The sequence below is a fragment of the Frankia sp. AiPa1 genome (assembly GCF_023243075.1).
In the GTDB taxonomy this organism is placed as follows: domain Bacteria; phylum Actinomycetota; class Actinomycetes; order Frankiales; family Frankiaceae; genus Frankia.
The window spans coordinates 1-48,086 of the sequence record NZ_JALKFZ020000171.1; the positions used below are offsets into that span (position 1 = coordinate 1).

General features: G+C 72.2%; 35 protein-coding genes. 10 read left to right on the forward strand and 25 right to left on the reverse strand.

Annotation, left to right across the window (positions count from 1 at the left end; genetic code table 11):
- The 20 genes from MXD95_RS20475 to MXD95_RS20570 form a co-directional block, all read right to left on the reverse strand.
- Positions 1-2,171 (reverse strand): indolepyruvate ferredoxin oxidoreductase family protein (locus MXD95_RS20475; protein WP_250642295.1); only part of this gene is annotated, 2,171 nt, incomplete at its 3' end.
- Positions 2,168-3,427, reverse strand: coding sequence for an amidohydrolase family protein (locus MXD95_RS20480; protein WP_250642296.1), 1,260 nt, complete (start codon positions 3,425-3,427; stop codon positions 2,168-2,170). The genes MXD95_RS20475 and MXD95_RS20480, both read right to left, overlap by 4 nt.
- Before the next feature lie 87 nt (positions 3,428-3,514).
- Positions 3,515-3,964, reverse strand: coding sequence for a nuclear transport factor 2 family protein (locus MXD95_RS20485; RefSeq protein ID WP_250642297.1), 450 nt, complete (start codon positions 3,962-3,964; stop codon positions 3,515-3,517).
- Positions 3,961-5,130: an aromatic ring-hydroxylating oxygenase subunit alpha gene (locus MXD95_RS20490; RefSeq protein WP_250642298.1), complete on the reverse strand. Its 1,170-nt coding sequence runs from the start codon at positions 5,128-5,130 to the stop codon at positions 3,961-3,963. Before MXD95_RS20490 ends, MXD95_RS20485 begins: the two co-directional genes overlap by 4 nt.
- Before the next feature lie 128 nt (positions 5,131-5,258).
- Positions 5,259-6,389: an acyl-CoA dehydrogenase family protein gene (locus MXD95_RS20495; protein ID WP_250642299.1), complete on the reverse strand. Its 1,131-nt coding sequence runs from the start codon at positions 6,387-6,389 to the stop codon at positions 5,259-5,261.
- Complete coding sequence (locus MXD95_RS20500; protein ID WP_250642300.1) at positions 6,386-7,594, reverse strand: acyl-CoA dehydrogenase family protein; 1,209 nt, start codon at positions 7,592-7,594, stop codon at positions 6,386-6,388. The genes MXD95_RS20495 and MXD95_RS20500 overlap by 4 nt, the downstream gene beginning before the upstream one ends.
- Positions 7,591-8,469 (reverse strand): enoyl-CoA hydratase/isomerase family protein, encoded by an 879-nt coding sequence (locus MXD95_RS20505; RefSeq protein WP_250642301.1) that lies wholly within the window; start codon positions 8,467-8,469, stop codon positions 7,591-7,593. The genes MXD95_RS20500 and MXD95_RS20505 overlap by 4 nt, the downstream gene beginning before the upstream one ends.
- The gene (locus MXD95_RS20510) at positions 8,462-9,424 is read right to left on the reverse strand and encodes an acyl-CoA dehydrogenase family protein (protein ID WP_250642302.1); all 963 of its coding nucleotides are present in this window, start codon (positions 9,422-9,424) and stop codon (positions 8,462-8,464) included. Before MXD95_RS20510 ends, MXD95_RS20505 begins: the two co-directional genes overlap by 8 nt.
- Positions 9,421-10,569, reverse strand: a complete 1,149-nt coding sequence (locus tag MXD95_RS20515; protein ID WP_250642303.1) for an acyl-CoA dehydrogenase family protein — start codon at positions 10,567-10,569, stop codon at positions 9,421-9,423. The genes MXD95_RS20510 and MXD95_RS20515 overlap by 4 nt, the downstream gene beginning before the upstream one ends.
- Positions 10,570-10,745: 176 nt before the next feature.
- Positions 10,746-11,522 carry an SDR family NAD(P)-dependent oxidoreductase gene (locus MXD95_RS20520; RefSeq protein WP_250642304.1) on the reverse strand — a complete coding sequence of 259 codons (777 nt, stop codon included), beginning with the start codon at positions 11,520-11,522 and terminating at the stop codon, positions 10,746-10,748.
- A 131-nt stretch (positions 11,523-11,653) separates the two neighbouring features.
- Positions 11,654-13,360 (reverse strand): N-acyl-D-amino-acid deacylase family protein, encoded by a 1,707-nt coding sequence (locus MXD95_RS20525; RefSeq protein WP_250642305.1) that lies wholly within the window; start codon positions 13,358-13,360, stop codon positions 11,654-11,656.
- A 104-nt stretch (positions 13,361-13,464) separates the two neighbouring features.
- On the reverse strand, positions 13,465-14,292 hold the full coding sequence (locus MXD95_RS20530) for an SDR family NAD(P)-dependent oxidoreductase (RefSeq protein WP_250642306.1): 828 nt from the start codon (positions 14,290-14,292) through the stop codon (positions 13,465-13,467).
- Between the two features lie 96 nt (positions 14,293-14,388).
- Positions 14,389-15,576: a thiolase family protein gene (locus MXD95_RS20535; protein ID WP_250642307.1), complete on the reverse strand. Its 1,188-nt coding sequence runs from the start codon at positions 15,574-15,576 to the stop codon at positions 14,389-14,391.
- Positions 15,576-16,064, reverse strand: coding sequence for a Zn-ribbon domain-containing OB-fold protein (locus MXD95_RS20540; RefSeq protein WP_250642308.1), 489 nt, complete (start codon positions 16,062-16,064; stop codon positions 15,576-15,578). Before MXD95_RS20540 ends, MXD95_RS20535 begins: the two co-directional genes overlap by 1 nt.
- 45 nt (positions 16,065-16,109) lie before the next feature.
- Positions 16,110-17,312, reverse strand: coding sequence for an amidohydrolase family protein (locus tag MXD95_RS20545; RefSeq protein WP_250642309.1), 1,203 nt, complete (start codon positions 17,310-17,312; stop codon positions 16,110-16,112).
- Positions 17,313-17,726: 414 nt separating this feature from the next.
- A complete protein-coding gene (locus MXD95_RS20550; RefSeq protein WP_250642310.1) occupies positions 17,727-19,367 on the reverse strand; it encodes an N-acyl-D-amino-acid deacylase family protein in 1,641 nt (546 codons plus the stop codon).
- Between the two features lie 280 nt (positions 19,368-19,647).
- On the reverse strand, positions 19,648-20,415 hold the full coding sequence (locus MXD95_RS20555) for an ABC transporter ATP-binding protein (RefSeq protein WP_250642311.1): 768 nt from the start codon (positions 20,413-20,415) through the stop codon (positions 19,648-19,650).
- A gap of 79 nt (positions 20,416-20,494) precedes the next feature.
- Positions 20,495-21,724 (reverse strand): ABC transporter substrate-binding protein, encoded by a 1,230-nt coding sequence (locus tag MXD95_RS20560; RefSeq protein ID WP_250642312.1) that lies wholly within the window; start codon positions 21,722-21,724, stop codon positions 20,495-20,497.
- 205 nt (positions 21,725-21,929) lie between these two features.
- Entirely contained in the window at positions 21,930-23,138 is a 1,209-nt protein-coding gene (locus MXD95_RS20565) for an amidohydrolase family protein (RefSeq protein WP_250642313.1), read from the reverse strand.
- 125 nt (positions 23,139-23,263) lie between these two features.
- Entirely contained in the window at positions 23,264-26,191 is a 2,928-nt protein-coding gene (locus MXD95_RS20570; protein ID WP_250642314.1) for an ABC transporter permease subunit, read from the reverse strand.
- A 286-nt stretch (positions 26,192-26,477) separates the two neighbouring features.
- Here MXD95_RS20570 and MXD95_RS20575 point away from each other — a divergent pair, with 286 nt between their 5' ends.
- The 3 genes from MXD95_RS20575 (at position 26,478) to MXD95_RS20585 (ending at position 30,887) form a co-directional block, all read left to right on the forward strand.
- Positions 26,478-27,986: an aldehyde dehydrogenase gene (locus MXD95_RS20575; RefSeq protein ID WP_250642315.1), complete on the forward strand. Its 1,509-nt coding sequence runs from the start codon at positions 26,478-26,480 to the stop codon at positions 27,984-27,986.
- A 56-nt stretch (positions 27,987-28,042) separates the two neighbouring features.
- The gene (locus MXD95_RS20580; RefSeq protein ID WP_250642329.1) at positions 28,043-29,488 is read left to right on the forward strand and encodes an aldehyde dehydrogenase family protein; all 1,446 of its coding nucleotides are present in this window, start codon (positions 28,043-28,045) and stop codon (positions 29,486-29,488) included.
- 214 nt (positions 29,489-29,702) lie between these two features.
- Positions 29,703-30,887 carry a cytochrome P450 gene (locus MXD95_RS20585; RefSeq protein WP_285223697.1) on the forward strand — a complete coding sequence of 395 codons (1,185 nt, stop codon included), beginning with the start codon at positions 29,703-29,705 and terminating at the stop codon, positions 30,885-30,887.
- Positions 30,888-31,285: 398 nt separating this feature from the next.
- Here the strand turns inward: MXD95_RS20585 and MXD95_RS20590 are convergent, their stop codons facing one another.
- The gene (locus tag MXD95_RS20590; protein ID WP_250642317.1) at positions 31,286-32,383 is read right to left on the reverse strand and encodes a Zn-dependent alcohol dehydrogenase; all 1,098 of its coding nucleotides are present in this window, start codon (positions 32,381-32,383) and stop codon (positions 31,286-31,288) included.
- A gap of 371 nt (positions 32,384-32,754) precedes the next feature.
- Between MXD95_RS20590 and MXD95_RS20595 the strand changes: the two genes are divergently transcribed.
- From MXD95_RS20595 to MXD95_RS20605, 3 genes are all read left to right on the forward strand, one after another.
- Positions 32,755-33,570, forward strand: coding sequence for an SDR family NAD(P)-dependent oxidoreductase (locus MXD95_RS20595; RefSeq protein ID WP_250642318.1), 816 nt, complete (start codon positions 32,755-32,757; stop codon positions 33,568-33,570).
- Positions 33,571-33,693: 123 nt separating this feature from the next.
- Entirely contained in the window at positions 33,694-33,882 is a 189-nt protein-coding gene (locus tag MXD95_RS20600; protein ID WP_250642319.1) for a ferredoxin, read from the forward strand.
- Between the two features lie 101 nt (positions 33,883-33,983).
- Positions 33,984-34,658: a TetR/AcrR family transcriptional regulator gene (locus MXD95_RS20605; protein WP_251078734.1), complete on the forward strand. Its 675-nt coding sequence runs from the start codon at positions 33,984-33,986 to the stop codon at positions 34,656-34,658.
- Positions 34,659-34,815: 157 nt separating this feature from the next.
- Here MXD95_RS20605 and MXD95_RS20610 read toward each other — a convergent pair whose 3' ends face one another.
- The 4 genes from MXD95_RS20610 to MXD95_RS20625 form a co-directional block, all read right to left on the reverse strand.
- Complete coding sequence (locus tag MXD95_RS20610) at positions 34,816-36,192, reverse strand: NADP-dependent succinic semialdehyde dehydrogenase (RefSeq protein WP_250642321.1); 1,377 nt, start codon at positions 36,190-36,192, stop codon at positions 34,816-34,818.
- A 1-nt stretch (position 36,193) separates the two neighbouring features.
- The gene (locus tag MXD95_RS20615) at positions 36,194-37,348 is read right to left on the reverse strand and encodes a thiolase family protein (protein ID WP_250642322.1); all 1,155 of its coding nucleotides are present in this window, start codon (positions 37,346-37,348) and stop codon (positions 36,194-36,196) included.
- Positions 37,349-38,039: 691 nt separating this feature from the next.
- Positions 38,040-40,610 carry a CoA transferase gene (locus MXD95_RS20620; protein WP_250642323.1) on the reverse strand — a complete coding sequence of 857 codons (2,571 nt, stop codon included), beginning with the start codon at positions 40,608-40,610 and terminating at the stop codon, positions 38,040-38,042.
- Entirely contained in the window at positions 40,607-41,851 is a 1,245-nt protein-coding gene (locus tag MXD95_RS20625; protein WP_250642324.1) for a cytochrome P450, read from the reverse strand. Before MXD95_RS20625 ends, MXD95_RS20620 begins: the two co-directional genes overlap by 4 nt.
- A 467-nt stretch (positions 41,852-42,318) precedes the next feature.
- Between MXD95_RS20625 and MXD95_RS20630 the strand changes: the two genes are divergently transcribed.
- From MXD95_RS20630 to MXD95_RS20645, 4 genes are all read left to right on the forward strand, one after another.
- The gene (locus MXD95_RS20630) at positions 42,319-43,320 is read left to right on the forward strand and encodes an LLM class flavin-dependent oxidoreductase (RefSeq protein WP_250642325.1); all 1,002 of its coding nucleotides are present in this window, start codon (positions 42,319-42,321) and stop codon (positions 43,318-43,320) included.
- Positions 43,317-45,647 (forward strand): CoA transferase, encoded by a 2,331-nt coding sequence (locus MXD95_RS20635; protein WP_250642326.1) that lies wholly within the window; start codon positions 43,317-43,319, stop codon positions 45,645-45,647. The genes MXD95_RS20630 and MXD95_RS20635 overlap by 4 nt, the downstream gene beginning before the upstream one ends.
- A gap of 113 nt (positions 45,648-45,760) precedes the next feature.
- The gene (locus tag MXD95_RS20640) at positions 45,761-47,227 is read left to right on the forward strand and encodes an aldehyde dehydrogenase family protein (protein WP_250642327.1); all 1,467 of its coding nucleotides are present in this window, start codon (positions 45,761-45,763) and stop codon (positions 47,225-47,227) included.
- Positions 47,227-47,994, forward strand: coding sequence for an SDR family NAD(P)-dependent oxidoreductase (locus MXD95_RS20645; protein ID WP_250642328.1), 768 nt, complete (start codon positions 47,227-47,229; stop codon positions 47,992-47,994). The genes MXD95_RS20640 and MXD95_RS20645 overlap by 1 nt, the downstream gene beginning before the upstream one ends.
- The last annotated feature ends 92 nt before the right edge of the window (positions 47,995-48,086 follow it).

Sequence of the window (48,086 nt, forward strand, 5' to 3'; positions counted from 1 at the left end):
GCCGCGACCCCGGCGACGGCGGCGGCCACGGCGCCGACACCCGCCCAGCCCGCGGCCCGGGTCAGCGCCGCGTCACGCCGACGTTCCCAGCGGCGCGGGGTGCGGGGCGTGATCGTGACGAAGGAGGGGCAGTCGCCGTCCAGGCAGGTGTAGTCCCGGTTGCAGGACAGGTCATCGATGCGGCGCTTGTCGCCGAACTCGGTCACCGTCGGCAGCACCGACAGGCAGTTGCTCTTGGCGCCGCAGTCGCCGCAGCCCTCGCAGACCGCCTCGTTGATGACCACCCGCCGCGGCGGTTCCGGCAGCAGGCCGCGCTTACGCAGCCGGCGCGACTCGGCGGCGCACCGCTGATCGTAGATGATCACGGTGACGCCGGTGACCTCGCGCAGCTCCTCCTGCACGGCCGGCAGCGCGTCGCGTCCGAGCACCCGCACGCCGGGGGCGAAACGCGCGCGCCGGCCGTAGTGCTTCGGGTCCTCGGCGCAGACCACGATCCGCCGCACGCCCTCGGCCTCCAGCGCCCGGGAGAGCGCGGGGACGTCCATCAGGCCGACGACGTCCTGGCCGCCGGTCATCGCGACCGCCGCGTTGTAGAGGATCTTGAAGGTGATGGTGGCGTCGGCCGCGACGGCGGCCCGGATCGCGAGCGCCCCGGAGTGGCTGAACGTCCCGTCCCCGAGGTTCTGGATCAGATGCGGCTCGTCGACGTAGGGGGCGAGGCCGAGCCAGGGCACGCCCTCGGCGCCCATCGGCGTGGGCGGCATGCTCTTGAGGTCGGAGTTGCGGGCCTCGAAGTACATGATCCCGTGGCAGCCGACGCCGCCGCCGACCAGCGCGCCGTCCGGCGCCACCGTCGAGCGGTTGTGCGGGCAGCCGCTGCAGAACCCCGGCGGGCGCGCCGGCAGGTTCAGCACGGGCAGGGCCAGCAGCGGCAGGCTGCGCCGGGCCGGCGCCGCCCGCTCGGCCAGCTCCGGCAGCATCCGGGTGAGAATGCTCGCCACGGCGGCCGCGTCCAGTTCCCCGGACATCGGGGACAACGGCTGGCCGTCGCGGTCGCGCTTGCCGATGACCCGGGTACGGACCTCGGCCTCGTGCAGGGCTGCCCGCAGCTGGGTCTCGACGAACGGCCGCTTCTCCTCGATCACCACGATCTCGTCGACGGAGCGGGCGAACTCGATCGCCGTCTGTTCGACCACCGGGAAGGTCATCCCGAGCCGAAGCACCCGCACGCCCAGCTCCGCGAGGCCACCCACGGAGACGCCGTGGTCGGCGAACGCCTGGACCACGTCGAAATAGGTCTTGCCGGCGCATACCACCCCGAGCCGCGCGCCGGGGGCGGCACCGACGACCCGGTCGAGCCCGTTGTGCCGGGCGTAGGCCTGGGCGGCGAGCAGCCGCAGATGGGCGACCTGCTCCTCCTGGCCGGGCACGGCGTGCGGGCCGACCTTCGCCAACGGCACATGCCGCCACGGTTTGCCGGCGACCTGGGCGGCGGGCGCGACGGGACGGTGGCGGTCCGCGCCCGCGTCGACGGTGCCGATGCCGTCGGCGACCGCGGTGACCACCTTCAGCCCCACCCAGGAGCCCGAGTACCGGGACAGGGCGAAGGCGTGCACGCCGAGGTCGAGGATGTCCTGCTGGTCACCGGGGGCCAGCACCGGGATGCAGGCGTCGGCGAAGGTGTACTGGCTGTCGCAGGCCAGCGTCGAGGACTTGGCCGACGGGTCGTCCCCGCAGAACAGCACCGCCCCGCCGTTCGGGCCGGTGCCCATCGCCCCCGCGTGCTTGAGCACATCGCCGCAGCGGTCCAGGCCCGGCGTCTTGCCATACCAGGCACCTACGACGCCGTCGACCCCGCGCAGCGTCTCCGGCGTGCCCATCTGGCTGCCCCAGACGGTGGCGGCGGCGAGCTCCTCGTTGAGCCCCGGCCGATGGGTGATCCGGTGGGTGGCGAGCAGCTCGCCGAACCGGTCCAGGGTCAGGTCCAGCGTGCCCAGCGGCGAGCCCGGGTAGCCCGAGACCATCGTCGCCGTGCGCAGGCCGGCGCGCGCGTCGACCTGCTCGCGCACGACGAGCAGCCGCGCCAGCGCCTCCACCCCGGACAGCAGCGTCCCGGCCGGCTCGGCCTTCGTGGTCGGGCCCGCGCTCTGGGCCGTCCCGGCAAGGCTCATGGGTACACCTCGGGGTTGACGTAGGCGAACGATCCGTTACGCAGCACCGCACGGCGGCGCTCGGGCGACTGCAGCACGGTGATGTCCTCGGTCGGGTCGCCGTCGACGACCAGCAGGTCGGCGAGGTAGCCCGGTCTGACCTGGCCGATGTCCGCCCCGATGAGCGGGCCCATGTGCCGGGTCGCGGACAGGATCGCCTCGGTCGGTGTGAGGCCGACGAGTTCGACGTAGCGCTGCAGCTCGGCGGCGTAGGTGCCGTGGTGGGTCCACTGGTGGCCGAAGTCGCCGCCGGCGACGATGCGGATCCCGGCGGCGTGCAGTTGGCGCAGGCCGTCGATGGAGGCGGCCAGTTCCCCGCGGTAGCCGGAGGCGTCGATCTTCTCCGGCGTCATCCCCCAGGGATCCGCGTGCCCGGAGACCATCGCGTACAGGTAGTGCAGGCCCGGGCAGACCCAGAGGTCGTCGCGGCGGGCCTCGAGCTCGCGCAGCGCGGTGTCGTCCAGGAAGCAGGCGTGGTGGATGATCCGCACGCCGGTGCGGGCCGCCATCGCCACGGCGACGGACCCGCGGGCGTGCACCGTGATGAAGGCGCCGTGCCGGTCGGCCTCCTCGACGGCGGCGGTGAGCATCTCGTCGTCCATGTAGACGTCCTCGGACGGGAAGTCGGGCACGATGCCGTCACCGGAGATGAACAGCTTGCAGGCCCGCACCCCGGCGTCGCACTGCCGGGCGACGATCTCGCGCAGTTCCTTGGCGTTGGCGGCCGTCAGCGCGGTCGGCGCGCCGTCACCGAGGTTTCCCGGGGAGGTGATCAGCAGGCCGCTGGGCACGATCCGCGGGCCGGGGATCAGGCCCGCGTCGATCGCGTCGCGGGCCAGCACGTCGTCCTGCGGCTGCAGCACCCCGGCCCCGATAGCCAGGGTGTAGCCGCTCTCGACGAAGGTCCGCACGACGGCGGCGACGTCGAGCGCGTGCCGGTGCGGCGGCGCGGCGGCGACGCCGTTGTGGTCGAAGACGAAGTCCAACGGCCAGCTGATGTGCGTGTGCGCGTCACCGAGCCCCGGCAGCACGGTGGCCCCGTGCACGTCGACGACCCGGGTCGAGGACGCCGACAGCTCGGTCAGGTCGAGGCGGCCCCGGCTGACGTGTGCGATCCGGTCCCCGTCCAGGAGAACGTCGCCGTCAGCGGGCCGTTCGTGCGGATCACCATCGCACGTGAGCACGCGCGCGTTGCGGATCAGTGTGCGCGGGGACATCTGTTTCGCGCTCCTCCCGAGAGAACCCGCCGGCGGAACAGATCTGCCCGTGCTGTCAGTCCTGCGCGCGACCGTGGACGGCCGTGGTCATGGCCTCTGGTCGGGCAGGGTCGCCAGTAGCAGGTGAGTGTCCTGTTGGAAGACCCGGATCTCGACGATCTCCCCGCCGACGACGGTGAACAGTTCGACGACGTCGATCGTGGCCGAGCGGCCGGTGGCCTTCGCCGTCCAGGTCTGGGTGGTGATCTGGGTGGCCAGGGTGGCGTGGCCGTAGACCCGGGGGTTGGTGATCGTGCGGTCCCAGTGGCGGGCGAACGCGACGCCCATCGCGGCCATCCCGTCACGGCCGTCGTGCCAGCCACCGTGGGGCAGGGAGGCCGGCTGCTCGATCCGGATCGCCGGGGCCATCAGCGCCTGGGCCCCGGCGAAGTCCCCGGCGCCGAAACGGCGGGCCATCTCCCGCACCACCCAGGCGGCGTCGGCAGCGCTGGTGGTGACGGGTTCGGCGGTGCCGGCGGCGGAGTCGGCGGGGCTCACCGGGCGGCCTGGCGGGCGCGGAACTGTTCGAGCACCTCGGTGAAGCCGTGGTGCAGGTGCTGCGGGGCCGGTTCGTTGCGGCCGAACAGCACGGTCTCGACCATGCCGGTACGCATCCCCGGCTCGGTGCGGCCCGCGACCCAGAAGTCCTCCCCGTCGACGACCGTCTCGCAGATCCACGGGGCCATGTCGACCGCCTTGGCACGCTCCGCGTCGGACAGGCCGGGGCGCAGGTACACGGTGTGGACGACCTCGGAGCTCGCGGCGTCGACCGGCAGGATCTGCCAGAGCTCGATGTGCCGGGCGTCGAAGGTGAGACTGGTGTTGGGGAACAGGGCGTACTGGTAGCTGAAGTGCGCCGCGGCGTCGTCCCACTGCGCCTCCGGACGGTCCCTCAGCTCGACGATCGTCTTCAGCGCCGAGGCGTTGCGCAGGTGCCGACCGAACGCGTCGAAGGTGAGGACCCCGCCGTAGGCGTAGGTCGACAGCGTTTTCTTGTGCAGGTAGTCGAAGTGGTAGTTCTCCCGGAAGGTGTCCAGCGTGACCTTCCAGTTGGCGGCCACCCGGTGGACGTGCGGCTCGCCGTGCGGCTCCCAGTCGGCGAAGTCGAGCAGGGCCAGCTCGCCGGCCAGATCCGGGCCGAGGTACTCGTCGATGTCGATCGGCTCGCCCGGGCGCAACCGGCCGATGATCAGACCGTAGCCCTCGGCGACCTCGAGCTGGATGAGGCCCTTGTCCTGTTTGCGCATGCCCGCGAAGCCCTCGGGGGTCGGGCAGCGCAGCAGCGTGCCGCCGAGGTTGTAGCTCCAGGCGTGGAAGGGGCAGGTGAACCGCAGCGCCTCGCCCGCGCCGTCCACGAGCCGGACGCCACGGTGGCGGCAGGCGTTGACCATCGCCCGCACCCGGCCCTCGTCATCCCGGGTGAGCAGCACCGGGGTGCCCAACAGGTCGACGGTGCGAAACGTCCCGGGCCCCGGCAGGGCACCGGACAGACCCAGTACCAGCGGCTGGTCCAGAAAGAGTGCCCGCACCTCCTCGTCGTGGTGCGCGGCGGAGTAGATGTCGGTCGAAAGTTCGAGGACCTCGTCCGCCATGTCCGTCGTGCGGTGCTCGATGTGGTCGAGCAACCGGCGCGCGAGCCCGCGCTCCAGCGCTTCCCTGTCCATGGTCGTCTACCTCCCGCCGTTCGCCCGCACCCGCCGAGAACGGCACCGCCCGATCGAACGCTGATGAGAGCGAACACTCACATATTAACGGCCGGCTTGGCCTGATGCCAGGGACCGCGCGAGTCCCGTCACCCGCGCCGCGGCCCGGCGAACCGCTCCGCCAGGCGGGCCCGGTGCGCGGCCGGCGTGCCGAACAGGGCCCGGCCCAGCACGCAGCGCTTGAGATAGACGTGAATCCCCGCCTCCCAGGTGTAGCCGATGCCGCCATGGAGCTGCATCGCCTTCCCGGCGATCTCGACCGCGGCGCCGCCCACGTAGGACTTGGCCATCGCGACGGCCCGTCCCGCGTCCTGATCACCCGCCGCACAGGCCCGAGCCGCGGCCGCGACCAGCTCCCGGCCCACCGAGACCGCGACGAACAGGTCGGCGCAGGCGTGCTGCACCGCCTGGAACGAGCCGATCGGCCGGCCGAACTGCTCGCGCACCCGGGCGTAGGCGACCGTCGCGTCCAGCATGGCCTCAGCCGCGCCAAGGCTGTCGCAGGCGGTGGCGAGCACGCCCCGGTCGCGCAGCCCGCGGGCCGCGGCCCATGGATCGCCACGGAACCGCGCGACCTGGTCCGCGCTCACCACGGCCCCGGCCCCGGCCGCCGACACGTCGCCCAGGCTGCGCGTGGCGTCGAGCACCGGCACGTCGACGACGTCCAGCCCGGGACGCCCGGGTTCGGTCAGGACGACGACGGGCTGCCCGTCCGGGTCCCGCGCCAGCAGCAGTAGCCGCTCGGCCTCGGCCAGGTCGGGTACGAACCGGGCCTCGCCGCGCAGGGTGAACCCGCCGCGCCCGTCGGCCCGCAGGTGGAACGGGATGTCCTCGTCGTCGCCGGTGGCCAGGCCCACCGCGAACCGCGGCGCGCCCGTGGCCGCGGCGCGCAACAGCTCGTCGCGCCCGGCGCTCGGCTCGAGCGCGAGCAGCGCCCCGACCCCGAGGACCGCCGTGCCCAGGTACGAGCTACGCGCCGCGGCCCGGCCGAGCTCGGTCAGGACGACGGCGGCCTCGGCGAGGCTCGCCCCGGCCCCGCCCAGCTCCTCGGGTACCTCCAGGCCCAGCCAGCCCACCGCGGCCAGCTGCTCCCAGTCGACCGGCGTCGCCTCCTTCACCGCCGGCGCGCCACCCGCCGCCGTCCCGAGCAGGTCCCGGGCGACGGCGCGCAGCTCGTCATGCAGCTCGGCGAGGTCGGCTCCCTCGGTGAAGTCGATCATGCCTTCACCGGCTCTCGGGGCAGGCCGAGCCCGCGCTCGGCGATGATCGTGCGCTGGATCTCGCTCGTCCCGCCGGGAATCGTCCACTCCCAGGAGCCGATGAAGTCCAGAACCCAGGCACCCGCCTCCCACCCGCTCGAGATCGGTTTGGTCAGCTCGGTATGGGCGGCAAGGCCCGCGATCTCGACGCCGAAGTCGGTCAGCCGCTGCAGCAGCTCGCTGTAGTAGAGCTTCACCACCGAGGCGTCGGCGGGCCCGACGGTACCCGTGTCGTGCCGGGCCACCAGCCCCGCGCACAGCGCCCGCAGCCCGGTGATCTCGGTGTCGAACCCGGCGAGGCGGTCGCGCACCCGGGCATCGTCGATCGGGCGCCGCCCCGACGCCGACGGCGTGCGGCAGACCTCCACCAGCCGACGGAACCCCGCGTTGCCGAGGCGTTCGGCCAGCTCCACCATCGTCATCCCCCGCTCGGTGGCCAGGGTGGCCTGCGCGACCTGCCAGCCGGCGTTCTCCGCGCCGACCAGGGCACTACGCGGGACGCGGACGTCGTTGAGGAAAATCTCGCAGAAGTGCGACTCGCCGACCGCATTGCGGATCGGGCGGACCTCGACGCCCGGCGAGCGCATGTCCATCAGGAAATAGGAGATCCCCCGCCGCTTGGGCGCCGCCGGATCGGTGCGAGCCAGCAGCAGGCACCAGTCGGCGTGCACGGCGCCGCTGGCCCACAGCTTCTGCCCGTTGACGACGAACGCGTCGCCGTCGCGCCGCGCCGTGGTGCGCAGGCTCGCGAGGTCCGAACCCGCCTCCGGTTCGGAGAAGCCCTGGACCCAGATCTCGCCGTCGAGGATCGCCGGCAGGTGCCGGCGGCGCTGCTCGTCGGTGCCGGCGGCGAGCAGGGTCGCCGCGGCGTGGTGGATCGAGACGAAGGCGAGCACGAGGCGGGGCGCGTCGGCGGCGGCCAGCTCCTGGTAGAGGATCACCTGCTCGGCGGACGACAGGCCACCGCCCCACGCGGCCGGCCAGTGCGGCACCGCGTACCCGGCGCCGCGCAGGCGTTGGAACCACTCCTGCTGGAACGCCACATACTCGTCGTCGCCGACCCCGGTCTGCGCCCCACGCCAGTCGGTGGGTACCTCGCGGCGGCACCAGTCACGCACCGTCGCGCGGAACTCGGCCAGCGTGGCGCCATCACGGCCGGTGGTCATAGCGCCGGACCGGCCGTCGAGGGATGCCCCGGCTCCGGCGCGCTCGGCGAACGGTCCGGCGAGCGAGACTGGTCGGGCCCGCGCCCGTTACCCGGGGACCGCAGGGCGAGCAGGCGCTCGCGGTGCTCGGGGCTCTGCATGGTTCGTTCCTCGGCGGCGAACCCGGCCTGCACCGGGCCGCCCAGGGCCTGGGCGAGGAACATGTTGACGATCCGCTTGGTGCCCGCCAGCGCCTCCGGCGGCTGCGCGGCCAGCCGATGGGCCAGCGTCGTCGCCTCGGGCAGCAGGTCCTCGGGTGGCGTCGTGCGGCTGGCCAGGCCCAGCTCGACGGCGGTGGCCGCCGGGATCCGGTCGCCGGTGAACAGGTACTCCCGGGAGCGCATGATCGGGGTCAGCAGCGGCCAGAACGCGGCGCCGCCGTCCCCGGCGACCAGGCCGACCGAGATGTGCGGGTCGGCGAGGTACGCCCGCTCGGAGATGAGCACGATGTCGGAGAGGATCGCGATGCTGGCCCCGAGCCCGACCGCGGCGCCGTTGACGGCGGCGATCACCGGCAGCGGGAAGCGCAGCATCTCCTCGATGATCTGGGCGCCCTCCCGGATGCTCTCGTAACGGGCGGCGGGATCGTCCAGGAAGGACGTGATCCAGTCGAGGTCGCCCCCGGCGCTGAACGCCCGCCCCGCCCCGGTGATGATCACGACCCGGGCCTCGCGGTCGGCCGAGAGCTGCCGCCAGACGTTGGCCAGCGCCCAGTGCAGCGGCTGGTTGACCGCGTTCAGGCCGTCCGGCCGGTTGATGGTCACCGTCCGCACCGGGCCGTCGGCGGTCACCGTCAGCACGTCGGGCAGGTCGTAGCCCACCGCATGGTCACTCAAAGCTCTCTCCCGCGAACAGGCCGTCGAGGCCGCGGCGGCCCAGCCGACGGGTCAGGACATCCTCGGTTCCCGCGCGGCCCAGCGGCAGCCGGCGCAGCGGCAGGCTGTACCGCGAGACCCAGGACAGGGTCGTCTCGTCGCAGAAACCCATCGCACCGTGCAGCTGGTGGCAGATCCGGAAGACCGTCTCGGCCGCCTCGACGGCGCCCAGGCGCAGCGCCAACGCGTCGTCGAACGCCTCGGGCCGCCGCGCCTGGACGCTCCACAGCGCGTACCCGGCGAGCTCCGCGACGCCGGCCCGCTCCACCTCGGCGTCGGTGAGCTGGAACTGCACCCCCTGGAAGCGGGCCAGGGGCTGCCCGAACTGCTGGCGTTCGAGCACGTGCGCGCGGGTGAGCGCCATCGCCCGGTCCAGCATGCCCAGCAGTGTCCAGCAGCCCAGCACCAGGCCGAGCGTGACGTCGGCGAGCCGCTCGGCGGCTCCGTCGGCATCGGCGTCGACCGGGGTGAGGTCGAGCCCGGTGACGAAGGCCGAGGTACGCGGCGGCCGGGCCGGGCCGCGCGGGGTCACCCGGAAGCGCCGCCCGTCCAGGGTGACGGCGGACCACGGCCCGGCCAGGCCCGCGAGCGGTGCGGCGGGGGCGGTCCCGGTCACCACGACCTGGCCGTCCACCGGCAGGTCGGCGGGTCGGCACAGCCGCTCGGCCACCGGGTACGGCGCCGCCCACCAGCCGGCCGACCGGCACAGCGCCGCGGCGGCCTCGAGCTCGTCGGCGCTGCCCCGGGGGTCGAGTTCCCAGGCGCCGAGCTCGGCCAGCACCGGGGAGACCAGGGACGCCCGCCGGGCGGGTTCCAGCTCCGCGTCCTCCAGGAGCTTGTCTCCGCCGGCGGCCTCCAGGGCCGCCTGGGCCGTTCGGCCGTACTCGAGGGCCTCGTCACTCAGATCGATGTTCATGACGCCGTCACCGGGTTCGCCAGCAGGGCACGGGCCAGCAGGATCCGTTGCATCTCGATGCTCCCCGAGGCCACCGTCGCCGACACGGAATAGCGGGCGTGCTCCTCTACCTCGCGCTGGAAACGGGCGCCGGCCACGCCGGTCGGCGGGGCGAGCGCGACGATGTCGGTCAGCACTTCGGCGCTCTCCTGGTCGAGCCGGGTCACCGCGATCCGGTAGGCGGCCGAGTCGACCGGGCGTACCCGGCCGGCGCCCTGCGTGGCGATCACCCGGTAGGCGAGCAGCCGGGCGCGCCGCGCGTGCACCAGCATGCGGGCCCACCGGCCGCGCAGCTCGCCGGGCAGCTCCGCCCAGGCGTCCCCGACCGCGCCGGGCGCCGCCTGTAGCAGGCGCTCGCAGCGGGCGTAGCGGGCGATGCCGACCCGTTCGAAGGCCAGCACCTCCTGGACCAGCGCCCAGCCCTCGTCCACCGTGCCCAGCACGTCGGCCTCGGTCACCCGCAGGTCGGTGAAGAACACCTCGTTGAGATGGTGCGGGCCGATCATCGTGGGGATCGGGCGCACCTCGATCGCGGGGTCCGACATCGGCACCAGGAAGACCGTGAGCCCCTGCTGCTTACGCTCGCCCTTGGAGGTGCGGGCGAGCAGGAAGCACCACTGGGCCATGGTCGCGTACGAGGTCCAGATCTTCTGGCCGTTGACCAGCCAGCCGGCGTCGTCGCGGACGGCCGCGGTGCGCAGCGAGGCGAGGTCGGAGCCGGCGTCGGGCTCGCTGAACCCCTGGCACCAGATCACCTCGCCGGCCGCGATCGGCGGCAGGTGCCGCGCCTTCTGCTCCTCCGTGCCGTGCCGCATGATCGTCGGCCCGACCCAGTTGACCCCCATGTACTGGGCGCCGCGCGGCTCGTGGTGGGCCCACATCTCCTCGCGCACGGCCGTCTGCTCCCACAGGCTGGCCCCGCGACCACCGAACTCGGGCGGCCAGGCCAGGCAGAGCAGGCCCGAGTCGGCGAGCACCCGGCAGAACCGCTGGGCGACGTCGAGGTCGGCCGGGTCGTGGGTGAACGCGCCGAGATAGTCCGGCGGGACGTGCTCCTCGACCAGATCGCGCAGCGTCCTACGCAGCCGCGCCACGTCCGCGCCCATGTCAAAGTCCATACCCGTCCCAGTCCACAGAGCCGTCCCAGTCCACAGAGCCGTTCCCGTTCGCAGAGCCGTCCCAGTTCGCAGAGCCGTTCCCGTTCGCAGAGCCGTTCCCGTCAGCACAGCCGTCCCGGTTCATGGCGTGGCCATCGTGGGGCTCGCTCGCCGGACGGGGACCATCAGCGGGCGGTCCAGCCGCCGTCGACGACGACCGTCTGCCCGGTCACGAACCGGCCGGCATCGCTGACCAGCCAGAGCACCGCGCCGACGACGTCGTCGGCGGTCCCCTCCGTGGGCAGCGGGGTGTTGCGCCGCAGCCAGGCGCCGCCCTTCTCGTCGTCGAACAGGCCGTCGGTGATCTCGCTGCGGAAGAAGCCGGGCGCGACCGTGTTCACCCTGATCGAGTGCCGGGCCCACTGGACGGCGAGCTCGCTGGTCAGGCCGGACAGCCCCGCCTTGCTGGCCGCGTACGACGCCTGCGGGATCCCCGGGATGCCGACCCGGCCGCTGATCGACGAGATGTGCACGACGGCGCCCCGACCGGCCGCCCGCATGTGGGGGAACGCCAGCTGGCTCAGGCGCAGCGGCGCCACCAGGTTCAGGCCGAGCGTCTGGCGCACGGCCTGCGGCGGCTCGTCCTCGGCCCGGTCGCGGCTGAAGATGTTCCCCGCGACGTTGACCAGGATCTCCGGACCGCCGAGCTTGTCGGCGACCGCCGGGATGACCCCGTCGAGCTGGGCCTCGTCCAGCAGGTCGGCCTCGACCGCCTGGCCGCCGATCTCGTCGGCCAACGCCTCGATCCGCATCCGCCGACGCGCCACGACGGCGACGGACGCGCCCGCCGCGGCCAGCGTCCGGGCGACGGCGACGCCGAGCCCGGAGGACGCCCCGGTCACCACCGCCACCCGGCCCGTGAGGTCGAACAGGCGTAGCGGCGCGCGGGGGTCAGCGCTCATCAGGACACCTCCATGATCGACTCGAGGCGGGCCGGGCCTGAGCCGGGGCAGGAACAGGGCTGGGGCCCGGGAGCAGGGAGCACAGGCCGAGGGACCGGAGGGGCAAGCCGGTGTGCGGCCCGTGCGGTCGTCTAGAGGGCGGTCACGACCCGGCCCGCGCGGTCCTCGGTGATGGTGTCGTGGTCGACCAGCACCCGGCCGTTGACGAGGGTGTAGTCGTAGCCACTGGCCGGCTGGTCGTACCGGGGCGCCCCCAGCGGGAAGTCCGCCACCATCCTCGGTGTCTGCAGGTCGAGGCGCTCGAGGTCGAGGACGTTGACGTCGGCGAACGCGCCGGGGGCGAGCCGGCCGCGGTCGGCCAGGCCGAACAGCTCGGCACCCTCGGAGGTCAGCTTGCGCACCGCCGTGGCCAGGTCGATCCGGCCGGTGTCGCGCACCCAGTGCCGCAGCAGGTAGGTGGGCTGGCCGGCGTCCATCGTGAGCGCGACATGGGCACCGGCGTCCCCGACGCCGACGACGACGTCCGGGTTGGCGAGCATCGCGGCGACCGCGTCGAGGTTCTGGTTGAGCACCGGGTAGTAGAGCAGCCCGAGACCGGCGGTGTCGGCGGTGTAGGCGAGGAAGGCCTCGGCGGGGCTGACTCCGCGCCGGGCGGCCTCGGCGGCCAGGCTGTTCTCCGGCCGCACGTCGTAGCCCGCCGGGCCCGGCGGCAGCAGGTAGAGCTTGGCCGGGTCCTTCGGCGCGAGCGGGCCGGAGAGGTTCGTCGGTGCCGCGGCCTCGGCGACGAGCCGGGCGCGCAGCCCGTCGTCGCCGAGCGCGGCCAGCCGCCGCGGCCAGGGCCTCGCCATCAGCTCGGCCCACGACGGCAGGGTGTCGTACGGGGTGCGCCCGGCCAGTCCGTAGAGGATGCCGCTGCCGCGGGCCGCGGTCTGCGGGCGCAGGTCGGCGCCGCGGGCCCGGGCGGCGGCCACCTCGTCCATCACCCAGGACCACAGGTCCGGGCGACGGTCACTCTGCATGATGGCGAAGGTCAGCGGCCGGCCCGAGTCCCGGCTGACCTGTTCCATCCAGGCGAGCTCAGCCACCGAGTTCGCCCGGGTGGGGCCGTCGCGCTCCCCGATGCGCGGCACGACCTCGATCGTTCCCCGGCCCTGGCGGGCCAGCGCGTCCGCGATCGCGGCGAGCTCCGGCGTGCCGGCGAACGTGCCGGGCACCGGGCGGCCGTCCGGGACGGTGTGCAGGAAGCTGCGGGAGGTGGAGAAGCCGAGCGCGCCGGCCGCGACCGCCTCCCCCACCACCGCCGCCATGGTCGCGATGTCCTCGTCACTGGCGGGCGTCTCCTCGAGACTCCGCTCACCCATGACGTAGTACCGCAGCGCACAGTGGCCGATCATGCCGCCGACGTTCACCCCGAGGGAGAGCCCGCCCAGGGCGCGCAGGTACTCGCCGTAGGACTCCCAGCTCCACCCGAGCCCGTCCATGATCGTGTCCGCGGGGAGGTCCTCGACGGACTCCATCATCTCCGCGAGGTAGCGGTGGGCGTCGGCGCGGACCGGGGCGAAGGTGACCCCGCAGTTGCCGAGCACGACCGTCGTCACGCCGTGCCGGCTCGAGGGGCTTGCCGTGGAGTCCCAGAAAAGCTGGGCGTCGAGGTGGGTGTGGATGTCCACGAACCCCGGGGTGACCACCCGGCCGGCGGCGTCGAGCTCGCGGCGGCCTCGTTCGGCCACGGTACCGACGGTGGTGACGCGGTCGCCGTCGATCGCCACGTCCGCCCGGCGCGGTGCGGCGCCGGTGCCATCCACCACGTCGCCGCCACGGATCACGATGTCATGCATGGCACCCGTCTCTCCGCCACCGGACAGCTGCGCGTACGGACAGCTGTAAGTGAGTGTTCATTTTTTTGTGATCGTAGGATCACGGCTCCGACCGTGTCAAGCGGTCACTGCGGGATCGCGCGCAGGTGCCGGGCCATGGACAGCGGGGTGACGGACAGGACGCCGGAGTCGACGGGCAGGGTGACCCCGGTGATCCAGCGGGCCTCGTCACTGGCGAGGAAGGCGACGGCGCTCGCCACGTCCCACCCGTCGCCCGGGGTGCCGAGCAGACCGGCCTCGTTGCGCAGCGTGTTGACGTAGTCGGTGTCCTGCCCCGGAATCGACTTGACCATCGGCGTGACGATGTGGCCGGGCGCCACGGCGTTGACCCGGATGCCCTGCCGGCCGTGGGCGTAGGCCATCTCGACGGTCATCGCGAGCATGCCGCCCTTGGCCGCCGAGTAGGCGATCGTGCCGTCGCCGCGCAGCGCCGAGATCGACGAGATGTTGACGATCGAGCCTGACCCCTGCGCCGCCATCACCGGCACGGCGTACTTGCAGGCCAGGAAGACCGTGCGCAGGTTGACGCTGAGCGCGAAGTCCCAGTCCTCCTCGGAGAGGTCGACCACGGTGCCGACCTGCGCCCGGCCGATGTTGTTGACCAGGATGTCGACGGTCCCGAACGCCTCGAGCGCCGCGGCCACCATCCGCTCGCAGTCAGCCGCCTTCGTGCAGTCGGCGGCGAACACCTCGGCCTTGCCGCCCTCGGCCTCGATCAGCGCCCGGGTCTCTTCCGCCCGCTCGGCCCACAGGTCGACCAGCAGGACGCTGGCGCCCTCCCGGGCCAGCGCCACGGCGACGGCCTTCCCGGTGCCGACGCCCGGCCCGGGAGTGGAACCCGCTCCCGTGACGATCGCGCTCTTTCCCTCGACCCGCCCCGCAGTCCTGGCCATCGTGGCACTCCCTCGTCATCGCGTCGTCGATCCCCGGATCCGCCGGATCCGTCGATCCAGGGATCCGTGGACACCTGGGCCGGCTGGACCAGGCGGTCATCCGGACCAGGCGGTCAGCAGGGCCGCGCCGGCCTCGTAGCCGCCCACGCTGGTGACCGCGGCGACCTGGGCGCCGGCCACCTGCCGGGCACCGGCCTCGCCGCGAAGCTGGCGGACGGCCTCGGCGACATGCCCGAACGCGGCGTGCAGCCGGCCGCCCGAGAGCTGGCCGCCCCAGGTGTTCAGCGGCAGCTCACCGTCGAGCGCGATGCGCTGGCCGCCCTCGACGAACGCGCCGGCCTCCCCCGGCTCGCAGAAACCCATCGCCTCCAGCCACCAGACGACCTCGATGGTGAACCCGTCGTAGAGCTGCGCCACGTCGACGTCGGCCGGCCGAAGCTGCGTGCGATTCCACATCGCCGCCGCGGTGGCGTAACCGACCCGGCCCATGTCCTCCCACTGCTCCCAGGACGGCCGACCGTCGACCACCCCGGCCATCGCCTCGATGGACACCGGCGCCCGCAGGCCGGCGGCGGTGTCGGCCGCCGAGATCACGATCGCGGTGGCGCCGTCGGCGGGGACGTCACAGTCGTAGAGGCAGATCGGCGTCGAGATCATCCGGGCGGCGAGGTAGTCGTCGAGTGACAGCGGCGTGCGGTAGACCGCGTCCGGGTTGAGCGCCGCATGCGCCCGCTGGGTCACCGGGATCCAGCCGAGCTGCTCGCGGGTGACGCCATACTCGTGCTGGTAGCGGGCGGCGTATGGGGCGATCTGGAGCACTGGCGAGAGTGCGCCGACTGGCAGCAGCCAGGCCAGCGGGCCTTCGGCGACCGGGTTCGTCGAGCCGTAGGCCGGCCGCCCACCCGCGTTGCGGGCCGCACTGCCCTCCTTGACCGTGCGCCAGATGACCACGTGCCGGGCTTCGCCGGTCGCCACCGCCATCGCCGGGCCGTAGAACGGCAGGCACATCCCCTCGACGATGCCCTGGCGCCAGCGGGTGGTCATCCGCAGCGCGTCCTGGATCTCATACAGGTTGCCGTTGGCGTACCCGGGGAGGTTGGCCTTGCCGCCGCCGGGGAACATCGCCAGCCCGTCGATGTCGTCCACGGTCAGGCCCGCGTCGGCGATCGCCGCCAGCACCGCGTCCAGGGTGAGCTGGAACCCGGAACGGTCGATCTGGCGGCCGATCTCCGACTGGCCCACCCCGGAGATCACCGCGCGCCGCTCGAGCAGCTCGGTTCCCATCAGCCGCGCTCCTGTCGCCGCGCCCCCGCCGGCTGCGACACCGGCGCGCGCCTCGGCCGCGGGTCCACCGTGCCCGCGGGAACGCGGGCCACGAAGCTGGGAATGGCCTGGCCGCCGGGTCCAGGCTCGAAGCCGATGTCGACCGTCATGCCGATCACGGCCTCCTGCGGCGGGCAGCCGCGCAGCCGGCCGAAGACCCGAACGCCGGGATGGTCGGGGAACTCGACCAGGACGAGCGCATAGGGCACCTCGAGCCCTGGCATCCAGCGCTGGTGGTTGACCGTCAGGCTGTAGATCCGACCCTCGCCGGTGATCTCCACGGGAGCGACGTCCCGGCTGCGGCAGACCCGGCAGATCCCGTACGGCGGGAAGGACCGGGCCGCACAGGCGGAACAACGCTCCACCAGCAGTCGTCCCTGCCCTGCCGCGGTCCAGAACGCCTCGGTCTCCGCGGTGACGGCGGGCGGTATACCCACGGTCGCGTCCACGTGCCTCCTTCGGCCCGGTGACTGATGCGCGGCGCCACGACCGCCTCAGCCCGAGGCGGCGGCGCCCTCGCGGTCGGCGATGCCGAGCAGCTTGGCGGTGTTACCCCGCAGGACCCTGCGGGTGGTCGTGGCGTCGCAGCCGTCGAGCAGCCGGATGAAGTCGGCCGGCTCGCGCAGCCCCTCGGGATGCGGGTAGTCCGAGCCGAACAGCACCTTGCCCGCGCCGAGGATACCGATCAGCTCCTGGACGTCGTCCTCGGGGAACGGGCACACCCACAGGTGCTCGGCCAGCATCTCACTGGGCTTGGCGGGCAGCCTGCCACCGATCATCGGACCCCGCCGGCCGAGGGCGGCGGCCTTGTCGACGTTCTTGAGCAGGGGCTTGACCCAGCCGCTGCCGTTCTCGATCGTGACGATCCTGATGTCGGGATGCCGGCCGAACAGGTTGTGCAGGGTGAGCGCGGTCAGCGTGTCCACGATCGGCCGCTCGGTGTTGCACAGCGCCCACTGCAGCGGCGACTGCCGGTGCGACGGGTTGGCCGGATCCTCCGACCACAGGCTCCCGTAGGCCAGGTTGTAGCCGCTGTTGGAGACGTGGAACGCCACCGGGATCCCGGCCTCGGCCGCGGTCGCCCAGAAGGGGTCCAGGTCGGGGTGGGCCGGCGAGCGGCCGCCCACCGGTCCGGGGCGCAGGTGCACGATCCGCGCGCCCGCCTCGATCACCCGGTGCAGCTCGGCCAGCGCGTGGTCCAGGTCGAGCAGCGAGAGCAGCGGCACGGCGAAGATCCGGTTGTCGGCGGCGTAGCCCCAGTCCTCCTCCAGCCAGCGGTTGAACGCCCGCAGGCTGGCGTAGGTGAGCTCGACGTCGTCGACCATGTCCTGCTCGACCGACACCCCGAGGGTCGGCAGCATGATGGACGCCTCGACGCCCTGCTCGTCCAGCAGGGCGAGCCGGGCGCGCCGGTCGGTGAACGCCGGGTAGTCCCGGGCGTTGATGACCTCCCGGTGGGTGAAGCCGTCGGCCACCTCGCCGACGAACAGGCCCTGCAGCGCGCCGGGGGCGGAGGCGTAGTCGCCGGGCATGACGCTCATGTAGGTGCGCCGATCCCCGACGAACACCCGGCCCAGACCGTCCGCGCCGCGCTCGACCCGCACCGTCGCGTCCCGGTGGCGGGACTCGATGTGGCGGGAGAAGCAGTCGTCGGGCTCGTAGTAGTGCCCATCGGCGTCGATCAGCGCGTAGTTCACGGCCTGCCACCTCCGACTTATAAATAAGTATTTACTTAGTACGCCGGGGTCCGGACATCGTCAAGACGACGTGGCTCAGGCAACAGCGCCCCCCAGGCCACTCCCGCAGAAGACCTATCCCAACCCCATCCATGAGTGAGTATACACTTACTACCCCTTCGAGCCGGCCCGTCGGATCATGGCCGACCCCGCGATCAGGGCGTTCCCGGCGATCAAGGTGTTCCGCGGAACCGCACGCGCGGAACCGCACGCGCGGAACCGCACGCGCCGATGCCACCCAGCGCCCGCCGCCGATGCCACTGATCGCGAGATGGTGCCGACCGGACGCTTCTGGGGGCACGAAACGGACGCGCGACCCCCAGAAGCGGACAGCGAGAGACCCGCGCCGCTCCCGCCAGCGGCGCTCAGGTGCGCTCAGGTGCGCAGGAGCTGGCCGGGGGCGACGCCGGGGAGCTCCTCGCCGTCGCGGCGGGTGGCCACGCCGTTGACCCAGACGTGCTGGACACCGGTGCTGCGCACCACGAGCCGGTCGGAGTCGCCGGGCTGGTCGGTGACCCGCTCGACCGGCGTCGTCCCGACGGTGGCGGGGTCGAAGGCGACCAGGTCGGCCTGGAAGCCCTCCCGCACCAGGCCGCGCCCGGCGATACGGAACGCCTGGTGCGGATGTCCGGTCAGCCGCCAGACCGCGTCCTCCAGCGTGATCGCCTTGCGTTCCCGTACCCAGTGGCCGAGCAGGTGGGTGCTGTAGCAGGCGTCGCAGAGCTGGGTCGCGTGGGCGCCGGCGTCCGAGAGGCCGAGCAGCGTGCGCCGGTCGGCGAGCAGCTCGGCGATCTCGGCGTCGCCGTCGTTCTCCAGCACGACCCGGAACCGGGTGGCGGTGGTGTCGGTGAGCGCGAGGTCGAGCATCAGGTCGAACGGGGTGGTCCCCCGCTCGCGGGCGAGCCGGTCGAGCGGGACCCCCACGGCGTCGGCGTGGGTGCCGGTCTCCTCGACGTCGACCTTGCCCCACCGGTGCGACCAGGCCTCCAACGTCGTCGGACGGGCCCGGTCCCGCCAGCCGGCATCCCGGTAGAGGGCGGGCCGCTGCTCGCGCGGCAGGGCGAGGACCTCCTTCCACTCGTCCACCTGGGCCAGCGGCACCGGGTCATCCATCGTGATCTGCATGACGATGGGGCGGCAGGCGATCTGCGGGTAGACCTCGCCCGGCAGCGCGGCGCCCCGGCCCACCGTGCGCAGCGCCGAGCCGGGCTTCTCCGCCCGGGTGACCAGCGCCGTCCAGGTCACCGGCACGTTGTGGCGCACGGCGAGGTCGGAGAACGCCTCGACGAACAGCCCCGGCCCGATCGAGACCTGCAGGATGCCCCGACCGGCCTCACCCAGCACCCCGGCGAGCTGGTCGACCTCGGACAGCTCCGCGAACCGGCTGGGCACCGGGCGGCCGAAGGCACCCTGGTGGGCGGGCTGGCGGGAGGTCGAGAACCCGACCGCCCCGGCGTCGAGCGCCTCCCGCAGCAGGGCGCGCATCCGCTCCAGTTCGTCGGCGCTCGCCGGGCGTTCCTCGTTGCCGACGACGAACATCCGCAGCGGGGAGTGGCCGATGAACGCGCCGACGTTGAGCCGCTTGGGCCGGGCGTCGATCGCCGCGAGGTACTGCGGGAACGTCTCGAAGCACCAGTCGATCCCGGCGTCGAGGGCGTCGCGGGCCATGCCTTCGACGTTCTCCAGCAGCCGCACGATGAGATCGCGGTGCTCGGGCCGGGTCGGGGCGACCCCGAAGCCGCAGTTGCCCATGACGACGCTGGTCACCCCGTGCCAGCTGGACGGGGTGAGGTCGCCGTCCCAGAGGATCTGAGCGTCGTAGTGGGTGTGGATGTCGATGAAGCCCGGGGCCAGCACCAGGCCGGCCAGGTCCACCACCTCGGTGGTGGGGTCCGGGGCGAGCGCGCCCGGCCCGGCGACGGCCACGATGCGCCCGTCGGCCACCGCGACCTCGCCCGGACGGGCGGGCGCGCCGGTCCCATCGATCACGGTGGCGTTACGCAGCAGCAGATCCATCAGATCTCCGATCCCTTGCCCGACCAGCCTCTACCGATATCGCCCCATACCAGACTTCCCGCCCCCGCCCCCGCTCCCGCTCCCGTCCGCCGCTCCCGCCCCCGATCCGCGGCGAACAGACAGCCGCCCCCAGGATCGCTACGCTCCGCGGCGAGCGAGAGAGCAAGATCCGGCTACCCAGGTCGCCGTGGGGGGCATATCGGACACGAATACCCCCACAACGACCTACTTGGATCTTCATCTCACTCGACTCCGGAAAAGTTGTTCACGGAACGTGACGCTAGGTGGGTGCGACCACGGCGTCGGGGCCACCGAGGTAGATCCGCTCGACCTCCTGCTCACGGGAGGCGAGCTCGGGCCCGGGCAGCTCGGCCCGGACCACCCCCTCGTTCATGATCAGTGCGCGGTCGACGACACTCGCCGCGAAGTGCAGGTGCTGCTCGACGAGCAGCACCGCCACCGCCGTCGCCTCGGCCACCGCCCGCAGCCGTTCGAGGATGCGCTCACTCACCGCCGGCGCCAGCCCGAACGACAGCTCGTCGATGAGCAGCACCGACGGATGACGTCCCACGGTGCGGGCCAGCGCCAGCATCTGCTGCTCCCCGCCGGAGAGCAGGCCCGCCCGCAGCGGGAGCTTCGGCGTGAGCTCGGGGAACAGGCCGAGGGCCTCGTCCACGTCCGCCTGGGCCAGGCCCAGGTTCTGCCGGACGGTCAGGGACGGGAAGACGCTGCGGCCCTCCAGCACGATGCCCACCGGCCCGCGGCTGCGTCGGTGGGCTGGCCCGGTCAGCGCCCGGCCGTCGACGAGCACCTCGCCGCCATATCCGCCGAGAAAGCCCGCGATGGCCATGAGCGTGGTCGTCTTGCCCGCCCCGTTGCGCCCGAGCAGGCCGACGATCTCGCCCCGGCCGACCGAGAAGGAGACATCGTGGATGACCGCGAGTGAGCCGTAACCGGCGGTCAGCCCGCGCACGTCCAGCGCCGCCGTGGACGCCGTCGTCGTGGGTGCCGACTCCGTGGACGCCGCGAGGGCGTTGCCAGTGGCCATCTCCGGTTCCTCTCCGTCACTCCGTCACTCCGTCACTGCCGGCCGGGTCTGATCGCGCCTCTGATCGGATGACGCCGCCTCAGCCACGCACGGGCTTGCCGAGGATGACCGGCTTGTCGGCCGTCGCCACGACCTTGCCGTCGCGGATCTCGCCCTGGGTGGCCGAGAGGTTCTTCACCCGGGGGATGCCGGGCGAGCCGGCCGAGGTGAAGTCGATCGGGGCGGTCGCGCCGAGGGTGTCCAGCGCCGTCTGCTTGTCCAGCCACTGCCTGATCTTCACGGCGGACAGGCTGTCGACCGCGCCGACCTTGGGCAGCAGGTTCGCCAGCACCTTGACCCCGAGCCAGGCGTTGACCGCCGAGTCGGCGATGGTGTTGGTGATGCCGCCGACCCCCTTGCCGTATTTCGCGGCGTCGCCGATCAGCCCGGACAGCGCCGACTGGCCGTAGGACAGCACCACCAGGTTCGGCTGGTGCAGTCGGGTCACGGTCGCGATGGTCTGCGGGGTCAGCACGACGCTGGGCAGCGCCCAACGCAGTTTTGTCAGTCCGATCTGGTTACAGGTCTGGATGAGCGGCGCGACCTGTGACGGGTTGATCGCGACCACGGCGGTGTCGGCCCTGCTCTGCTTGATCTGCAGGCAGGTCGGCTGGAAGTCGGTCGCGGTCAGACCGAGCTTCACCGAGGTGATCGTGGTGGACCTCGGGTAGTAGGCGGCCGACTGTTTCGCCGACGACTGGGCGATGGCGGTGTCGGCCGAGACGTAGGCGACGCTCTTCGTGCCGGCGGGAAGCATCTGCGGAAGAATCCGATACCCGATCAGCACCGGCTCGATGATGTAGACCCGCGCGGCCTGCAAGGACGCGGTACTGGCTCCCATGCTGGCGAACGAGATGGTGTTCGCGGTGTTCAGCGTCGGGATGAGCGCCGCCTCCTGGGTACCGTCCCCGCCGACCATCATCAGGACCTTGTCCTCGACGAGCAGCTTCTGCGCGCATACGGACGCACCCTGCGGGGTGTTGTGGTCGTCGCAGACGTGGATCTCCAACGGCCGACCCTGGACCCCGCCCGCGGCGTTCACCGCCGCCGCCGCGATCTTCGCGGCCTGCGCCACATACGGCTGGGAGACCTTGTCCGTCTGGATTCCGGTCATCACACCCAGCTTGATGGGCTTGCCCTTCAGACCGTCCGCACCCGCGGCCGCGGACCCGTCGTCGCCCCCGCTGCCGCAGGCCGCGGCCAGCAGGGACACCCCTAACAGGGCCGCCACCAGTCCGCGCACACCCCGAGGGTGGCTCTTCCCACTCATGCCCGTTCCTCCGAAAGCCGCAGTTCCGACACCGCACCAACATCGCCGCGGCTGCCGTCCGCCCGAAGGCGGAACAGCGGCGCGACGCGCACGAGGCCCGAGCGGGATCGCGGCACCACCACGCGCCGCGGGATCGGCTCCTGGAGATCGGAATCCGGGCATCAGGTCCCGGGGACCAGGCCCCGGGGAAACCGGACTCCGAGGGTCAGGAGCCGGCGATGGTGACCGGATCCGCCGGGGTGAAGTTGTAGACGCGGGCGGCGTTCCCCACGGTGATCTTGTGCTGGACGTCGTCGGACAGGTGGCCGAGCCACTTGCTGGCCAGGCGGACCGTGTCCGGCCAGGTCGAGTCCGAGTGCGGGTAGTCGCACTCGAGCATCACGTTGTCCTCACCGATGATGTCCAGCAGGCGGACCCCGGCGGCGTCCTCGATGAAGGTGCCGAAGACGTGGTCACGGAACAGCTGGCGGATGTCGGTGTCCAGGTCGAAGTTCGCCGCGCCCTTCGCCTCACCGCGCTCGTGCGAGGCGTTCATGTCGATGTCGAAGCGCGACGCCCAGAAGCGCTGCTTGTCGACGACCTGCTCGGCCCGCTCCAGGAAGTAGGGAATCCAGCCGATCGATCCCTCGGACAGGGCGATCTTCAGGTTCGGGAACTGGGTGAACTTGCCGCTGAACAGCCAGTCCAGCAGCGTCCCGGCCTGGTTGGCCGCCGCGGAGTAGGCCATGAACGCGAGCGTCGGCATGTCGGCCGAGGTCCGGATCAGGTTCGATGACGAGCCCACGTGCATCGACACGACGTAGCCGGTCTCGTCGCAGGCCCGCAGCAGCGGGTCCCAGTAGTCGGTGTGGATCGAGGGCAGGCCGAGCTTGGTGGGGTTCTCCGAGAACGCGATCGACTTCCCGCCGCGGGCCGCCGTCCGCTCGACCTCGGCCGCCGCCGCCACCGGGTCCCAGAGCGGTATGATCATCATCGGGATGAACCGGCCCGGGAAGGCCTCGTTGAACTCCTCCAGGATGAAGTCGTTCCACGCCTGCACGCAGAGCAGCCCCAGTTCCTTGTCCTTGGCCTCGTGGAAGACCTGCCCGCAGTAACGCGGGAAGGACGGGAACAGGATGGACGACAGCACCCGCCCCTGGTTCATGTCCGCGACCCGGGCCGCCGGGTCGTAGCAGCCCAGGCGCATGTCGGCGTAGGTGATCGGCTCCGGCGAGAACTCCTCGCGCTTCTTGCCGGCCACCGCGTTCAGGCCGGTGGTGACGATCTGCCGGTCCTCGTAGACCCAGTACTCCGAGGCGCCGTCGACCACGATGCGGGGACCGGTGTCCCGCCAGCGCTCGGGAAGCCGCTCCTGCCACAGCCGGGCCGGCTCGATGAGGTGGTCGTCGACCGAGACGAACCAATTGAACGACACGCCGACCTCCAACAGTCCAGCTTCAGCGAGGTGCGCCCACGAGCCCATCGCGAGCCAAGAAAAGCGAACGCTCACATATTATGCGGGATGGACGCCCGTGCGCCAGGGGAGATGGTCGAGGGCGGTCACGGATCGTGGGTCAGGGCCGGCTCCCGGAGTGGATCGTCGGCGGCGGGGTCGGCAGGGTCGGCAGGGTCGGCGGCGGCGTCGGCAGGGTCGGCGGCGGCGTCGGCAGGGTCGGCGGCGGCGTCGGCGTCGGTTTCGAGGCGGCCGAGGTAAGCCGCGCGAACCCGAGGGTCACGCAGCACCTCTGCCGGCGGGCCAGCCGCGATCACCGTGCCGAAGTCGAGCACGATGAGGTGGTCACAGGTCGCGGCGACGACGTCGATGTTGTGTTCGACCAACAGCACCGCCGCCCCCGACTGATCGGCGAGCTGGCGGAACAGCACGCTCGCCGCCCGCCGCTCGGCCCCGTTCAGCCCGGCCGCGGGCTCGTCGAGCAGGACGGCCACCGGCTGCTGGGCGACCAGGCGGGTGATCGCCGCCATCCGGCGCAGGCCCTGCGGCAGGTCGGCGACCGCGGTGTCCAGGTCGTCGGCGAGACCCAGCAGGTCGACCGCGGCCCGCGCGGCCTCGTTCAGCCGGCCGCGGCGGGGAGCGACCAGATCCCGGGCGTAGGCCAGCCGGCCACGGCCGTCGAGCGCGGTCAGAACGTTCTCCCGGACGCTGAGATCGTCGAACAGCTCCAGGTTCTGGAAGGTCCGCCCGAGACCCAACCGGGCCCGCGCGGACGGACCGTACCCGCTGATCGTCCGGCCCCGCAGCTCGACCGTGCCCGCGGCGACCTGGGTGAAGCCGGTGAGCGCGTCGATGAGGCTGGTCTTTCCGGCACCGTTGGGGCCGACCACTCCGACGACCCGACCGGCGGTGAGCTCGAGGGACACGTCGTTGACGGCGACCGCGCTCCCGTAGGCGACCCGCAGGCCGCGGGCCACCAACACGCTCTCCCCCGCGACGAGGCCGGCCACCCGGCGCAGTCCCGAAGCCGCCCCGGGGGCGGGCGCGCCGGCCCCGGCCGCCCCAGGCGCGGGCATCGCGGCGGGGCCCTCCGCCGCGGGCCGGGGGGTCGTTCCCGGACCGTCGGCATCCGGTCGGTCGCGCCGTCGGCCACGCAGCCGGGCGACCTGACGGCCCAGGCGCGCACCAGGACCGGTCGACCGCGCAATGACCCCGCTGGGCGACCTGACCATCACGTCGAGGACGAACAGGCCGGTGGCGATCGGCAGCCAGGCGTCGATCTGCGACCATCGCAGGACCTCGCTGATGAAGTTCGCCACCACGCCGCCCTGGGTGCCGACCGCGGCGAAGATCGCGCCGGCGACGTAGCCGACCCCGCCGACGACGGTGAAGGCCAGCGCGGTGATCGACTGGAAGACGCTGTAGCTGGAGAAGTCCGCGATCTGGTAGCGGAAGGCGGCCAGCGCTCCGGCGAGCCCGGCCAGGCCCGCGGAGACCGCGAAGGCGCCAAGCTTCGCCCCGCTCACCGAGACCCCGACGGCTGCCGCGCCTCGTTCGTTGGCCCGCACCGCCAGGTAGCGTCGGCCGGACTCGCCCCGGCGCAGGTTCAGCACGGCGAGTGCGCACAGCGCGAACACGACGACGCAGAACGCGGCGAACCGGTCGGGATGGGTCGAGGGATCCAGGCTGAGGCCGAACAGCGTCGGGCTGTGCACCGTCAGCCCGTCCACCCCGCCGGTCAGGTGCGGCTCGGCGAGCACCAGGTTCTCCACCGCCAGCGACAGGCCGAGCGTGACGATGGCCAGGTTGACCCCGCGTACCCGTACCGCGGGCGCTCCGATGACCAGGCCCAGCGCGGCCGCGGCGAGGGTGCCGAGCAGCAGGCAGAGAAGGAAGGGAAGGTGCCAGTTGTTACTGAGCCGGGCGGCCACGAACGAGCCGAACCCGGCGAGCGCGCCGCAGGCGACGCTGATCTGGCCGGCGTAGCCGGTGACGACGACGATCGACAGCGCCCACAGCCCGAACAGGGCGCTGTTGGCGGCCGCCGATGACCAGGTCGGGGACAGCGCGAGCGCGACGACGAGGCCGAGCGCGGTCCACAGCACGGCGCGCACCGGCGGGATGCGCCCGCTGCCGGCCCGCGGCAGCCGGGCCACCTGCGCCTCACCGCGGCCGGGCAGCACCGCGCCACCGAGCACCACCGCGACGATGATCAGGGCGAACGGCAGCGAGGCCCGGATGCCGGAGCTGACATCCCAGGTGCGCAGGACCGACTCGAGCACGCCGAGGCCGAGTCCCACGGCCACCGTCGACCAGATGCCGTTGAACCGGCCGATCAGGGCCGCGGCCATCGCCGGGATGACCAGCAGCGTCAGCGCCCCCGGTGACAGGCCGATGACCGGGATGAGCAGGATGCCGGCGAAGGCCGCCACCGCGCCGCCGACCCCCCAGGTGAGCAGGCCGGTGGGATGCGGGGAGATCCCGATCGCGGCCGCGGCGACGGGGTTCTCCCGCAGCGCGGTCGCGTTCAGGCCCAGCCTGGTCCGGGTGAACAGCGCCGTCAGGCCGGCCGCCAGCAGCACCGTGACGATCAGGACGACCAGGGTGTCGTAGGTGATGAACCCGCCGAACAGATCGATCTTCCCCGAGCCGAACAACGGCGGCAGCAGCGTGGTCTCGGTGCCGTACTTCTTCACCACCGCGCTCTGCAGCAGCAGCATGAGCCCGAGTGTCGCGACGACCTTGGCCATGTCGGAGGCGTTGCGCAGCAGCCGCACGACCGCGAGGTAGAACAGCACGCCGAGCGCCGCGCCCGCCAGGACGCCGAACACCATGGCCGGCGCCACCGGCAGGCCGTGCCCGTCACCACCGTCGTGCAGATCCCAGAAGACGTAGCTGCCCACCATGCCGATGGCGCCCTGGGCGAAGTTCAGGATTCCCGACCCGCGGTTGACGGCGACGATGCCGAGCGCGACGAGCGCGTAGGCTCCACCGCCCGACAGGCCGATCAGGGCGAACTGCCACAGCTCGGACACAGGCCTCCTTCCGCTTCCCGCGGGGTACGGCACTCGCGGGAGCGCGCCCAGAGCTGTGAGCGACGGCCGGGAGGGACCGTCGTTCACAGCGACTGGGAACCCGCGAGACGGGACGGGATGTGACGAGAACCACCATAGTGCCAGGTCCCAGGCTTAGCAAGTAAGCGTTCGCATACGTCCATGAGACTGCGCTGGGGGCCATCGCTGGGCGCCCGGCTGACCAGTAGCGAGCGTTCGCTCTCACTGTTAGGGTCACGGAAACCGGCGAGCGTCCCAGGGAGGCGACGTGAGCGACCAGCTGATGTATCGGCGGACGTTCTACATCGACGGCGCGTGGGTCGAACCGGCCGGCACGGTGGAGTTACCGGTCATCTCACCCTCGACCGAGCAACAGGTCGGAGCGGTCCCGGTGGCCACCACCGCGGACATCGACCGGGCCGTGGCCGCCGCCCGCACCGCGTTCGACGACGGCCCGTGGCCGCGGCTGGGCGTCGGCGAGCGGGCCGACATCCTGCACCGCGCGGCCGCCGCGCTGCGCAAGGTCGAGCAGGACATCGCCGGCGTCACCGTCGACGAGATGGGCGTTGCCAGCAGCCAGGCCAGACCCGCCCAGACGGCCCTGGTGGCCCCGGTCTTCGACTACTACGCCGAGCTGATCCGCACGTACGCGTTCGAGCGGCTGGTCCGCTCCGGTGCCGCCGGGGCCCTGGTGACCCAGGAGCCGGTCGGCGTCGTCGCCGCGATCGTCCCGTGGAACGCGCCGGTGACGCTCGCCGCCTGGAAGATCGCCCCGGCGCTGGCCGCCGGATGCACCGTCGTACTCAAACCACCGCCCGAGGCCCCGCTGAGCAACTACCTGCTCGCCGAGGCACTGGCCGAGGCGGGCGTTCCGGCCGGGGTGATCAACCTCGTCCCCGGCGGTCGCGAGGTCGGCGAGCACCTGGTCACCCATCCTGGCACCGACAAGGTCGCCTTCACCGGATCGACCGCGGCCGGCAAGAAGATCATGAGCCTGTGTGGGGACCAGGTGAAGCGGGTCTCCCTCGAGCTCGGCGGCAAGTCCGCCTCGGTCCTGCTCGACGACGTCGACCTCGCCGTGGCCATCCCCGCCGTCGTCCGGGGCGGGATGCACCTGTCCGGCCAGGTCTGCGGCGCGAACACCCGGATCCTGGTGGCCCGCGCCCACTACGCCGAGGCGCTCGCGGCGGCCGGCGACGTGGCGCGGGCGGTACCGTACGGCGATCCGCACGACCCGACGACCGTGGTCGGCCCGCTGGTCGCCGAGCGCCAACGGGCCCGGGTGGAGGACTTCATCCACGGCGCCGTCGTCGACGGGGCGCGGATCGTGGCCGGCGGCGCCCGGCCCGCGCATCTGCCCCGGGGCTGGTACGTGCCGCCGACGATCCTCGGCGATGTCGACAACGGCATGCGCGTCGCCCGCGAGGAGATCTTCGGGCCGGTGCTGAGCTTCATCCCCTACGACAGCGACGCCGAGGCCGTGCGGATCGCGAACGACTCGCGGTACGGCCTGTCCGGCGGGGTGTGGAGCGCCGACCCGGCGCGCGCCCTCGCCCTCGCCCGGCAGATCCGCACCGGCAGCGTCTCGGTGAACGGCGCCAACATCCCGTTCCCGCTGGTGCCCTTCGGTGGGTTCGGGGAGTCGGGCCTTGGCCGGGAGCTCGGCCCCGAGGGGCTGGCCCAGTTCCTGGAGCCCCGCAGCATCGGCCTTCCGGGCGCGCTCCTGGACGGGCCCGCTGCCCTGCCTCTGGCCGACCAGGCGAAGGAGACCCGGTGACGACGACCGCGGCCACCCTCGACCTGCCGGTGCTGCCGTTCCCGCAGCCGCGGCGGATGCTGATCGGCGGCGAGTGGGTGCCGGCCGCGGACGGGCGGACCTTTCCCAGCATCAACCCGTCCACCGGCGAGGTGATCGCACAGGTGGCCGAGGGCAGCTCCGTGGACGCCGACCGCGCGGTGGCGGCGGCCCGCGCGGCCTTCGAGTCCGGCCCGTGGCCGCGGATGCTGCCGCGGCACCGCCAGGACCTGCTGCTGGCCGTCGCCGACCAGCTCGACGAGCACCAGGACGAGCTGCGCCTGCTCGAGACGCTCGACATGGGCTACCCGATCGGCAAGCCGCGCAGGAGCCCCCGCAGGTCGACCTGGGAGGCCAGTGTCCTGCGCTACTACGCGGGCCTGGCCACGAAGATCCACGGCGAGACGATCCCGAACTCGATCCCCGGGGAGATCTTCTCCTACACGGTGCGGGAACCGGTCGGTGTGGTCGCGGCGATCGTCCCGTGGAACCGGCCGATCAGCAACGCGATCTGGAAGATCGCCCCCGTGCTCGCCACCGGCTGCACGATGGTGCTCAAGCCGGCCGAGGAGGCGAGCCTCACCGCCATCCGCATCGGCGAGCTGCTGCTGGAGGCCGGCGTTCCAGCCGGCGTCGTGAACATCGTGACCGGCTTCGGGGAGACGGTCGGCGCGGCGCTCACCGAGCACGACGGCGTCGACAAGGTCGCCTTCACCGGGTCGACCGCGGTCGGCAAGCACATCGTGCGGGCGTCCGCCGGCAACCTCAAGCGGGTCACCCTGGAACTCGGCGGCAAGTCGCCGGACGTCGTGTTCGCCGACGCCGACCTGGACAAGGCCGTTCCCGGCGCCGCGATGGCCGTGTTCAGCAACTCCGGCCAGATCTGCTGTGCCGGCACCCGCATCTACGTGGAGCGGCCGATCTACGACGAGTTCGTCGAGCGTCTTTCCGCCTTCGCGCGCGGCCTCAAGGTCGGCAACAGCCTGGACCCGACCACCACGATCGGCCCGGTGGTCTCCGCCGAGCAGCTCGAACGGGTCACCGGGTACTGCGACCTGGGCCGCGAGGAGGGCGCCCGGACCACCGCCGGCGGGCGCCGGCTCACCGACGGCGAGCTGGCCAAGGGCTATTTCGTCGAGCCCACCGTGCTCGCCGATGTGCGGGACGAGATGCGCGTCGCCCGGGAGGAGATCTTCGGCCCGGTGGCCACCGTGCTGCCCTTCGACTCGTTCGACGAGGTGACGGCGCGCGCCAACGACAGCGAGTTCGGCCTCTCCGGCGGCCTGTGGACCCGCGACGTCGGCCGGGCGCACCGGCTGGCGGCACGGATGCGCGCCGGCACCGTATGGGTGAACTCCTTCCTGCTCATGGACCCGGCCGTGCCGTTCGGCGGCTACAAGTCCAGCGGCTGGGGCCGGGAGATGGGCGAGGAGTCCCTCAGCGGCTACCTCAACGTCAAGTCGATCTGGATCAACACCGCCTGACGGACCCGTCGGCCTGGGCCGCACCGCACGCTGACCGGTACCGCACGCTGACCGGAGAGGACCTGGAGCGATGCCCCCCTCACCCGCCCATCCGTCCCCAGCCCCGTCCCCCGTTCCGGACCCCTCGCCGGACCCGGGTCCGGCATCCGGCCCGATCGCTGCCGCGGGTACGTGCCCGCATCCGGCGTCAGCGTCGGTACCGGCGGCGGCACCGATGCCCGACGCGTGGATCAGCGGCGACTTCGACCATCTCTCCCCGCGGCTGGCCCCCGTCCTGCACGAGACGCTGGCCCGGATGCGCTCGGTCTGCCCGGTGGCGCACAGCGGGCAGCACGGCGGGTTCTGGGTCGTCTCCCGGTACTCCGACGTGCTGCGCGTAGCCCAGGACTGGGAGACGTTCACCTCGACGCAGGGGCTCAACATCCCGCCGACCCGCTCGCACATCCGCAACATCCCGGTCGAGGTCGACCCGCCCGAGCAGCGTGTCTACAAACGTCTGATCAACACGCACTTCACGCCGCAGGCGATCGCCGGCTGGCAGCCACTCGTGCGCGCGCAGGTCACCCGTCTCATCGACGCCTTCCTCGAACGCGGGTCCTGCGAGTTCATGAACGACTTCGCCCGGCCGCTGCCGAGCCTGACGTTCTTCGAGCTCGCCCTCGCCGCGCCCGTCGAGGATCTCGACGAGGTGGCCCGGCTGGCCTCGACGTCGTCGATCCCCAATGATCCCGAGGCCGGGGCGGCCTGGGCCGGCCTCGCCGCGTGGATCACGGACTTCGTGGCCCGCCGCCGCGGCCAGCCGCCGCGCGGGGACGTCGTCGACGCCGTGCTCACCTCCACCTTCGAGGGTCGTCCCCTCACCGAGCAGGAGATCATCGGCATCGTCCAGCTACTCATCCTCGGCGGGCTGGAGACCACCGCCGGCGCCCTGGGCCTGATCATGCACCGGTTCTGCCGGTCCCCCGAGATCCCGGCGCGGCTGCGGGCCCGCCCCGACCTGATCCCGAAGGCGGTCGAGGAACTGTTACGGCTCGACAGCCCGTTCATCGCCATCGGCCGCACCGCGACCCGGGACGTCGAACTCGGCGGCAACCAGATCCGCGCGGGCGACAAGGTCCTGCTCTACTGGGCCTCCGCCGGGCGCGACGAGCAGGAGTTCGACGCACCGGACGACTTCGACCCCGAGCGGGCGAAGAACCGGCACCTCGCCTTCGGGGCCGGGCCGCACCGCTGCATCGGATCCAACGTCGCGCGGCAGAACATGCGGATCGCACTGGAGGAACTCGTCCGCCGGCTCGACGATGTCCGCCTCGCCGACGACGCTGACATCCACTTCCACAACACCCTCACCCGCGCCCCTCGCACCCTGCCCATCACGTTCACCCCGGCGCGGGACTGACGGATCCGGCGCCGCCCTTCTCGACGACCCGCCCTTCTAACTAACGGCCCGCCCCACCGACGACCCGCCCCACCGACGACGCGCGTCCCCGACGGTTCCCTATCCGGGCGGCGTTCTTCCACCAGCGCGGCCGTCACGCATCGGCACGACGCCGTTTGTCGTTTTTGTCGGTTCTCTGCGTGGGAAACGGTGACCGTGGTCGTACCTACCGGTTTCGTGTCCGATTTGCCCCACCAGAAGGACCACGCGTCCGCCGCAGTCCCCGGGACCCCGGCGGACGTCCCCTGATCCGTCACCGAGAGCGCCGACCATCACCCCACACATCCGAGAGGGCGCGTTCGGTCACGGCCCGGATGACGGGCGGGTCAGTCAGGCAGCAGGAGCCACCTGACAAAGTCCTACTCGGCGGCGGCCGATGGTGGGACGATGACGATCCGGGTGCCGTCGGCGGCCCGGAGCCGGTCGATGCCGTCGTTGACCTCGTCGAGGGTGATCCGTCGCGAGACCATCGAGCGCAGGTCCAGCTGGCCGGCCTCCGCCAGGCGCAGGAAGCGCGGGAAGTCGCGCAGGATCTGCGAACCGCCGACCGGCGAGCCCACCAGGCGCTTGCCCGAGAAGACCGCGGGGATCGCCGGCAGGGTGATGGTGTCGCCCACCGCGGGCATGCCGACCAGCGTGACCGTGCCCTCCGGCCGGGTCATCGCGAACGCCTGGGCCATCAGCTTCGGCTGCCCGACGGCCTCGAAGCCGTAGTCCACGCCGCGCCCGGCGCTCAGCGCGCGCACCTGCTCGAGCGGGTCGCCCTGCGCCGGGTCGATCTCGTGGGTGGCGCCCGCCGCGCGGGCGGACTCGCGTCGGGCCGCCGACAGGTCGATAGCGATGATCGTGGACGCGCCGGCGATGCGCGCACCCTGGATGACGGACTGTCCGACCCCACCGCAGCCGATCACCGCCACGCTCGAGCCAGGGGTGACGCCGGCCGTGTTGAGTGCCGCCCCGACCCCGGTGGTCACCCCGCAGCCAAGCAGGGCGAGCTCCTCGTCGGGCAGGTCGGTCTCCACCGCCACCACCGTCGCCTCATCGACGACCATCAGTTCGGCGAACGACCCGCAGCCGCAGACCGCCGTCGCCAGGCGGCCGTCGCCGAGCTGGAAGCGGCCGGCGGCCAGGATGGCGGGGCCCCGCTCGCAGTGGTTGGACATCCCGTTGGTGCACCACCAGCAGGCGCCGCAGGCCGGTGAGACCGAGGCGAGCACCCGCTGTCCGACCCGGACCCGGCGTACTTCGGCGCCGACCTCCACGGCCTCACCGCAGGCCTCGTGGCCCGGCACGGTCGGCAGCGGCAGCGGGGAGTGCCCCTCGATGACGTTGAGGTCCGTGTGGCAGATGCCGCTGGCGGCGACGCGCACGAGCACATCCCGCGGCCCGAGCGGGGGAACCTCGAGGTCTTCCAGGACGAGCGGCTTGCCAGGCTCATAGGCGACGGCGACCTTCATCTGCGGGCCTCTCTGCGGGTGTTTCGCTCCGTGCACGTCGTATGCGGGTAGGTCGTATGCGGACAGGTCTCGGCGAGACTAGCTCAGTGATCGCTCACTTCTCAAGAGATGCCTGGATCCCGGCACGGTCCACCCGCGCCCGACCGACCGACCGCGGCCGCACCTCGCCGACGGTGGCGCGACGCGGTACGCAGGCCCGTCCGTCGCGGTCTGCCACACGCGGGCTGCTCGCCCCCCGTTGAAAGTAGGTAATTACTCCGCTGGTGTTAGAATGAGCCCTCGCCGGTGGTGCCGGCGTCGACCCAGCCGGGGCGCGCCGATCGACCGGAGCGCCGACCGTGCAGGTCGACCAAGCAGATCGTGAGGATCTCGTGGGATCACTGGATGGCCGCACAGCGATCATCACCGGTGCGAGCCGCGGCATCGGTCAGCACATCGCCGAGCTGTTCGCGGCCGAGGGCGCGACGGTCGCTCTCGTCGCGCGGACCCTGACCGCCGGCACCTCACGGCTGCCCGGCTCGATCGCGGAGGTGGTGGAGCGGATCCACGCCAAGGGCGGCCAGGCCGTCGGAGTGCAGGCCGACCTCACCGTGCCGGACGAGGTCGAGACCATCGTCTCCCGGGTGGAGGCCGAGGTCGGGCCGATCGACACCCTGGTCAACAACGCGGGCGTCAACTTCTACGGACCGGCGCTGGAGGTCACCCCCCGGCGCTACGGGTTGATGTTCCAGATGATGGTGCACACTCCGTTCCGGCTCTGCCAGCTGGTGACGCCCGGGATGGTCGAGCGCGGCCGCGGCTGGATCCTCAACATCACCTCGAAACAGGCGCGGCATCCACTGGGACCGCCCTACCCGGAGTGGTCGCGTGACGGCTGCGTACCCTATGGCATGTGCAAGTCCGCCATCGACCGGCTCAGCACTGGCCTCGCGGCCGAGCTTGAGGGCACCGGAGTGAGCGTCAACGCACTTGGTACCGCGGGCCTGGTCATGACGCCGGGCGTCGCCGTGGTCTCCCCGCATACTCCCGACAGCGCCCCGGTGGAGCCCGACGACGCGATGGCGCAGGCAGCCCTCGTGCTGTGCGGTGGCCAGCCCGGCAGCATCACCGGGCGGATCGCCTACAGCATGGAGCTGCTGGGCCGGCCCTTCCCGGACGGGCCCTGGGCGCTGTCCGCCACGTTCTGAGCTCGCCGCCCGCGGCTCCCCCGCGGCCGAGAACCGGCGCGATGCCAGGCGGCTCCCGTCCACAACCAGGACACGACGACCAAGACACGACGACCGTGACACCACCGAGAGAGGGGCAAGCACGTGAAGGCCTTAGTCGACCCGGACCTCTGTCAGGGGCACGCCCGGTGCTGGGAGATCTGCCCAGAGGTCTTCTCGCTCGATGACGAGGGGCACGGGTTCGTGGCTGTCCCGGACGTCGAGCCGGGACACGAAGAAAAGGTCAAGGAAGCCGCCGACAACTGCCCCGAACGCGCCATCGTCCTCGCCTGAGAACGGAAAGCCCCTGCCGTTTCGAGCTTGACGTCAAGATCCGGAGAAGGTGGCTAGCGTACACTCACTTAGGCTGCGGACCATGGTGGCCTGGAGGATCGATGACAGAGCACGTGGTTCGTTCTTCCGCATCCGAGCCCCCGCCCCGGCAACGCCGGCTCACCGCCGAGGCGCGTAAGACCTCCATCCTGGCGGCCGCCCGGCAGGCGTTCATTGAGAATGGCGATGTGGCCGGCACGACAATCAAACAGATCGCCGAACACGGCGGGATCAGCGAAGGAGTGATCTACCGCCACTTCGAGAGCAAGGACCAGCTGTTCTACGAGGCCATCGTCGAACCGTTGCGGCAGGCGGTGGACGACCTGGTCGCCGCGACCAAGGTCGTGGATCTCGATGAACCGCTCACTCCCGAGCGCCAGCTACAGACGTTGAAGGGCCTGTACCGCCAGCTCATCTCGACGCTGGAGGAGATCCTCCCCCTGCTGGGCCTCGTGCTCTTCGGCGACCCCCGGGTCGCGCGCCGGTTCTACCGCTCGCACTTCACGGTGGCGATGGACCGTCTCGCCGAGGCCTGGCGCGAGGTGGAGGATCGCTACGGATTCGAGTTCGAGTCGCCGGACGTCTCCGCCCGCGCCGTGATGGGCACGGCTCTGATCATGGCGCTGGAAAGCCGGCACAACGACCTTTTCAACCGGGACCGCGCCGTCACGCTGGTCAGCGAGGGCACTGTGAAGGGGTTTTTTCCCACTATCGAACCGACCCGCCGACGGCGGTGACCGGAGCCGGCCGGCTGGCGGGCCGATCGGCCCGCCGTTCAGGTTATGGAAAGATTCATCACCCCGGCCGCCAGGTCCACCCGCCGCCGCATTAGCCAGCGGATCTGTCCGTACGCTGATTTTCCGGGCAGATCAGTTTCCGGGCAGATCAGACCGCTCAACCCACCCAGATGGTCTTCTGGTTACAGAACTCCCGGATGCCGATCGCGCTGAGCTCGCGGCCGTAACCCGAGCGGCGCACGCCACCGAACGGCAACTGCGGGTGAGAGGCCGTCATGCCGTTGAGAAAGACGGCGCCGGCGACCAGCTCGTCGGCGAAACGCTCCTGCTCGTCCGGGTCGGTGGTCCAGGCGTTCGAGCCGAGACCGAAGGAGGTGGCGTTGGCGACCGCCAGGGCGGCGTCGAGGTCGGGCACCCGGTAGAGCGTGGCGAGCGGGCCGAACGCCTCCTCGAGATGCAGCCGCATGGCGGGGGTCACGTCCGCCACGGCCGTCGGCGGGAAGAACCAGCCAGGGCCGTCCGGAGACGTCCCGCCGCAGAGCACGGTGGCGCCCTTGGCGACCGCGTCGGCGAGCAGTTCCTCCAGGTCGACGCGCCCCTGCTCGGTGGCGATCGGCCCGATGTCGGTGCCCTCGACCATCGGATCGCCGACCGTCAACGCCGCCAGCCGCTCGGTGAACAGCCGGGTGAACTCGTCGTACACGTCCTCGTGGATGATGAAACGCTTGGCGGCGATGCAGGACTGGCCGTTGTTCTGGCATCGGGCCGTCACCGCCACCGCGGCAGCCCGCTCCAGGTCGGCGGACGGCATGACGACGAACGGGTCACTGCCGCCGAGCTCCAGCACCGTCTTCTTGATCTCGTCGCCGCAGATCGACGCGACCGACTGGCCGGCCGGTTCGCTGCCGGTGACGGTGGCGGCGGCGACCCGCGGGTCACGCAGCACCGACTCCACCTGGCCCGCGCTGATCAGCAGAGTCTGGAAGGCACCGGCCGGGAACCCGGCCCGCAGAAACAGATCCTCCAGGTAGAGCGCGCACTGCGGCACGTTCGAGGCATGCTTGAGCAGGCCGACGTTGCCCGCCATCAGCGCGGGCGCCGCGAACCGCATCACCTGCCACAACGGGAAGTTCCACGGCATCACGGCGAGTACGGCGCCGATCGGCTGATAACGGACCAACGCCCGGCTCGCGCCAACGTCGGACGGCTCGGCGATCGGCTCGTCGGCGAGGAACCCCGCCGCCCGATCGGCGTAGAAGCGCATCCCCGCGGCGCACTTGGCCGCCTCGGCCTGCGCGGAGGCAAGGGTCTTGCCCATCTCGGAGGTCATCGTCACCGCGATGTCGCGCCGTTCGGCATCGAGCAGGTCCGCCGCCGCGCGCATCAGCGCGGCCCGCTCGGCGAACGTGGTGCGCCGCCAGGTCGAGAACGTCGCCGCCGCGCGGGCGAGCCGGCGCTCGATCTCCTCGGCGGACAGCGGGTCGAAGCTCTTCAGGACGGCCCCGGTCGCCGGGTTGACGCTTGCGATCGCCATGTCAGAGCAGCTCCAGGATCGTGGCGTTGGCCTGGCCGCCACCCTCGCACATGGTCTGCAGTCCGTAGCGGATCCCGTGGTCGCGCATGTGGTAGATCATCGTCGTCATCAGCCGGGTACCGGAGCCGCCGAGCGGATGGCCGAGCGCGATCGCGCCCCCGTTGGGGTTCATCGCCTTCGGATCGGCGCCGATGTCGGCCAGCCAGGCGAGCGGGACCGAGGCGAATGCCTCGTTGACCTCGAACACGCCGATCTCGTCGAGCCGCAGCCCGGACCTCGCCAGCGCCTTCTGGGTCGCCGGGATCGGCGCCGTCAGCATGATCACCGGGTCGGTCCCGGCGACCGTCGCCGTGTGCACCCGGGCCAGCGGGGTCAGCCCCAGCTCCGCGGCCTTCTCACTGGTCGTCAGCAGCAGCGCGGACGAACCGTCGGAGATCTGGGAGGAGTTCGCCGCGGTGATCACTCCCCCGTCCTCCACCGAGCGGAACACCGTCCTGAGCCCCGCCAGGCCCTCCACCGTGCCCCCGCGGCGGATGCCCTCGTCCCGGCTCACCACCGTGCCGTCGGCCAGGGTGACCGGCGCGATCTGCGCGTCGAACTGCCCGGAATCCTGCGCCGCGGCCGCCTTCTCGTGCGAGGCGACCGCGAACTCGTCCAGGCGGGTCCGCGACAGCCCCCACCTCTGCGCGATCATCTCGGCGCCGACGCCCTGGTTGGGGAACACGCCGTCATAGCGGGCCAGGTAGCGCTCGCCGAACGGCACCTTGTCCTGCAGGGACGATCCCATCGGCACCCGGGACATCGACTCGACACCACCGGCGATGACCACATCGTAGTGCCCGGCGATGAGCCCCGCGGCGGCGAAGTGCACCGACTGCTGGGAGGATCCGCACTGCCGGTCGATGGTCACACCGGCGACGGTCTCGGGAAAGCCGGCGCCGAGCGCGGCGTTGCGGCCGATGTCGAACGTCTGCTCGCCCACCTGCCCGACGCAGCCCCACACCACGTCCTCCACCAGCGCCGGGTCCACCCCGGCGCGCTCGACGAGGCGGCTCAGCACATGGGCCGACAGGTCCGTCGGGTGCACGCCCGACAGGCCGCCGTTACGCTTGCCGACCGGCGTCCGGACAGCTTCCACGATCACCGCGTCACGCATGAGAGGCGCTCCTGGTCTGGATACGGATTCGTCTGTGGGTCGTGGCCCTGCCACGACATCGCGGTCGAGGCCACCCGCGCAGACCGCCTGGCGGACAGGGCGTGTCCGCCCCGTTCAGCATGGCCGCCATACATAAGTAAACGTACACTCTCTTGCGCCGACCGGCCATCCGTCCGAGAGCAGAAGCCACCACCCCCACCGCACCCGCCCACCCGGACCCGCCGACTCGCCAGCCCCCGCCCCCTCGCCCCCCGCCCCACCAACCCGCCACCCACCGACCCGCCCACTCGCTCGCCACCCACTCCCGGCGCACTCATCACCGGACCCCGGCTGTCACCCATCGCAAACACCGCGACTTGCCCGATTTGTCCGCCCGTGTGGGATGGACGGAGAAGCATGTTCGCTCTACAGGGTTGCGGAGGTCGTTTTATACCGATTCGTCACTGTAGAAGGAACACGGACCGGCCGGCTACCGGACACATCCCGGCCATTTACCCCTCCCGTCGGACACCAGGCCGGCGCCAGGCCCCGAAGATCGTCACCCACAGCACTCGGAGCCACTTCGCGTCAACATGCTCCTACGGGGAGTCACGAAGGCGCGTTGCCGATCCGGAAGATAGACAGGCGCGGCAGATATGGGCGCGCCAGCCAGTTGAAGACTGGCGGGGAGACAGACCAACGGCGACGGCGGCTAGGAACGGGCCTTCGGGCTCGCAGTCGCGAGGACGCCGGCGGCGGCCAGGGCGGCGAGCCGCTTGGCGTCGAAACCGACGGCGGTCAGCACCTGCGCTGTGTGCTCCCCCAGGCCGGGGATCGCGCGGGGCGCCTCGGCGACCGGAAGCGGCCCGAACCGCAGTGGGAAACCGGGCTGGTCGAGGCGGCCGCGGGCACCCCAGTCGAACGAGGCAACCGCCCCGAGTTGTCGGGTGACCGGGTCGTCGACGAGGCCCGCCACGAAGCCGCTGCGGTCGGTCTCGCGCACCGGCTCGACCGGCACGTCGGCGGCGCGCAGCCGGGCCACCCAGACCGCGGCCGGCTCGGCCCGGAACGCGTCGGCCAGCAGGATCTCGGCCGCCTGCGGCGTGCCGGCCGGGTCGGTCCGCAGCGGCGGAGGATCCCCCGGCAGGCCGGCCACCGGCACCGCCTCGCGCAGCCGCGTCCAGCTCGCGGTATCGGGAACGGCCAGCGCGAACCAGGCGTCATCGCCGGCCTGGTAGATCCGGTACGCCGCGCCATAGCCGGTCTGCTCGGCGTCCAGCACCGGACCGGCCACCACCGTGCCGTCAGCCACGAAGGCCCCGGACTTCAGCATCAGGGCGGCACCCAGCAGCGACGCGGTGACCGACTGGCCCGGGCCTGCACCCCCTCCTGCGCTTGGGCCGGCGCCTGCGGCAAACGTGGCCGCGCCCGTCGCGGGGACGGCCGCACGGCGGCGGGCGTACAGGCCGGCAAGCACGGCACAGGCCGACAGCCAGCCGCTGGTGACGTCGATCGCCCCCCACACCAGGAAGGTGGGCGGACGCCCGGCACCGCCCTGGGCGGCCTCGACGCCGGACAACGCCTGCATCAGATGGTCATTGGCGGCCAGTCGGGCCCGGGGGCCGGACGCGCCGAAGCCGCTGGCGTGGCTGTACACGACCGAGGGGTTCGCCGCGCGCACGGTGGCCTCGCCGTACCCGAGCCGTTCGGCCAGTCCCACCCGCGAGTTGTGATGGACGACGTCGCTCCAGCGGAACAGCCCATTCAGCACCTCCGCCACGTCGGGGGCCTTCAGGTCCAGCGCGACGGCCCGCTTGCCGCGCTGTCCGGCGGCGAACATCGGCTCCATGTAGCGGTGCACGTCACCGGTGAGCGGCTCGACCTTGACGACATCGGCGCCCAGTTCCGCCAGGATCTGGGTGGTGATCGGCCCGGCCAGGTAGGCGGACAGGTCGAGTACCCGGACGCCCGCGAGCAGCCGACCGTCACGGGCCCACCCGGCCGAGGGCGACGCCGACCCGTCGACGGCCCCGGACCCGGACGACGGCGCACCCTCGACGGACCCAGACCCGGCCGTGGACACCGACGACGATGCGCTGTCGGCAAGCCCGAACGCGGACGATACCGAGCTGTCGTCCGGGCCGGCCCCAGGCGCGACGGCGGACGTGACGGCAGGGGCGATGGCAGACGCGGGGGCGGGGGCGACGAGTCCGACTCGGCCAAGCGCGGTGACCTGGCCGTGGCGTGGGTCGTCGAAGGTGGAGCTCAGCCCGATCTCGCGGACGTGCTCGTCGCGCAGGGCCTCTCCGGGGCGCAGCACCGGCTCGCAGCGGAAGGCGGCCCCGGCGAGGTCCTCGAGCCAGAAGGAGCGGTCCCGGGTGGCGAACGTCGCGGCCCACCGCTGCCCCCGCTCGGCCATGGTGCCGCTGACCAGGTCGTCGTTGTAGCCCTTCTCGCTGGGCGGCTCGTGCATGTGCTCGAGGAACGCCTCGTAGGCGCCCTTGGCGCCGAACCAGAGCTGCAGGTACTCGCCGTCGGCGCACCGGTAGGCAAGGCTTTCCGACGGCCCCTGCTCCGTCCAGAGCAGAGTGGTCGACGGGGACGGGTGCTCCACCCGTCCGATGATCATCGGGAGGATCGCGCGCAGGCCGTCGGCGAGGGAGGTCTCCGCCCAGCCGCCGCGCCCGGTCGACTCCCGCTCGTAGAGGCCGGCGAGCGCGCCGACGGTGGCGGCGAGCCCGGCGCCCGCGGCGGCGACGGTGAGGTCGGCGAACGTCGGGCCGGACCGGTGGCCACGGATCTGGGTGAGCAGGCCGGTTCGGGCACCGAGAAGCAGTTCCAGGTCGCCTACGGGGCCCCGCGCGTCCCGGCTCGGCCGGATCCGCACCGCGACCAGACGCGGGTTGTCCCGCAGCAGATCGGGCGCGCCGAGGCCGCGCCGCTCGAGGGTCTCCTCCGGCCCCGCCAAGAACACGACATCCGCCGAGCGGGCGAGTTCGGCGACGGTTGCCGGACCGTCCGCGCCGAACTCGTCGACCGCGACGATCTCCTTGCCCCGCTGCCAGACCGTGTCGAAGGCGATCCCGGCGTCCAGAGTGGAGCGCCGGGCCGACTGCACACGGCACACCCGCGCGCCGAAGTCGCGCAGCAGCGCGCCGGGCAGACCCGCGGCGAGCCCGGCGCCGACCGCACTGATCCCGAAGGCGACCTCGACGACCCGCAGACCGGCCAGTGGAGCCGACGAGCCGCCGCCGGATGCCGCCTCGCGGCCCGGGCCGCTCACACGCTCGGGCTGGGCAGCACCGCGCCGACCCGCGGGCCGGGGGTGAAGGTGATCGGAACCGACAGCGGCGCCCGGTTGAAGGTGGACAGGAAATCGACCTGCGCGTCTGGCTGCAGCTCGAGGTCCTCGAGGCGGCGCAGGACCTCCTCGATCGCGATCCGCAGGTTCATCCGGGCCAGGTTGGAGCCGGCGCAGCGGTGCGGACCAGCGCCGAAGGCGATGTGCCGGTTGCGGACCCGCTCGGCGTCGAACGTCTCCGGGTCGTCGAACTCGTCCGCGTCCCGGTTGGCGCCGGCCCAGTAGACCATCACCTGCTCGCCGGCCTTGATCTGGTGACCGGCGACCTCGGCGTCGTGCCGGGCGGTGCGGCCGATGCAGATGAACGACCCGTCCATCCGCAGGAGTTCCTCGACCGCGTTCGGGATGAGCTCGGGGCGCTTGCGCAGCGCCGCGGGGATCTCCGGGTGGGCGCAGAACCGCTGCATCGCCATCCCGAGGACGCCGGCGGTGGTCTCCAGTCCGCCGAGGATCAGCAGGTGGATCGTGCCGATCGCCTCCTCGATGGTGATCGGGCGGCCATCGATCTCGGCGTCGAGGATGGCGTCGACGACGTCGCCGCGCGGGCCGGTCTCCCGCCGCTTCTCGACGAAGCCCGCGATCCAGACGGCGAGCTGCATGATGTAGTCCTGATAGTCGGGCAGGTGGGTCTGCGAGGCCATCGTGGCCCACTCGTTGACCTGCTCCAAGTCCTCGGCGGGCGCGTGCAGGGCCAGGTCGAAGAAGGCCAGGCCCGGCAGCGGACGGGCGAAGTCCGCCATGAAGTCGCACTCGCCGCGCTCGATGAAACCGTCGATGAGCTGGTTGACCAGGACGCGGGTCTCATCCTCCCACTCGGCGACGACCGCCGGCCGGAAGTAGGAGTTGATCAGGCGCCGGAACTCGCGCTGCAACGGCGGGTCGATCGTCACTGGGAAGATCTTCATCTGTTCGCCGACGTTCGGGACCGTGATACCGAGCTCCGAGCTGAACGTCTGCCAGTCCTGCGCGATCCGCAGGACGTTCTCGTAGCCGGTGACCACCCAGAACCCGCCGTACTGATCGCTGTGCAGCACCGGGGACTCTTCGCGCGCGCGGGCGAGGATGGGATGCAGATCCCGCGCGAGCTCGGGGGAAAGGTGGTCGAAATGGTGCTTGATCCACTCGTCACTGACTGGGCAGGAGGGCACTGCCGTCGTGTCCATCTCAACCTCGCGCTCGTCCGTGGCTGGCCGCCTCGGAGGCGTGCCCGCTCACCCTGGAAATACAAGTAAACATTCGTTTATTTAGGGTAGACGCCGCCCGCCGGCTCCCGGAACATCCCACTATCGTCGCCGCCGCGCCACATCAGGCGATGCGCGCCCATCTGAGCGGGCCCCGCTCGACACCCCGGTCACGCATGCCCGCCAGCCCACCCCACGAGGCGGTGGCTAACCCAACTAGAAGAGTGTACGCTCACTCTGTACCGGTGCCAAACCTGCACCAAGCCGACAATCTTGGTCATTTGGGCCCGCCGTCGGCCAACCCTGTGGCGACGACGATGCAGCCGACGACGAAGCAGCCTCAGCCCGCGCCCCGCCGTTGGCAAGCCCTCAGCCGTTGGCAAGCCCCCCGCCGTTCGCAGGCGCTCAGCCGTTCGCAGTGCCTCGGCCGTTCCGCAAAGGAGTCCCGCTTGTCTGGCGATCGCATCATCCTCGGCGCGGCGGCTCTTCCGGAACCGGACCGGGACTGGCTCGCCGCCGCGGAGCGCCTGCCGATCGAATCCGTCTGGCAGGGCGGGCACATCCTGCCCCACCATCCGACCGGCGAGGCGATCACCCGGCTGTCGCTGATGACGGCCTGGACCGAGCGGGTCCGGGTGGGCTCGGCGATTCTCGTGCTCCCGCTCTACCACCCGGTGATCATCGCCAAGCAGCTCGCCGACCTCGATTCCTGGTCCGGCGGGCGGGTGAGCGTCGGTGTGGGTGTCGGTGGCGAGTTCCCGCACGAGTTCAAGGCGGTCGGCGTGCCCATCGCCGAGCGCGGCGCACGCACCAACGAGGCGATGCCGCTGCTGCGCGCACTCTGGCAGGGCGAGCCCGTCACCCATCACGGCCGGTTCTTCGACCTCGACGAGGTGCGGCTGCAGCCCGTCATCCCACCCGGCGCCGAGGAGGTGCGGATGAGCCCGGGCGGGCCGCCACTGCTGGTCTCCGGGCGCAAGGAGCCCGCGATGCGCCGCGCCGCCCGCCATGGCGACGGCTGGATGCCCTACCTGGTCTCCCCGAACGCCTACGCCCGCTCGGTGGACACGATCCGCGCCGAGGCCGCGACGATCGGCCGGGACCTGGCCGGCTTCGAGTGGATGATGTACGTCTACACCTCCATCCGCCGCGACGGCGACCGGGCCCGGGCCGACGTGGCGTCGTTCCTCGGCAACGCCTACGGCGACAAGTCCGCCGACCTGCTCGACCGGATCGCCCCCGCCGGCACGCCGGAGCAGGTGGCGGCCCGCCTGCAGAAGTACGTCGACGCCGGGGTACGCCACATCATCATCTCGCCGGCGGCGCACGAGAACACCATCGAGGTGGTCACCCTCGCCGCCGAGGAGGTGCTGCCCCGGCTGACCCTGCCCGCCGCCGGCGTTCCCGTTCCCGCCGCGGCGGCGGCCGCCGCCAGCACGACCTCCTCATGACCCGCCCCGGCGCGGGCCTGCGGGTCGTCGAGGTCGCCGTGGGAACCAGCGAGCTGGGACTGGGGCTCGCCGGCGGCCTGCCCGGCATGATCTTCGCGGATCTGGGCGCCGAGGTGGTCCGGGTCGTCGGGAGCACCAGCCCGGGCATCGACGCGGAGGTCCCCTGGGGCCAGGCCTGGCACCGGGACAAGCGCATCGTCGTGGCGGACGATCCGGGCGCCGTGCTCGCCCTGCTCGATGCGGCCGACGTCGCGGTCGTCCACGGCGACGAGGAGCTGGTCGAGGCCCGCGGGCTCGGTTATCTGGACGTCTGTCGCCGCAATCCCCGGCTGGTGTATGCGCGCTGCCGGCCCAGCCGCACCGGGTCCGGCGTCGTCGCGGACTACGGCCTGCTGGTGGAGGCGCGCGCCGGCTTCTGCAGTCAGCTTGCCGGCCACCGGCCGGGGCCGATCCTGGTCGACGCCCGCGCCGCCGGCATCGGCACCGCCTTCCTGCTCGTCACCTCCGCTCTGGCCCTGCTGCGCCGCCGAGCCGAGACCGAAGCCGAGACATCGGCCGAAACCAGGACCGAGACCGGCGGCCGAGTCCAGACCGCGCCCGGGACCGGCGGCTGGGCGGAGACCTCGCTCTACGACGGGATGCTCGCCACCCTCGGCTGCATGATCGGGCGCTCCGAGCGGGCGGCCCCGGCGATCGAGGGCTACTGGGAGAAGGGCTCGACCTTCCCGAACTTCCTCTACCGCTGCGCCGATGGTGAGCTGATCCAGATCTGGTTCGGCGGCAAGGGAATGTACCAGCGTCTCATCGACGCCCTCGGCGACGAACCCAGCACCGAAGGCTACTACCAGGATCAGGTGACCGGCCGCCTCGGCGCCCGCGCCCGCCGCTGGCAGGCCCCGTTCGCCCTGCTCCCCCGGGACGTCTGGATCGCCCGGCTGCGACAGGCGGGAGTGGCCTGCGAACCGGTGCTCGGCCCCGGTGACGCCCTGTCCGACCCGCACCTGGCCGACAACGGCCTGGTCACCACCCGCTCCCGGGACGGCCACCAGGACATCCTGCTAACCACCCCCATCGCCGTCGAGCCGCTCGCGCCTGACCCGGCGACGTCCGGTGGCCGAGGGCGCGGCGCGCCGAGGCGCGGGTTACTCGGGGACATCCGGGTGCTGGATTTCTCGGCGTTCGTGGCCGGGCCGCTCGCCGCGCAGGTGCTCGCCGACCTCGGTGCCGACGTGATCAAGGTGGAGCCCCCCGAGGGGGAGGCCATGCGCGCCGCCGCCTACGCCGTGGCAGCCTGCCAGCGTGGCAAGCGCAGCCTGGCGATCGACATCGGCGCCGCGGCGGCCCGCCCGGTCGTCGAGCGACTGATCCGGTGGGCGGACGTCGTGCTGCACAACTTCCGGGTCGGGGTGGCCGAGCGGCTGCGGATCGACGCGGCCACCGTCGCGCGGCTCAATCCGAGCGCCGTCTACTGTCACGCCAGCGCCTTCGGCCCGCGCGGGCCGCGGGCGCGGCAGCCGGGCAACGACGCGCTGATGCAGGCGCTGACCGGCCTGGAACGCGCCGTCGGCGGCGCGGGCAACCAGCCGATCGCGCCCACCTGGATCCCGCTCGACGTGACCGGCGGCTGGGTGGCCGCCGCCGGCATCCTGGCCGGGCTGTACGCCCGGGCGCGTACCGGTCGGGGCCAGCGGGTGGACACCAGCCTGCTCGGAGCGGGGCTCCTGGTGCAGAGCGGGGTGTTCCTGCGCGACGGCGACTGTGTCCGCGGGCCGACGCTGGACGGCGCACAGACCGGCTACGGCCCCGGCTACCGCCTCTACCAGGGCGGCGACGGTGGCTGGTTCGCGCTCGTGCTGGCGGACGAGGCGGCCTGGTCGCGGCTGCGGGCGCTGCCGGGCGCCGAGGGCCTGCCCGCGGCCTACGCACCGCTGCGCGGCGGGGCGCACGACGCGCAGGCCCGCCAGGCCGAGACCGTGCTCGAGCAGCTGTTCGCCACCGCGTCGGCGGCGCACTGGGCGGCCCGGCTGCGGGCCGCGGGCCTGCTGGTCGAACCGGTCGACCCGCTGGACCGGGACGCCTTCCGGCGCCGCACGCTCGACGACCCCGTCAACCGCCAGCTCGGCCGGGTGGTGGCCTACCAGGTGGCCGACTGGGGCCACTTCGAGCAGATCGGGCCGCTGGCCCGCTACGGCCCGGCGGCCGACGGCGGTCCGGCGCTGATGCTTCCGGGCATCGGCGAGCACAGCGTGGAAGTGCTCGCCGAGCTGGGCCTGCCCGTCGCGGACATCGACGATCTGCTCGCCACGAAGACCGTCCGCCAGCTCTAGCCGGGCAGGCGCGGGGGCCTGGCCACTCCTTGCCATACAGAGCGAACGTTTACTAAATTACGGTTCCAGGGAAACTGATCAACTTTCTCTGCGCGTCACCATGGGAGGCGACGATGGCCAGTGCCGGGCTCGACAGGACACGACCACCGGTGCACCTGCGCATCGGCCACGAACGCATCGCCACCGGCACGGCCGGGACGTTCGACCACATCGACCCGGCCACCGGGCAGGTCGACTCCACCATTCCGCTGGCCGGGCCGGCGGACGTGGACCACGCGGTGCAGGTCGCGCAGGAGGCGTTCCTGCGCTGGCGGGACACCCGGCCGGCCGAGCGGCGCCGGTTACTGCTCCGGCTCTCGGACCTGATCGAGGCGAACGCGGACGAGTTCACCCGCCGCGCGATCCTGGACAACGGCACGCCGATCGGCACCGCGCCGGCGCTCGTCGGGGGGGCGGTGGAGTGGACGAGGTACTACGCCGGCCTCGCCGACAAGATCTCCGGGCGGGTCGCTTCGTCGTTCGGCCCGGACGGCGAGTTCAGCTACACCCTCGCCCAGCCCTACGGCATCATCGGCATCATCATCACCTGGAACGGGCCGCTGACGTCGCTGACCATGAAGATCCCGCCGGCACTCGCCGCCGGCAACACGGTGATCGTGAAGCCCTCGGAGCTCACGCCGTACGCGGCGGAGCTGTTCGCCGACCTGGTCGAGGAGGCCGGGTTCCCACCCGGCGTGGTCAACATCCTGTCCGGCTCGGCCGAGTCGGGCGCGCGCCTCGTCGAGCACCCCCTGGTCAAGAAGATCTCCTTCACCGGCGGCCCGACCACGGCGACGGCGATCCTCAAGGCCTGCGCGGCGCAGATGAAGCCCGCCGTGCTCGAGCTCGGCGGCAAGTCCGCGAGCCTGATCTTCGAGGACGCGGACATCGAGGCGGCGGCCCGGTGGAACACCATGCGGGTGCTGGGCACCATGGCCGGCCAGGGCTGCGGCTTCCCGACCCGCATGATCGTGCACCGCTCCCTGTACGACGAGGCCCTGGAACGGGTCACCGAGATCGCGAAGAACATCCGGGTCGGCGACCCGTTCGACACCGACACCGACATCGGCCCGGTCATCAACGCGGCCGCGGTCGAGCGCATCCTCGGGCTGATCGAGCGGGCCGAGCGGGACGGCGCCCGGCTGCTGCACGGTGGCCACCGGGTCACCGACGGCGGGCTCGCCGGCGGCTACTACCTGCAGCCCACCGTCTTCGCCGACGTCGACCCGGCCCTGGAGATCGCCCAGAGCGAGGTCTTCGGCCCGGTGCTCGTGGTGATGCCGTTCGACACCGAGGACGAGGCGATCAGGATCGCCAACTCCACCCCGTACGGCCTGTCGTCCTACATCCAGACCAAGGACCTGCACCGGGCCCACCGCGTGGCCGAACGGCTCGACGCCGGCGCCACGATGATCAACGGCGCGCCGAACCTCCAGGTCAACCGGCCCTTCGGCGGCATCGGCCTGTCCGGCTACGGCAAGGAGGGCGGTCCCGAGGGACTGGCCGAGTTCCAGCGCGTCAAGACCGTGGGGATCTGCTGATGGCCACGCTGGACGGCACCAGGCTCGCGGGCAAGGTCGCCGTGGTGACGGGGGCCGGGATCGGGCAGGGGCGCTCGACCGCGCTGCGCCTGGCCCGCGAGGGTGCCCACGTCGTCGCCGTCGACGTCAGTGGCGCGCAGAAGGACACCGCGGCGGAGCTCCCGGACCTCATCGAGCCCGCGAACGCCGATGCCACCAACGCCGAGCAGTGGCAGGCCGTCGTCGCCCAGACCACCGAGCGGCACGGCCGCCTCGACATCCTGTGCAACGTCGTCGGCGCCGCCGGCATCGCGCAGGCGCGCATTCCGGACGTCGACGAGGACGACTACGACCGGCTGATGTCGATCAACCTCAAGAGCGTCTTCCTCGGCATGAAGTACGCGATTCCGGCGATGGTGGCCAGCGGAGGCGGCTCGATCATCAACTGGTCGTCGGTCGGCGCCCTGGTGTCGTCGCCGACGACCTCGGTCTACGGAGCGTCCAAGGCCGGAATCCTCGCGATGACCCGCGCCGCGGCCCGCGAATGGGGCGAGGCCAACATTCGGGTCAATTCCCTCGTGCCCGGCTTCGTCTATCCCACCGGAATGACGCTCATGGGCGAGGAGAAGTTTCCCGAGTCGGTCGCCCGGGCCGCCTCGAAATCCGCCCTGAACCGGCCCGGCCACCCCGACGAGATCGCCGCCGTGGCCGCCTTCCTCGCCTCCGACGACGCCTCGTACATCACCGGCTCCTCCCTCGTCGTCGACGGCGGCTGGACCGCTGGTTAGCCCACCCAGATCGCTGTGGGGGGGGGGGGGGGGGGGGGGGGGGGGGGGGGGGGGGGGGGGGGGGGGGGGGGGGGGGGGGGGGGGGGGGGGGG

Excerpts from the sequence above, each read along its gene's own strand:
- MXD95_RS20510 (WP_250642302.1), bottom strand. The coding sequence starts at position 9,424 with ATGAACATCGATCTGAGTGACGAGGCCCTCGAGTACGGCCGAACGGCC.
- MXD95_RS20535 (WP_250642307.1), bottom strand. The coding sequence starts at position 15,576 with ATGGGAACCGAGCTGCTCGAGCGGCGCGCGGTGATCTCCGGGGTGGGC.
- MXD95_RS20645 (WP_250642328.1), top strand. The coding sequence starts at position 47,227 with ATGGCCACGCTGGACGGCACCAGGCTCGCGGGCAAGGTCGCCGTGGTG.
- MXD95_RS20590 (WP_250642317.1), bottom strand. The coding sequence starts at position 32,383 with ATGAAGGTCGCCGTCGCCTATGAGCCTGGCAAGCCGCTCGTCCTGGAA.
- MXD95_RS20615 (WP_250642322.1), bottom strand. The coding sequence starts at position 37,348 with ATGCGTGACGCGGTGATCGTGGAAGCTGTCCGGACGCCGGTCGGCAAG.
- MXD95_RS20555 (WP_250642311.1), bottom strand. The coding sequence starts at position 20,415 with ATGGCCACTGGCAACGCCCTCGCGGCGTCCACGGAGTCGGCACCCACG.
- MXD95_RS20490 (WP_250642298.1), bottom strand. The coding sequence starts at position 5,130 with ATGGACAGGGAAGCGCTGGAGCGCGGGCTCGCGCGCCGGTTGCTCGAC.
- MXD95_RS20560 (WP_250642312.1), bottom strand. The coding sequence starts at position 21,724 with ATGAGTGGGAAGAGCCACCCTCGGGGTGTGCGCGGACTGGTGGCGGCC.
- MXD95_RS20520 (WP_250642304.1), bottom strand. The coding sequence starts at position 11,522 with ATGAGCGCTGACCCCCGCGCGCCGCTACGCCTGTTCGACCTCACGGGC.
- MXD95_RS20530 (WP_250642306.1), bottom strand. The coding sequence starts at position 14,292 with ATGGCCAGGACTGCGGGGCGGGTCGAGGGAAAGAGCGCGATCGTCACG.
- MXD95_RS20635 (WP_250642326.1), top strand. The coding sequence starts at position 43,317 with ATGACCCGCCCCGGCGCGGGCCTGCGGGTCGTCGAGGTCGCCGTGGGA.
- MXD95_RS20585 (WP_285223697.1), top strand. The coding sequence starts at position 29,703 with ATGCCCGACGCGTGGATCAGCGGCGACTTCGACCATCTCTCCCCGCGG.
- MXD95_RS20525 (WP_250642305.1), bottom strand. The coding sequence starts at position 13,360 with ATGCATGACATCGTGATCCGTGGCGGCGACGTGGTGGATGGCACCGGC.
- MXD95_RS20480 (WP_250642296.1), bottom strand. The coding sequence starts at position 3,427 with ATGTCCCCGCGCACACTGATCCGCAACGCGCGCGTGCTCACGTGCGAT.
- MXD95_RS20605 (WP_251078734.1), top strand. The coding sequence starts at position 33,984 with ATGACAGAGCACGTGGTTCGTTCTTCCGCATCCGAGCCCCCGCCCCGG.
- MXD95_RS20640 (WP_250642327.1), top strand. The coding sequence starts at position 45,761 with ATGGCCAGTGCCGGGCTCGACAGGACACGACCACCGGTGCACCTGCGC.
- MXD95_RS20580 (WP_250642329.1), top strand. The coding sequence starts at position 28,043 with ATGCTGATCGGCGGCGAGTGGGTGCCGGCCGCGGACGGGCGGACCTTT.
- MXD95_RS20610 (WP_250642321.1), bottom strand. The coding sequence starts at position 36,192 with ATGGCGATCGCAAGCGTCAACCCGGCGACCGGGGCCGTCCTGAAGAGC.
- MXD95_RS20500 (WP_250642300.1), bottom strand. The coding sequence starts at position 7,594 with ATGACCACCGGCCGTGATGGCGCCACGCTGGCCGAGTTCCGCGCGACG.
- MXD95_RS20495 (WP_250642299.1), bottom strand. The coding sequence starts at position 6,389 with ATGATCGACTTCACCGAGGGAGCCGACCTCGCCGAGCTGCATGACGAG.
- MXD95_RS20515 (WP_250642303.1), bottom strand. The coding sequence starts at position 10,569 with ATGGGCGCGGACGTGGCGCGGCTGCGTAGGACGCTGCGCGATCTGGTC.
- MXD95_RS20550 (WP_250642310.1), bottom strand. The coding sequence starts at position 19,367 with ATGGATCTGCTGCTGCGTAACGCCACCGTGATCGATGGGACCGGCGCG.
- MXD95_RS20625 (WP_250642324.1), bottom strand. The coding sequence starts at position 41,851 with ATGGACACGACGGCAGTGCCCTCCTGCCCAGTCAGTGACGAGTGGATC.